The 57,671-nt window shown below is 59.2% G+C and carries 46 protein-coding genes (1 of these 46 running past the window's edge); 25 read left to right on the top strand and 21 right to left on the bottom strand.

Going from position 1 to position 57,671, the window contains the following annotated elements:
* The 3 genes from PSV43_RS04780 to PSV43_RS04770 form a co-directional block, all read right to left on the bottom strand.
* Positions 1 to 1,486, bottom strand: the 5' portion of a protein-coding gene (locus PSV43_RS04780) for a trypsin-like peptidase domain-containing protein (RefSeq protein WP_300194323.1). It extends 275 nt beyond the left edge of the window; only the first 1,486 of its 1,761 coding nucleotides appear in the window; the start codon lies at positions 1,484 to 1,486; its stop codon lies off the left edge, out of view.
* A gap of 441 nt (positions 1,487 to 1,927) precedes the next feature.
* The gene (locus PSV43_RS04775) at positions 1,928 to 2,956 is read right to left on the bottom strand and encodes a Gfo/Idh/MocA family oxidoreductase (RefSeq protein WP_300194321.1); all 1,029 of its coding nucleotides are present in this window, start codon (positions 2,954 to 2,956) and stop codon (positions 1,928 to 1,930) included.
* Between the two features lie 182 nt (positions 2,957 to 3,138).
* Positions 3,139 to 5,574 carry a PSD1 and planctomycete cytochrome C domain-containing protein gene (locus PSV43_RS04770; RefSeq protein ID WP_300194319.1) on the bottom strand — a complete coding sequence of 812 codons (2,436 nt, stop codon included), beginning with the start codon at positions 5,572 to 5,574 and terminating at the stop codon, positions 3,139 to 3,141.
* A gap of 75 nt (positions 5,575 to 5,649) precedes the next feature.
* On the opposite strand from PSV43_RS04770, the gene PSV43_RS04765 reads away from it, so the two are divergent.
* Together PSV43_RS04765 and PSV43_RS04760 are read left to right on the top strand one after the other, a co-directional pair.
* Positions 5,650 to 6,882, top strand: a complete 1,233-nt coding sequence (locus PSV43_RS04765) for a thymidine phosphorylase (RefSeq protein ID WP_300194318.1) — start codon at positions 5,650 to 5,652, stop codon at positions 6,880 to 6,882.
* A gap of 105 nt (positions 6,883 to 6,987) precedes the next feature.
* Positions 6,988 to 7,911: an amidohydrolase family protein gene (locus PSV43_RS04760; RefSeq protein ID WP_300194317.1), complete on the top strand. Its 924-nt coding sequence runs from the start codon at positions 6,988 to 6,990 to the stop codon at positions 7,909 to 7,911.
* 46 nt (positions 7,912 to 7,957) lie between these two features.
* Here PSV43_RS04760 and PSV43_RS04755 read toward each other — a convergent pair whose 3' ends face one another.
* A complete protein-coding gene (locus tag PSV43_RS04755) occupies positions 7,958 to 8,797 on the bottom strand; it encodes a PEP-CTERM sorting domain-containing protein (protein WP_300194315.1) in 840 nt (279 codons plus the stop codon).
* A 167-nt stretch (positions 8,798 to 8,964) separates the two neighbouring features.
* Here PSV43_RS04755 and PSV43_RS04750 point away from each other — a divergent pair, with 167 nt between their 5' ends.
* Positions 8,965 to 10,002, top strand: a complete 1,038-nt coding sequence (locus PSV43_RS04750) for a methionine synthase (protein ID WP_300194312.1) — start codon at positions 8,965 to 8,967, stop codon at positions 10,000 to 10,002.
* A gap of 91 nt (positions 10,003 to 10,093) precedes the next feature.
* Here PSV43_RS04750 and PSV43_RS04745 read toward each other — a convergent pair whose 3' ends face one another.
* Together PSV43_RS04745 and PSV43_RS04740 are read right to left on the bottom strand one after the other, a co-directional pair.
* A complete protein-coding gene (locus tag PSV43_RS04745; protein ID WP_300194310.1) occupies positions 10,094 to 10,927 on the bottom strand; it encodes a protein phosphatase 2C domain-containing protein in 834 nt (277 codons plus the stop codon).
* On the bottom strand, positions 10,924 to 12,027 hold the full coding sequence (locus PSV43_RS04740) for an aldose epimerase family protein (RefSeq protein ID WP_300194308.1): 1,104 nt from the start codon (positions 12,025 to 12,027) through the stop codon (positions 10,924 to 10,926). Before PSV43_RS04740 ends, PSV43_RS04745 begins: the two co-directional genes overlap by 4 nt.
* A gap of 149 nt (positions 12,028 to 12,176) precedes the next feature.
* On the opposite strand from PSV43_RS04740, the gene PSV43_RS04735 reads away from it, so the two are divergent.
* The 3 genes from PSV43_RS04735 to PSV43_RS04725 all read left to right on the top strand — a co-directional run bounded on the left by PSV43_RS04735 (position 12,177) and on the right by PSV43_RS04725 (position 16,900).
* Positions 12,177 to 15,338 carry a serine/threonine-protein kinase gene (locus tag PSV43_RS04735; protein WP_300194306.1) on the top strand — a complete coding sequence of 1,054 codons (3,162 nt, stop codon included), beginning with the start codon at positions 12,177 to 12,179 and terminating at the stop codon, positions 15,336 to 15,338.
* Positions 15,335 to 16,051 carry a sigma-70 family RNA polymerase sigma factor gene (locus PSV43_RS04730; RefSeq protein WP_300194304.1) on the top strand — a complete coding sequence of 239 codons (717 nt, stop codon included), beginning with the start codon at positions 15,335 to 15,337 and terminating at the stop codon, positions 16,049 to 16,051. Before PSV43_RS04735 ends, PSV43_RS04730 begins: the two co-directional genes overlap by 4 nt.
* A gap of 195 nt (positions 16,052 to 16,246) precedes the next feature.
* Complete coding sequence (locus PSV43_RS04725; RefSeq protein ID WP_300194302.1) at positions 16,247 to 16,900, top strand: transposase; 654 nt, start codon at positions 16,247 to 16,249, stop codon at positions 16,898 to 16,900.
* A 180-nt stretch (positions 16,901 to 17,080) separates the two neighbouring features.
* Here the strand turns inward: PSV43_RS04725 and aspS are convergent, their stop codons facing one another.
* Entirely contained in the window at positions 17,081 to 18,913 is a 1,833-nt protein-coding gene (aspS, locus tag PSV43_RS04720) for an aspartate--tRNA ligase (protein ID WP_300194300.1), read from the bottom strand.
* A 114-nt stretch (positions 18,914 to 19,027) separates the two neighbouring features.
* Here aspS and PSV43_RS04715 point away from each other — a divergent pair, with 114 nt between their 5' ends.
* Both PSV43_RS04715 and PSV43_RS04710 read left to right on the top strand, forming a co-directional pair.
* A complete protein-coding gene (locus PSV43_RS04715; protein ID WP_300194297.1) occupies positions 19,028 to 20,551 on the top strand; it encodes a sulfatase in 1,524 nt (507 codons plus the stop codon).
* Between the two features lie 280 nt (positions 20,552 to 20,831).
* Positions 20,832 to 21,428: a sigma-70 family RNA polymerase sigma factor gene (locus PSV43_RS04710; RefSeq protein ID WP_300194295.1), complete on the top strand. Its 597-nt coding sequence runs from the start codon at positions 20,832 to 20,834 to the stop codon at positions 21,426 to 21,428.
* 191 nt (positions 21,429 to 21,619) lie between these two features.
* Here the strand turns inward: PSV43_RS04710 and dtd are convergent, their stop codons facing one another.
* The 4 genes from dtd to PSV43_RS04690 form a co-directional block, all read right to left on the bottom strand.
* On the bottom strand, positions 21,620 to 22,072 hold the full coding sequence (gene dtd, locus PSV43_RS04705; RefSeq protein ID WP_300194293.1) for a D-aminoacyl-tRNA deacylase: 453 nt from the start codon (positions 22,070 to 22,072) through the stop codon (positions 21,620 to 21,622).
* A gap of 52 nt (positions 22,073 to 22,124) precedes the next feature.
* A complete protein-coding gene (locus PSV43_RS04700) occupies positions 22,125 to 22,904 on the bottom strand; it encodes an SIS domain-containing protein (RefSeq protein WP_300194292.1) in 780 nt (259 codons plus the stop codon).
* Positions 22,901 to 23,800 (bottom strand): ROK family protein, encoded by a 900-nt coding sequence (locus tag PSV43_RS04695; RefSeq protein ID WP_300194290.1) that lies wholly within the window; start codon positions 23,798 to 23,800, stop codon positions 22,901 to 22,903. Before PSV43_RS04695 ends, PSV43_RS04700 begins: the two co-directional genes overlap by 4 nt.
* 99 nt (positions 23,801 to 23,899) lie before the next feature.
* Complete coding sequence (locus PSV43_RS04690; RefSeq protein WP_300194288.1) at positions 23,900 to 24,676, bottom strand: SDR family oxidoreductase; 777 nt, start codon at positions 24,674 to 24,676, stop codon at positions 23,900 to 23,902.
* 47 nt (positions 24,677 to 24,723) lie between these two features.
* Between PSV43_RS04690 and PSV43_RS04685 the strand changes: the two genes are divergently transcribed.
* The 8 genes from PSV43_RS04685 to PSV43_RS04655 all read left to right on the top strand — a co-directional run bounded on the left by PSV43_RS04685 (position 24,724) and on the right by PSV43_RS04655 (position 32,431).
* Positions 24,724 to 25,620, top strand: a complete 897-nt coding sequence (locus PSV43_RS04685; protein WP_300194286.1) for a TIM barrel protein — start codon at positions 24,724 to 24,726, stop codon at positions 25,618 to 25,620.
* A 172-nt stretch (positions 25,621 to 25,792) separates the two neighbouring features.
* The gene (locus PSV43_RS26120; protein WP_345784647.1) at positions 25,793 to 26,587 is read left to right on the top strand and encodes an HNH endonuclease; all 795 of its coding nucleotides are present in this window, start codon (positions 25,793 to 25,795) and stop codon (positions 26,585 to 26,587) included.
* 532 nt (positions 26,588 to 27,119) lie between these two features.
* Positions 27,120 to 28,199 carry an alanine--glyoxylate aminotransferase family protein gene (locus PSV43_RS04680; RefSeq protein ID WP_300194284.1) on the top strand — a complete coding sequence of 360 codons (1,080 nt, stop codon included), beginning with the start codon at positions 27,120 to 27,122 and terminating at the stop codon, positions 28,197 to 28,199.
* A gap of 195 nt (positions 28,200 to 28,394) precedes the next feature.
* On the top strand, positions 28,395 to 28,760 hold the full coding sequence (locus tag PSV43_RS04675) for a hypothetical protein (protein WP_300194282.1): 366 nt from the start codon (positions 28,395 to 28,397) through the stop codon (positions 28,758 to 28,760).
* 17 nt (positions 28,761 to 28,777) lie between these two features.
* Positions 28,778 to 29,479 carry a hypothetical protein gene (locus PSV43_RS04670; protein ID WP_300194280.1) on the top strand — a complete coding sequence of 234 codons (702 nt, stop codon included), beginning with the start codon at positions 28,778 to 28,780 and terminating at the stop codon, positions 29,477 to 29,479.
* A gap of 17 nt (positions 29,480 to 29,496) precedes the next feature.
* Positions 29,497 to 30,969, top strand: coding sequence for an ammonium transporter (locus PSV43_RS04665; RefSeq protein ID WP_300194278.1), 1,473 nt, complete (start codon positions 29,497 to 29,499; stop codon positions 30,967 to 30,969).
* A gap of 742 nt (positions 30,970 to 31,711) precedes the next feature.
* A complete protein-coding gene (locus PSV43_RS04660; protein ID WP_300194276.1) occupies positions 31,712 to 31,921 on the top strand; it encodes a hypothetical protein in 210 nt (69 codons plus the stop codon).
* 135 nt (positions 31,922 to 32,056) lie between these two features.
* Complete coding sequence (locus tag PSV43_RS04655; protein WP_300194274.1) at positions 32,057 to 32,431, top strand: hypothetical protein; 375 nt, start codon at positions 32,057 to 32,059, stop codon at positions 32,429 to 32,431.
* A 275-nt stretch (positions 32,432 to 32,706) separates the two neighbouring features.
* Here PSV43_RS04655 and PSV43_RS04650 read toward each other — a convergent pair whose 3' ends face one another.
* Positions 32,707 to 33,288 (bottom strand): hypothetical protein, encoded by a 582-nt coding sequence (locus tag PSV43_RS04650; RefSeq protein ID WP_300194272.1) that lies wholly within the window; start codon positions 33,286 to 33,288, stop codon positions 32,707 to 32,709.
* Between the two features lie 166 nt (positions 33,289 to 33,454).
* Positions 33,455 to 35,833 carry a Tex family protein gene (locus PSV43_RS04645; protein WP_300194270.1) on the bottom strand — a complete coding sequence of 793 codons (2,379 nt, stop codon included), beginning with the start codon at positions 35,831 to 35,833 and terminating at the stop codon, positions 33,455 to 33,457.
* Between the two features lie 213 nt (positions 35,834 to 36,046).
* Between PSV43_RS04645 and PSV43_RS04640 the strand changes: the two genes are divergently transcribed.
* Complete coding sequence (locus PSV43_RS04640) at positions 36,047 to 37,405, top strand: neutral/alkaline non-lysosomal ceramidase N-terminal domain-containing protein (RefSeq protein ID WP_300194268.1); 1,359 nt, start codon at positions 36,047 to 36,049, stop codon at positions 37,403 to 37,405.
* A gap of 49 nt (positions 37,406 to 37,454) precedes the next feature.
* On the opposite strand, the gene PSV43_RS04635 is transcribed toward PSV43_RS04640, so the two are convergent.
* From PSV43_RS04635 to PSV43_RS04625, 3 genes are all read right to left on the bottom strand, one after another.
* A complete protein-coding gene (locus PSV43_RS04635; protein ID WP_300194266.1) occupies positions 37,455 to 38,048 on the bottom strand; it encodes a Uma2 family endonuclease in 594 nt (197 codons plus the stop codon).
* Between the two features lie 115 nt (positions 38,049 to 38,163).
* Positions 38,164 to 39,165, bottom strand: a complete 1,002-nt coding sequence (locus PSV43_RS04630) for a sugar phosphate isomerase/epimerase family protein (protein WP_294400393.1) — start codon at positions 39,163 to 39,165, stop codon at positions 38,164 to 38,166.
* An 89-nt stretch (positions 39,166 to 39,254) separates the two neighbouring features.
* On the bottom strand, positions 39,255 to 40,124 hold the full coding sequence (locus tag PSV43_RS04625; protein ID WP_300194263.1) for a hypothetical protein: 870 nt from the start codon (positions 40,122 to 40,124) through the stop codon (positions 39,255 to 39,257).
* A gap of 95 nt (positions 40,125 to 40,219) precedes the next feature.
* Between PSV43_RS04625 and PSV43_RS04620 the strand changes: the two genes are divergently transcribed.
* The 4 genes from PSV43_RS04620 (at position 40,220) to PSV43_RS04605 (ending at position 47,026) form a co-directional block, all read left to right on the top strand.
* The gene (locus PSV43_RS04620) at positions 40,220 to 42,922 is read left to right on the top strand and encodes a PQQ-dependent sugar dehydrogenase (protein WP_300194261.1); all 2,703 of its coding nucleotides are present in this window, start codon (positions 40,220 to 40,222) and stop codon (positions 42,920 to 42,922) included.
* A gap of 931 nt (positions 42,923 to 43,853) precedes the next feature.
* Positions 43,854 to 44,864, top strand: coding sequence for a tRNA (adenosine(37)-N6)-threonylcarbamoyltransferase complex transferase subunit TsaD (gene tsaD / locus PSV43_RS04615; RefSeq protein ID WP_300194259.1), 1,011 nt, complete (start codon positions 43,854 to 43,856; stop codon positions 44,862 to 44,864).
* Between the two features lie 17 nt (positions 44,865 to 44,881).
* Positions 44,882 to 46,108 carry a PQQ-binding-like beta-propeller repeat protein gene (locus PSV43_RS04610; protein ID WP_300194257.1) on the top strand — a complete coding sequence of 409 codons (1,227 nt, stop codon included), beginning with the start codon at positions 44,882 to 44,884 and terminating at the stop codon, positions 46,106 to 46,108.
* 39 nt (positions 46,109 to 46,147) lie between these two features.
* The gene (locus PSV43_RS04605) at positions 46,148 to 47,026 is read left to right on the top strand and encodes a S1-like domain-containing RNA-binding protein (RefSeq protein ID WP_300194255.1); all 879 of its coding nucleotides are present in this window, start codon (positions 46,148 to 46,150) and stop codon (positions 47,024 to 47,026) included.
* A gap of 96 nt (positions 47,027 to 47,122) precedes the next feature.
* Here PSV43_RS04605 and rpiB read toward each other — a convergent pair whose 3' ends face one another.
* A complete protein-coding gene (gene rpiB / locus PSV43_RS04600; protein ID WP_300194253.1) occupies positions 47,123 to 48,826 on the bottom strand; it encodes a ribose 5-phosphate isomerase B in 1,704 nt (567 codons plus the stop codon).
* 49 nt (positions 48,827 to 48,875) lie between these two features.
* Positions 48,876 to 49,352: a low molecular weight protein arginine phosphatase gene (locus PSV43_RS04595; RefSeq protein WP_300194251.1), complete on the bottom strand. Its 477-nt coding sequence runs from the start codon at positions 49,350 to 49,352 to the stop codon at positions 48,876 to 48,878.
* Positions 49,353 to 49,539: 187 nt separating this feature from the next.
* Here PSV43_RS04595 and PSV43_RS04590 point away from each other — a divergent pair, with 187 nt between their 5' ends.
* On the top strand, positions 49,540 to 52,137 hold the full coding sequence (locus tag PSV43_RS04590; RefSeq protein ID WP_300194249.1) for a protein kinase: 2,598 nt from the start codon (positions 49,540 to 49,542) through the stop codon (positions 52,135 to 52,137).
* 26 nt (positions 52,138 to 52,163) lie between these two features.
* Here PSV43_RS04590 and PSV43_RS04585 read toward each other — a convergent pair whose 3' ends face one another.
* Together PSV43_RS04585 and PSV43_RS04580 are read right to left on the bottom strand one after the other, a co-directional pair.
* A complete protein-coding gene (locus PSV43_RS04585) occupies positions 52,164 to 53,084 on the bottom strand; it encodes a hypothetical protein (RefSeq protein WP_300194247.1) in 921 nt (306 codons plus the stop codon).
* A complete protein-coding gene (locus PSV43_RS04580) occupies positions 53,059 to 53,868 on the bottom strand; it encodes a ParA family protein (RefSeq protein ID WP_300194245.1) in 810 nt (269 codons plus the stop codon). The genes PSV43_RS04585 and PSV43_RS04580 overlap by 26 nt, the downstream gene beginning before the upstream one ends.
* A gap of 111 nt (positions 53,869 to 53,979) precedes the next feature.
* Between PSV43_RS04580 and PSV43_RS04575 the strand changes: the two genes are divergently transcribed.
* Genes PSV43_RS04575 through PSV43_RS04565 form a run of 3 tightly spaced genes read left to right on the top strand, consistent with a single transcriptional unit; the run spans position 53,980 to position 56,002 of the window.
* Positions 53,980 to 54,312, top strand: a complete 333-nt coding sequence (locus PSV43_RS04575; RefSeq protein WP_300194243.1) for a hypothetical protein — start codon at positions 53,980 to 53,982, stop codon at positions 54,310 to 54,312.
* An 18-nt stretch (positions 54,313 to 54,330) separates the two neighbouring features.
* Positions 54,331 to 54,912 (top strand): hypothetical protein, encoded by a 582-nt coding sequence (locus PSV43_RS04570; RefSeq protein WP_300194241.1) that lies wholly within the window; start codon positions 54,331 to 54,333, stop codon positions 54,910 to 54,912.
* Positions 54,913 to 54,940: 28 nt separating this feature from the next.
* A complete protein-coding gene (locus tag PSV43_RS04565; RefSeq protein WP_300194239.1) occupies positions 54,941 to 56,002 on the top strand; it encodes a hypothetical protein in 1,062 nt (353 codons plus the stop codon).
* 127 nt (positions 56,003 to 56,129) lie between these two features.
* Here the strand turns inward: PSV43_RS04565 and PSV43_RS04560 are convergent.
* The coding region (locus PSV43_RS04560; RefSeq protein WP_300194237.1) for a histidine kinase at positions 56,130 to 57,671 on the bottom strand (1,542 nt) is incomplete at its 5' end.

The following is a 57,671-nucleotide window of genomic DNA, read 5'->3' as shown; positions in this document are numbered from 1 at the left end:
CGAGTTCGCTGACATTGTCCTGGGCCGCTCCCCCTGCACCGGGGCCGCTGCGTGGGATGCCGCGCTGCCCGCCGCTGAGTTCAGACAGGGCCTCTTCAGGGAGAGCTTCCAGCGTGGCGTTCATGGTGAAGCGTTTGCCACCGCGCATGACGTCGATGGGGATCTGACTGCCGGGCTTAGTGCCGCTGACGATGAGGCGCAGACGGCTGCTGCTGTCCACACGCTGGCTGTTGATGGCAACGATGATGTCTTCCAGCTGGATGCCTGCCTTTTCGGCGGGGGAGCCTGCGCCCACCATCATGACGACTGCGCCGCCCTGCTCTTTAAAGCCGAGGCGATCTGCGAGAGCGCCGTCGAGATCGGTGATCTGCACGCCGAGGAAGCCGCGCTGCACGGTGCCGTCGTCCAGCAGATCTTCAACGATGTGAAGCGCCATGTTGATGGGGATGGCAAAGCCGATGCCGGCATTCATGCCAGTGCGGGAGAGGATGGCGGTGCTGATGCCGATGACGCGGCCCATGGCATCCACCAGCGGGCCGCCGGAGTTGCCGGGATTGATCGAGGCGTCGGTCTGAATGAAGTCTTCGTAGCCCTGGACGCGGCCGCCACGGCCATTGCCCTTGCCGACGATGCCTTCATTGCTGCGGCCCAAGGCGCTGACGATGCCCAAGGAAACGGAGCGGCTGAGCTCCATCGGCGCGCCGGCAGCGAGCACGATGTCGCCGACGCGGAGCTTGGAGCTGTCTCCCAGCGTGGCGGGAATGAGCCCGGTGGCGTCGATCTTGATGAGAGCGACATCGGTGAGGGGGTCCGTGCCGACCACCGTCGCGCGGTAGGTTTTGGTGGAGCCATTGGCATCCACATCCACGAGGATCTTTTTGGCATCGGCCACGACGTGGTTGTTGGTGATGATGTAGCCGTCGGTGCTGATGATCATGCCGGAGCCAACGCCCTCGGACTGATGGGACTCATCATCCGCAGGGGGCTGCGGCTGGCGCTGGGGCGGCTGCTGCTGGCCACGGCGGCGTGGGGCGGGTGCGGGCTCTTCGTCCTCGTTCATGCCGCCGAAGGGGTCCTGGCCCTGGCCATCCTGACCGCCGGGGGCACCAAAGAAGCGGTAGAAGAAGGGGCGGAGCTGCGGCGGGATCTGATCCACGTCCGGAGCCTTGATCGGCGCGGAGGAGTGGATGGTAACGACACTGGGCAGAATCTTTTCGACCACGCTGGCATAGCTCATCTGCAACTGGCCGTTGTTCGGCAGGGTGGTGGAGTCACGCTGGATCTTCGCATTGAATTCCGCCGTCAGAGGCCCCTTCGCATCCGCAGGTGGCATGAGGGTCGGCGGTGACACAGGCTGCGTTGATGCGGCAGGCGGCAGTGTACCCGGCGGCAGTGCGCCAGGCTGCTGAGCCTGGAGAGAGGGCAGTCCTGCCGCCAGCATGCCGGCACAGGTGAACGCGATGCAGATGCGTGGTTGAGTCTTCATGTGTGGGCGTTTGGGTGGGGATTTTTCAGCGTCTCGGGGGGAGAGCCTGTCTTTCAGACGTAGTGGCCGTGGGAATGTTGAACATATTTGTGCGAAAGAAAGGGACTCTTTCACATCTCAAACCACCGCTACAAGGAGCCGTTGCGGGGGCGTTTTGGTCTGTTCCGTACTACGGCGCTCGCGCTCGAAAGAGCGGATCTATTCATCGCGGTCACCTGGAAGCAGCAGAAATTTCCAACACGAACAGCGGGATCGCTCTTGATGTAGGTTGGGTGTGTTTGGCGTCGAAGGCACGGCGATGCCCATAGCCATCTCCGCCAAACCGCCCGACTGCGAGTACGTTCGCATGCCAGTGTGCTTGCGGTACGCTGATAGACGGGCGGGCTGTCGCCACACCCATCCTACGACCGCGCATGCCGCGCCCGATTTTGAACAAGTCGCTTATTTACGCGCTTCTGCGAGGGCCTTGTCCATCACTTCCTTGAGGGAGACTTCCGCGCCGTTGCGGCGTTTGCTCTCGTCGGCAGCCTCCATGAAGGCGTAGATTTCCAGCGTCTCCTCCGGTGAAACAGGAGCGATGCCGGTGCGGAAGAAATGCACGATGGAGTAGAGCAGCGGATCGTAGCCGTCGTAGGTGCCGATGGCGGCCTCGCCTTTCTCGCCGACGGCCTTGCCGCCATAGCCCTTGGCTTCGGTGAAGGTGCCGCTGCGGCCGCCTTCCCAGGTGCCGGTGACGGTGATGCGGCTGACGGTCTGCTTGGTCTCCTTTTTGGTGACTTTGTCCACGGTGGTGACTTCTTCCATGACGGTGCCGCGCTTCACGCTCTGGCAGCCGGTGCCCATGACGGTGAAGAGGGACTCCACGCCGTGGATGCCGTACCAAAACAGATCCGGGTGGTGCTCTTCCAGGCTGGCAGGGCTGGTGGTGCTGGCCTCTTTCACCTTGCCAATGCTGCCGCCACGCACCGCCTGCGTGCCTTTGCCAAAGCGCAGTGAGGACGAGGAAAACACGGGAATGCTGGCCTTCTTCGAGGCATCGAAAATCTTGATCACATCCACCAGCGAGCCTGCGATGGGCTTGTCGAGGAAGACCGGCTTGTGCGCCTCGATGCAGGGCAGCACCTGCTCCAGATGCACGCGGCCGTCATTGGATTCGAGGAAAACGACGTCCACTTTGTCGAGCAAATCATTGATGCTGGGCACGATCTCCACGCCCATGGCCTTGACCTTCTCCGTGTACTCCGGCACGCGCATGGTGCTGCCCTCGATGTCCTTCGACCCCTGCGGATAGGCGGCGACAAGACGCACGCCCATCACCTCCGGCTGCTGCGGCTTGGCGTTCAGCGTCTTGGTGAAAGCCAGCACATGGGAGGTGTCGAGGCCGATGATGCCAGCGCGGATGTTCTGGGCGCGGGCATTGAGAGAAAGCAGCGCGGAAGCGCCGATAACGAAGAGCAGGGTGCGAATCATGGCCGAGGACTACGCCGCATCTGGCAGGGCCTTTCGGGGCGGTTTCTGGGGAAAAGCGGGCTACGTAGGAGAAACCGTACCTGAGCAGCACAAAAGGACTGAAACAGGTGCGAAAAGGAGAGGGGCAACGCAGGTCTTAACGTGCCTGCAAGTTCCCCACCTCATCTCTGAGAGTGGAAGAGCTACTCCTTCGTCACCGCCTCATCCAAATTCAGCAGCATGAGGCACAGGCTCGTCCATGTGGCGTGCTCGATGGCAGGGATGGATTCATCACGCTTTGACTCTCCCACGGCGAGCAACAGGAGCGCCGCCGGAAGATCCGACTGCTGCTGCCGCAACTTGCCAAGCTGTGCCTTCAGCAGCGCTGCTTCCGCCTGGGTCGGCCCGCGGCAGGTGACGAGACGAAACGCCTGCACGAGCGCCGCGTCCTCGTTTCCACGATTTGCCAGCAGCACGCGCTGCGCCAGCACACGCGCGGCCTCGACGTAGGTCACGTCGTTCAGCGTCACCAGCGCCTGCAGCGGCGTATTCGTGCGGGTGGCTTTGATCACACAGGTCTGCCGCGCGGCATTGTCGAACAGCATCGTGGGTCCCACGATGCGCCGCCAGAAGATGTACAAGGTGCGGCGGTAGAGCGCATCGCCGTGATCCTGCACGTAGCTCTTTTTGCCAAAGGTCGCCTCCTCCCAGATGCCCTCGGGCTGGTAGGGTTTGACTGCGGGGCCGCCAAGCTTGTCCTGCAGCAGGCCGGCCACCAACAAGGCCTGATCACGCAGCATCCACGACGGCATGCGGAAGCGCGGCCCGCGCGCCAGATAGCGGTTCTCAGGATCGATCTGCGCATCGGCGATTTTCGAGGATTGCTGGTACGTCTCGCTCGTCACGATCAAACGCAGCAGCGCCTTCACATCCCAGCCGCTGTCGATGAACTCGGAGGCCAGCCAGTCGAGCAACTCGCGCAGGGGTGGCTCCTCGCCCTGCAAACCGAAATCCTCCGCCGTCTTCACCAGTCCCACGCCAAAGAAGGCCTGCCAGAAGCGGTTCACCGTCACGCGAGCGGTGAGCGGATTGTCCCGGTTCACGATCCATTCCGCGAGGCCCAGGCGATTGCGCGGCGCGTCGGGCTTCATCGCAGGCAGGCTCGCGGGCACGTTGAAACGGACCTGCGTGGTGCTGGCTTTGTCATACGCGCCCTTCTCCAAAACAAAGGTCTCACGCAGCTTCGGAAGCGTGTCCATGACCATCACCTTGGTGACGGCGTTGGCGGCTGAAACGCGTGCGCGCACTGCGGCGAGGAGCTTTTGCAGGTGCTTCGTGTACGCAGCGTCCTTGCCCTTGAAATAGTTCACCGCCTCCAGCAGCGGATCCACGCCTCGATTCTTTGGCTCCGTCTTGGCGATGTAGCTCGGCAGGTTTCCTGGCAGCTTGATCGCATCAGATTCCGTCAGCGGTTTGCCAGCCGGACGCGGCCATTTTTTCAACTCAAAGGCTTCCAGTTCCGCTGCGACTTGATTCACTTTTTCCGTCGTCGCCTTCACGAGTTCGAGCTCGGCAGGCGTCGAGATGTCCAGCGCCGGTGCAGCCTGCCCGCTGCGGCCTTTGCCGTCCTCGCTCGTCTGGTTGAAGACGTCGTAGAGTCCGTAGTAGTCACGCATGGTCAGCGGATCGAATTTGTGATCGTGGCACTTCGTGCAGCCCATCGTCAGCCCCAGCCACACGGTGCTGGTCGTCTCCACGCGGTCCATCACATTCTCCACGCGCGTCTCTTCGGCGATGCGCCCTCCCTCGCCATTGATCATGTGATTGCGGTTAAATCCCGTGGCCAGCTTTTGCTCCGGCGTTGCATCCGGCAGCAGGTCGCCGCCAAGCTGCCAGATCGTGAAACGGTCATAGGGCATGTTTTCGTTGATGGCCTTCACCACCCAGTCACGCCACGGCCACATGGTGCGCTCGGGGTCGCCCTGGTAGCCGTTCGTGTCTGCATAGCGCGCTGCGTCCAGCCAGTCCCAGGCCCAGCGCTCACCGAAGCGCGGCGAATCCAGCAGGCGCGCCACGGTCTTGGCATAATCGTTCTTCAGTTCGCCCTCAGTCGGCGGCAGTCCGGTGAGATCCAGCGACACACGGCGCAGCAGCGTCACCGCATCGGCCTTGGGCGCAGGCTTCATCCCCTTCTCCGTCAGCTTGGCGCGCACAAAGGCATCGATGGGATGCTGCTCGCCCACGTCCGGCACCTTGGGTCGTTCGATCTTCTTGAAAGCCCAGTGCGTTCCCCACTTCGCCCCTTCGTCGATCCACTGCTTCAGCAATTGTTTCTGCGCATCCGACAGCGTGCGGTTGCTCTTGGGCGTGGGCATCACCTCATCCGGGTCCGTGCTCAGGATGCGCTCGATCAGCGTGCTCTCATGGCTCTTGCCCGGAAGAATGGCCGCCACGCCGTCCTTCACCGCTTTCGCCTCCTGCTCCACATCCAGCCGCAGGTCCCCTTTGCGCTCCTTCGCATCCGGGCCGTGGCAGAAGTAGCAGTTGTCCGAAAGGATCGGCTGGATGTCGCGTGAAAAATCAATCGCCGCCGCAGGAAGAGCGGAGCCGAGGCTGAGGAGGACACAAAGGACGCGCATGATGGGACGAACTGAGCATACGAAGTCCGCAGGTTCAGTATTGCCAAACACGCATGGCAGAACCAAGCATGCCCCATGCACATCCCGACCCTCATTGAGCACAAGCGCGATGGCGGCGTGCTCACGGCCGAGGAGATCCACTTCGTCATCTCCGCCTTCACGCGCGGGGACATGCCGGACTACCAGATGAGCGCCCTCGCGATGGCGATCTTCTTCCGCGACATGACCACGGAGGAAACCGCCGCGCTCACCGAGGCCATGCTGCACAGCGGCACCATGCTGCTGTGGAATGACCACGACCCCATGCGCGTGGACAAACACAGCACCGGCGGCATTGGCGATAAAACCTCCCTCATTCTCGCACCCCTGCTCGCCTGCGACAACGTGTGGGTGCCGATGATCTCCGGTCGCGGTCTCGGCATCACGGGCGGCACGCTTGATAAACTCGAAAGCATCCCCGGCTTTCGCACCCAGCTCAATGAGGTGGAGATTCATCACCTCATGGACCGCGTCGGCTGCGCCATGGTCGGCCAGACCGCCGGCATCTGCCCTGCGGACAAAAAACTCTACGCCCTGCGCGACGTCACCGGCACTGTGCCGAGCGTGCCGCTCATCACCGCGAGCATCATGAGCAAGAAGCTGGCCGAAGGTCTGAACCGCCTCGTGCTGGATGTGAAGTGGGGCTCCGGCGCTTTCATGAAGACGCAGGACGAGGCGCACCGACTCGCAGAAAGCCTGGTCACCGTCGGTCAGGCCATGGGGGTGCGCTCCAGCGTGCGCCTGAGCGAGATGAACGAACCCACGGGAGAGTCCGCCGGCAATGCGCTGGAAGTCGCCGAGTGTGTGCGCTGCCTGAAAGGCGAAGGTCCGCAGGATCTGGAGGACATCGTGCTCGATCTCGCGTCCGCCGTTTCCATTTCATCCCGCTCTGATCTGGCCGCCATCCTGCACAGCGGTGATGCGTGGCGGAAGTTTCGAGAGATGGTCGCTGCGCAAGGAGGCAACGTGGACGCGCTGGAACGGATGGACACCGTGCATCGCGCACCGTTTATCGGGGAACTCAAAGCCACCGCCAGCGGCACGCTGACGCGCATGGATGCCGGAGCCATCGGCCAGGCCGTCCTCGAACTCGGCGCGGGCCGCTCCAAAGCGGCTGACGCCATCGACTTCGCTGTGGGTTGCGATCAAATCGCCAAAACTGGCACCCACGTGCAAACCGGCGATGTACTGCTGCGCGTGCATGCCCGCACCAAAGGCGCGCTGTTTCGCACGCTCGACGTTTTGGCGGAGTGCATCGACATCGTTTGAAAAAGCACTGAATGACTTCACACCGCAGAGATTGTTCTGATAAAAAATTCTGCGGCGTTCCCTTCTCTGCGGTGTGAAATCAATGTCTCCTGACGTTTGCCTCCCATGAACCGCCGCCGCTTCCTCCAGACCACTACCGCCGCCGCACTGCTGCATGAATCTGTTCAGGCCGCACCGCCTGCGACGCGCATCATCGACACGCACACGCATTTCTATGATCCCTCCCGCCCTGGTGGCGTGCCGTGGCCGAAGCAAGGCTCGCCGCTTTATCGCACCGTGCTGCCTGCGGACTGGCTCGCCGTGGCAGCACCGCATGGCGTCAAGGAAACCGTCGTCGTCGAAGCCAGCCTGCTCGTGGAGGACAACCAGTGGATACTCGATCTCGCAGCGAAGGAGAAGTGCATCGTGGGATTCGTGGGCCATCTCGATCCCGGCGCTGAATTCGCTGGCCATTTGAAACGCTTCGCCGCCAATCCCATCTTCCGGGGTGTGCGCTGGAGCGGTGCTTTTTTGCAAGATGCAGCAAAACAAGACTCAGTGCTCGCCGGAGCCAAACAGCTCGCTGAACACGGGCTCGAACTCGACTTGAACGGTTCTCCCGCCTACCTGCCCCATGCCGCAAAACTCGCCGCTGATGTGCCCGACCTGCGCGTCCTCATCAATCACCTGGGTGCCTCCGACGATCCGCAGTCCCTGCGCCCCGAATGGAAGGACAACATCCGCACCGTGGCGAAACAGCCGAACACCTTCATGAAGGTCTCCGCCCTCGTGGAGCAGGTGAAGTGCGAGTACGGAAAGGCTCCCACGGACACCGCCTACTACCTCCCCATTCTCGACCACCTGTGGGAAAACTTCGGCCCCGACCGCCTCATCTACGGCAGCGACTGGCCCGTCTCCGACAAAGGCGCGCCGTATGAGGTCGTCTTCAAAATCGTGGACGAATACTTCCGCGCCAAAGGCACGGAAGCCTGCGAGAAGTACTTCTGGAAGAACTCGAAGGAGGCGTATCGCTGGGTGTCGAGACAGTGATCTATTTGAAGTCCACAGGGCTGGCTAAACAGGCGGTGCTCGGTGTCTAGACACTTCCAAGCCGCCGCCTGCGCAGCAGGAATAGCAGGCCCACGGAGGCAATCAGCACGCTGCCGCCGGGTTCTGGCACAGGCGCGGTGGTGATGTTGAGGTTTGAAATGGTGGCAAAGTCGGTGCCCAGGCTCAGAGCAGTGGCTCCGACGGTGGCATCGCCGATAAACCGCACACCAATCGGACCGCTGGGAGCCGTGCCGTCCAGAAGATAGTCCAGATTCACCGTGCCTGTCGTTACCCCTGAGCCAAGCAGTCCGGCAATGTTGATCTGCGTGGTGTTGTTGCTGCTGGTCAGTGTGTTCCCCAGGCCGTCGATCAGTTCAAAGGTGAAGCTCGGGTTCAATCCTGCCACGGAACTGAGCAGGCCGTTGTTGCCATCCACATCAAAGCTGATGCTGTAATGGGTGTTGGGCGTGTAGTTGAGCACATCTCCAGGAGTGTCGAAATAGGCCACCGCCTGCCATCCGTAATGGATGCTGGTGCCAACACCCAGAAGGCCGAGCAGGGAATTGTTGTCATTGCTGATCTGGAACTGCAGGGCCGAGCCATTCAAAGCCACCTGCGCAGCAGACTCCGTCAAGCTTAGGAGAATTGTCGCATTGGCACCTCCCTGGGCGGTGAGATCCCACAGTCCCCGGGTGGCAGTGGTGGAGCCATTGGACAGGGTGATCGAGAGCAGTCCTCCCCCCGGGACGTCGTAGGTGACGGGACTGGAGGAAGGGAAAATCGAGTTGTAGCTGCTGTCGGTGCCAACGAGTGGCGTTTGGGCATTAAGTGTTAAAATGGTAAAGTAATTAACTAAACAAAATAAAATAAAATTGTTGGTTTTCATAAGTATGTGGAATTAGACTAGTACTCTAATAGCTTAGTTAACCTCGACCGTAGTAAACTAAGATTTAATTTAGAAGAGGATGAGGCGAATGAACCTTTCCGCCGCATCGGTTGTGTTTTACCGCTTGGCTTTGACGCTGAGCCTCTTACGTCGATAAGCTGCCCCACATGCAATCCCACCCCCTCCGCACCTCCGTCATCGGCAGTTACCCGTTTCCTGGCTGGCTGGAGTTTTCAGCGCGGCATCTCGCGGAGTTTGGCAGCGCGGACATTGCGGAAATGCAGGATGACGCCGCGCAGGTGGCCATCCAGGATCAAATAGCCTCCGGGCTCGATGTCATCACGGACGGGGAGCAAACGCGGTTTGATTTCAATCTGTCGTTCTACGGTTTTATCGAGGGCATCTCACTCGAACCATCCAGCCCGCGTCGGTTTGGGCCGCCGGCACATGATCAGCGTGGCAAACATGAAGTCGTGGGCGAACTGAGTGCTCCGCGCGGGCTGGGTGTGGTGGAGGAGTTTGAGCGTCTGCAGCGCCTGGCTGCGCACACCGGCAAGCGATTGAAGGTCTCTGTGCCCGGGCCTTACACGCTCAGCGGACGGCTGGCGCCGAATGCCCAGTACAAAGACCGCTACGCCATCACGGAGGCACTGCTGCCCATCGTGAACCAAGAGATCGCCAACCTCGTGGCGGCGGGTGCGGAGGAAATCTGCGTCGATGAGCCGAGCATGAGCTGCTACGGCTACCGCGAGGACACGAAGCGCTTCGTGGACATCTTCAACCGCACCGTGAGCAGCGGCTATGGCAAGGCACGCATCTGCACGCACTTGTGCTTTGGCAATTTCAAAGGCCACCCGGTCGGCTGGCGCAAATACGCGCCGCTGTTCCCCGCTTTCCTCGACCTGCACTGCGACGAGGTGCACGTGGAGATGGCGAACCGTGAATACGCTGAGCTGGAAGTCATCAAGCCGATGGCCGAGCGCTACGACGTCGCCGTGGGCATCATCGATGTGAAGAGCTACCACATTGAAACGCCGGAGCAGATCGCCGATGCCGTGCGTGCCTGCTTGAAACATGCGCCTGCTTACAAACTGGTGTTTGCGCCGGATTGCGGGCTGAGTCAGACGGCGCGCTGGGCGGCGAAGAAAAAGCTGGCCAGCATGGTGGCGGGCGTCGGAATCGTGAAACGGGAACTGGGGCTGTGAACAAAAGCACTCATGAGCTTTAGCTCAATGTCTGGCGGACTTGGGCGAGGCGGCGCCCTCTCCAGAACGAACTAAAGTTCGGGAGTACTTTCTAGCCCATCTTCACCACACCCACCGTCGTGTTGTCCTGACGGTCGTCGTTGATGCGGCGGATGGCGAAGATGATCGCGTCGGAGATTTTGTCCGCCGTGGTGTGCTTGCCGAAGCTGAGGAGTTCCTCGAGTGCCTTGTGGGTGAGCGTGAAGATGCCATCGCTCGCAGCGATGATGATGTCGCCTTTCTTCAGGGTCCAAGGCTCTGAGGGGGTGTCGATCATCGCCAGCGGCATGCCGAGCAGAGCTGCCTGGAGCGTGTGGCGGTCGGGATGATTGGCGGCTTCTTCGCGGGTGATCTCGCCCCGATCAGCACGGGCGTCGATCAGCGGGGAAAGGCTGTGGTCGGCATTGAGGCGGATCAGTTCGCCATCGCGGAAGAGGAACAGCGGGGAATCGCCCACGCTGATCCATTCCATCGTCTTCGGCGTGATGAGTACGCCCACCATCGTGGTGCCCATGGGTGGAGCCACGCTCGGCATGCGGCTGGTGATGATGCCGAGGGTTTCATTCGCCGTCTCGACAGCGTGCTTGAGCTTCCAGGAAGGTGGGCCGTCCTGCTCATGGTAGGCGCGCACAAAGGCGTTCACCCCAATGTAGCTGGCCACGCTGCCACCGGCATGCGCACCGAGTCCGTCGCCAATGACGAGGAGCAGGCGCTCAAGGCTGCGCTCCTCAGGCTCGGCGGCGTCAGCAAAGGCATAGTAGTCTTCCTGATTGTCGCGACGACCCCGATACTGCCGCGCGGCAAAATCCTGCTCCTGAATGAACGCAGGCGGCTGGGAGTCAAACAGGGGGACTCGATCGGTCAGGACGGTGGTGGTGGCGCTCACTCGGCAGAAAACTGGTAAATCGTGGTGCTTTGAAAAGATTCACCCGGACGCAGGGTCACGCTGGGGAAGCTCGGATGGTTCGGACTGTCGGGATAATGCTGCGTTTCAAGGCAGAAGCCATGACGCTTTGCATAAATATGCCCTCCTTTACCCGACACGCCATTGAGATGATTGCCGGTGTAAAGCTGCACGCCGGGCTCCGTGGTGCGCACGGTCATCACCCGACCACTGACAGGGTCCTTCACGCTGGCGGCCAGCTTCATGCCGCTGCCGGACAGGACGTAGTTGTGATCATAGCCGATGCCCTGAATGAGCGGTTTGAAGTCCGCGCCAATGCGTTCGCCAATCGTGTGCGGGGTGGTGAAGTCCAGCGGCGTGCCCTTGATGCTGACGCTCTCGCCTGTGGGGATGAGGTCGTCATCGGTGGCGGTGATTTGATCGGTCGGAAGCGTCAGTTCGTGGCCCAGAATGTCGCCGCCGCCTTCACCGGAGAGATTGAAGTAGGCATGATTGGTCAGGTTCAGCACGGTGGGCTTGTCCGTGGTGGCTTCGTACCCGATCTGCAATCCGTTGTCTTCAGTCAGGGTGTAGGTCACGGTGCACTTCAGCGTGCCGGGGTAGCCTTCCTCGCCATCGACGCTGGTGTAGCTGAGCGCCACGCCATTCGGGATCTCTTTCGCGGACCACAGCTTTTTGTCGAAGCCTTCCTTGCCACCGTGGAGCTGGTGCTTGCCGGAGTTGGCCGTCACCTTGTATTCCACGCCATCAAGCTTGAACACGGCATTGCCAATGCGGTTCGCATAACGGCCCGCGATGCAGCCGAAGAAGGGGTTCTTAGCAAGGTAACCATCCAGCGTGTCGAACCCGAGCACCACGTCAGCGAACTTCCCTCTTTTGTCCGCCACCTTGAGCGAGACAATGTAGCCGCCCCAGTTGGTGATCCTGGCCTCCATGCCGCTGGAGTTGCGCAGCGTGAAGAGCTTCACTTCCTCACCTGCCGGGGTTTTTCCCCAGACGTGAGATTCGACGCTGGCAGCGACAGACGAACCGGAGATCGACATGAGAAACAGGAAAAAGGTGGGTAGCGCGAGAAAGCGCATGGTTGAGCTTGGGGCGGGTTGGACGGCGAGTGTGACGGTGACGCTCCATTTCTGCAAGAAGGGATTCCACGCCTCGGGATGAAGTTTCTGGCCTGGGCCGCATGATCGTGTGTAACCTCCGCCGCTATCTTCCCCATGCAGGTGGTATCATGGACTCTACTACGCCCTCCCCAGATCCCTTCCACGGACTGAACCCCGCCGACCTGATGGCCTCAGCCGCCATGCCGACGGACGGTGGTGCCGACACGCTGCCGCTGTCCCGGCTGGATCTGCCATCGCTGGCGGAAATCGCCGCCGCTTTTCCTGATCTCGAAATCCTCGATCTCATCGGCCACGGCGGGATGAGCGCGGTGTTTCGTGCACGGCAGCCGAAGCTCGATCGTGTCGTCGCGCTCAAAGTGCTGCCCAAGTCGCTCGCGGCCACGCCGGGCTTTCCGGAGCGGTTCACGCGTGAGGGGCGGGTGCTCGCACGTCTCAGCCATCCCAACATCGTGACCGTGCATGACTTTGGCGAGAGCGGCGGCTTCTGCTTTCTCACCATGGAATACGTCGATGGCGTGAACCTGCGGCAGGCCATGCGTGCCGGGCGCTTCACGCCCGAGCAGGCGCTGAACATCATTCCCGTGATGTGTGAGGCCCTGCAATACGCCCACAGCCAGGGCGTGCTGCACCGCGACATCAAACCGGAGAACATCCTGCTGGATGCGAAGGGCCGGGTGAAAATCGCCGACTTCGGCATCGCCAAGATCCTCGATGAAAACGGCGACGGCGGGATGATGCTCACGCAAAGCGGCGCGAAGCTCGGCACCGCACCCTACATGGCACCGGAGCAGATCGAGCAGCCCGGCAGCGTGGACCACCGTGCGGACATCTACAGCCTCGGCGTGGTCTTTTACGAGATGCTCACCGGCGAGCTGCCGCTGGGCCGTTTCGCAGCACCGTCAGAAAAATCTGCTGTGAACGGCAACATGGACGAGGTCGTGTTTCGTGCACTGGCCAAAGATCGCGCCATGCGCCAGCAAAGCGCGGGCGAGTTTAAAACGCAGATCGAGGGCATCGCCTTCATGCCACCGCAGATGCGGCACTCGGTGGCCATGCGTTTCAGCAGTTTTGAGTACAAGTCCAAGCGCACGCTGTTTGGCAGACCGCTGCTGCATGTCGCGCATGGCATTGATCCCGCGACGGGCAGCAAGCGCACGGCGCGCGGCTTCTTTGCCTTCGGAGACCGGGCCATCGGCGTGGTGGCCTTTGGAGCTTATGCGCGCGGCTTGTTCGCCTGTGGTGGCATGGCCGTCGGGGTTGTGGCGCTCGGTGGGCTGAGTGTTGGTTTGATCTCGCTGGGTGGTGTTGCCATCGCGTTGCTGCTCGCCTTCGGAGGCTTGAGCGTGGGCTTGCTGGCCACTGGCGGCATTGCGCTGGGCTGGGATGCCGTGGGCGCTATCGCGGCAGGTGTGAATGCGTATGGCGGTCAGGTGTATGCGCTGGTGAGCGGCATGGGTGCTCGGGTCCATGCGCCTCATGTGATGAAGACACCGGCGGAAATGACGCCCATGCTGCTGCTGCTGGTGAGGATCACCGATCAAAGCGCCTTCCTGGCAGCCTGGATCTGGTTGCCCATGTTGTTTCCATCCGTGCTTGTGCCTTGGTGGGCGCGCAGGCAGCTCGAATTTGAAGCACTGGGTGGTGCCCAGCGTGCCACAGCATGGCATGAGCGACCCTCCCGCGTTCTCTGGCTTCTGCCCGCTTCGCTCCTGCTGTTTCTGGCGCTCGTCTGGATGACCCGCCACTGGTCCCATGCCGGCACGGCAGGCATGACCGCGCAGATGATCATCGCATCGGGGATCGAAATCGTTGGCCTCTTGCTTGCCGCTCTCAGCCTGCCGCTCTGGCTGCGGCTGGTGCCGATGAATTCCTTCTACGGCGTGCGGCTGCCTTCCACCTTTGTCTCGGATGAACGCTGGTATGAAGTGAACGCCGTTTTCGGCAAGCACCTCTTTGGCTGGTCGCTGACCGTCATCGCCGCAGGCATCGCGGGCTTTTATCAACTGCCACGCCATCAGGACGCCTACTCGTGGGCAGCGCTCACGCTGATTCTGGTCGGCGTTACCGCCTCGGTGGCATCCACGCTGGTGTGGATGCACCGGCATCCGGTGGGGCGTCCTGCCATCAAGCCTCATCGGCTCGTTCGTAACATCGAAGTCGCCATTCCAGTGATCGTGCTGATGTTTTTCATCCGCGCCTTCATCGGGGCCTCGTATTCCATTCCCCATGGAAATGTCCCCGGCGTCGCCCAAGGAAGTCGTTGGATCGCTTCCAAGCTCGATACCGGTTTCGCTTCGGAAGATCTCGTCGCGTACGCCCATGAGAGCGGTCAGACCTGGCTCGCGCGTGTCGTCGCCGTCGAAACGAAAGGACTGCTGCTGAAACGTGGCAGCAGTGTGGAGGAGTTCTTCATGCCATGGGACAAGATCATCGGGAAGATGATGTTTCCGTACTATTCGCCGGGGACGACGAAGGGAACAGGCAGTGCTGCTTCAGCGCCTCCCCCGCCGGTGGTAGAAGGGACGGCTAATGCTCTGGATCAACAGCCAGTGCTGCGTTTCACGCGGCTGGCCTTGAATGGCCAAGACTTCACGAATCCTGTTTACACCACGGAAGGAATCCCTGTGTCGGAGCTTGAGTACAAGCCTCTCCTAGCACATTCAGTTGAGCATCAAGTCGTCAATCAAAACAATGAATGCTGCTGGCTGCAGCTTTGGTTTGAGCATCCAGACTTTGATCCTCTTAGCGGCCTCCAGGTGGAGATCACCGATTTAGATGGGCAGGAGTTGAAGAACCGGGATCATGAATTCGGTGGGACCGCATGGTCTTCTAACCGTCCTACTCCATCCTTGCTGGCCGTTGTAATCAGTCCTGGCAGGCGTGGTGGCCTGCCTTCAGCAGTGCGGGTGGTCCTTCGGTACAGCATTGGCAGATGGGCTAAAGGTCCAACGCTCCCCCCAGACTACCATGGGGGGATGAGCTTTGGTGACCAATGCCTCCTGGCAGCAATTGGAGACAGTCCAGACCATCGAGTTTTCGTGTCCTGGTCCAAGTCAGCAGAAGACAGCACGATCTACGATGCGATTGCCATACTCAAAGACGGCCGCAGGCTGGGATCGTCCGGCCGCTCCGGTAGCAGCAGTGGCAGCACGAAGGTGGAACGAGTCGATTTTAAAGCTTTGCTGCGTGAGGTGGCTTCCTTTCAGATTCGCAGTCGCAAAGTGCGGACCGTCACGTTTGATCAAGTGATCTTGCCGCCGCTTCCATGACCTCCTCCTTTCACGACACCCGCTGGACGCTCGTCTCCCGTTCGCGCGGTGGAGACACTCAGGCGAAGGCGGCGCTCAGCGAATTGTGTGAGGCGTACTATGCGCCGGTGGTGGCCTTTCTGCGGCGGGATGGGCGTGCGGAGGATGTGGCACGGGATCTGGCGCATGACTTCTTTGCCAAGCTGCTCGCGGGTGGGACCATTGATGGCGCTGATCCTTTGCGTGGGAAATTTCGCAGCTACCTGCTCATGGTCTTGAAACGCTTTGCAGCGAATCAGCGTGATCGCGAACATGCGGCCAAGCGTGGCGGTGGGCAGATTCATTCCGTGATCGACGGCGTGTCTGACTCGACTGGCGCAGGGCTGCAAATCGCTGACGTCAACGTCGAAGCACCTGATGCAGCGTTTGATCGCCAGTGGGCGCTGACCTTGCTCGCACGTGCACTGGGACGTCTGGAGTCTGAGATGCGTGAGGATGGCAAATTAGCGCATTTTGATGCTCTAAAATCCTGGCTGACGGCGGAAGCCGATGCGACACCTCAAGCTGATGCGGCCACGAAACTCGGCATGAGCATTGAGGCTGTGAAGGTGGCTATTCATCGCCTGCGGAAGAGATTCCGCGAGGCGGTAAAAGCCGAGATCGCGCAGACGGTGGGAGAGGCAGGAGACGTGCGCGAGGAACTGGACGCGCTGATGGCGGCGCTGAGAAAGTAGCCTTGTTCCTGAGGAACAAGGGAGCGCTCCGCAAACAGCCAGGAGGCCGGTAGGCCAAACCTGCCACCTACAGGCGAAGCCCGGCGCACCCCATGCCGCACGGCGGAAAAGATAGATCTACAGCGAACCGATGGCCATGGATGTGGCGGAGCGGTTCTTTGTTGCGCAGCAACAAAGCTACTTTTACGCTTCGCGATGGAATACCGCTTCTTTGCCCCTGCGGCGAAGACGGATGTCAGCCAGGGCAATCTGCCGCATTGGGAGCAGATGAACGCCTTCTACTTCATCACCTGGCGCACGGCGGATTCCCTGCCCAAAGCCGTGATGGATCGATGGCAGGTCGAACGCGACCAATGGCTGCGAACACGTGGCATTGATCCTGTCATCGAGGATTGGCAGCGGGTGTTTGAAATGCTGCCGGAGGCTGAACGGCAGGAGTTTCACAAGCTCTTCACGGTGCGCTGGAATGCCCTGCTCGATGAGGGGCACGGCGAATGCCTGCTGCGCAGGCCGGAGCTAGGCGGGATCGTCGAGGACAGCCTGCGGCACTTTGACGGCGAGCGGTATGAACTGGAGGCTTTTGTTGTCATGCCAAATCACGTGCATGTGCTGGTGGGAGTTTCAGGACGCGGCGAGATGAAAAATCACTGCCGTAACTGGAAGAACTTCACGGCGATGCAGATCAACAAGGCGCTTGGACGCACAGGCCAGCTCTGGCAGTGGGAGAGCTTTGACCACCTCGTGCGCACCCCCGCGAGCCTGGAAAAGTTTCGGGAGTACATCCTGAAAAATCCCATCAAGGCCCGCCTGAAGGAAGGGGAGTACCGCGCATGGGCGAAGCCAAAGTAGCCTTGTTCCTGCGGAACAAGGGAGCGCTCCGCAAACAGCCAAGAGGCACGGTAGTCCGAACAAAGAACGCTGTGCAAAGCATGGCGTTTCCTTGCCGCACTGCGGCTGAGAGGCTTTGAGGCGAACCGGTGGTCTTGGGCGAGGCGGAGCGGTTCTTTGTTCCGCAGGACCAAAGCTACTTTATGACACAGGCGCTGCCGCGGTAGCCGCCGTCTTCTCCTTCCAGGTGCTCTGGATGTAGATTTCGCGCAGGGTCTTGAAGTCGATGTTCGTCGGGCTGTCGGTCATCAAGTCGCTGCCCCGGTTGTTCTTCGGGAAGGCGATGACTTCGCGGATGCTGTCTTCACCGCTCACCAGCATGGCGATGCGGTCCAGACCCAGTGCGAGACCACCGTGAGGAGGGGCACCGAAGCGGAAGGCGTCGAGCAGATGGCCAAACTTGTGGGCCTGCTCTTCTTCGTTCACACCGAGGACGCTGAACATCTTGGCCTGCAGATCCTTCTCGTGGATTCGGATGGAGCCGCCGCCGAGTTCGTAGCCGTTGAGGACCACGTCATAGGCTTCAGCGCGCACCTTGCCGTATTCTCCGGCGTCCATGAGCGGGATGTCTTCCGTCTTCGGACGGGTGAAGGGGTGATGCACGGCCACCCAGCTCTGCGTTTCGGCATCCTGGGCCAGCAGCGGGAAATCGACGACCCAAAGGAAGTTGAAGGCGGTGCTGTCCTTGGTCAGCGCGGTCATGTTGGCGATCTCCACGCGCACGCGGCCGAGGATGTCGCAGGCTTCCTGCCAGGTGCCTGCATAGAAGAAAATCAGGTCGTTTTCCACGACGCCGAGCTTGGCGATGAGGGCCTTTTGCTCGTCTTCGCTGAAGAACTTCCAGAGCGGGCTCTTGTACTCAAGAACGCCATTGGCATCGCGCTCGACCTTGATGAAGGCGAGCTGCTTCACCTTCATGCCAGCCTGCGTGGCGATCTCGTTGAGGCGAATCATCTGACCGGTGGTGATGCCGGCGAAGCCCTTCGCGTTGATGGCACGCACGACGCCACCGTTTTCGATGGTGCTGCGGAAGATTTTGAAGCCGCTGCTGGCGAAGACATCGGCCATATCGACGATCTCGTTGCCGTAGCGTGTGTCCGGCTTGTCGGAGCCGTAGCGGTCCATGGCCTCTTGATAGGTCATGCGTGGGAAGGGCGTGGGGATGTCGCGGTCGGTGCCGGCTTTGAACATCTTCACGAGCAGGCCTTCGACGAGGTTCAGGATGTCCTCGCGCTCGATGAAGCTGGCTTCGATGTCGATCTGGGTGAACTCAGGCTGGCGGTCGGCGCGCAGATCTTCATCGCGGAAGCAGCGGGCGATCTGGAAGTAGCGCTCCAGACCAGCGACCATCATGAGCTGCTTGTACTGCTGCGGAGCCTGCGGCAGCGCGTAGAAGCGGCCGGGGTTCAAGCGGGCAGGCACGAGGAAGTCTCGCGCGCCTTCGGGCGTCGGGTTGCTCAGAATCGGCGTTTCGACCTCGATGAAGCCGGCGGCGTCGAGGCAGTTGCGTGCCGCGTTGGTGATCTTGTGGCGCGTGCGGATGTTCTTGCTCATGCGCTCGCGGCGCAGGTCCAGGTAGCGGTACTTCAACCGCATGTCCTCGTTGGACAACTCGCGGTCGAGCTGGAAGGGCAGCACATCGGCCTTGTTGAGCACTTTGAATTCGGTGGCGACGATTTCGATTTCGCCGGTGCCTAGCTTGGCGTTTTCGGTGCCGGTGAGACGTGCGGCGACTTTGCCGGTGATCTGCAGCACGTCTTCGTCACGCAGGTGATGGCTCTGCGCGGCGAGTTCAGCGTTTTCTTCCGGGCGGAACACGACCTGGGTCAGGCCCTCGCGGTCGCGCAGATCGATGAAGATGACGCCGCCATGGTCGCGGGCCGAATTCACCCAGCCACAGAGTGTGACGGTCTGGCCGATGTGCTCTGAGCGGACGGCGTTGCAGTGAAAGGAACGGTAGGCGTTGGGGATCATGGCTGAAAAAGGGCGCGTAGAGTCGTCGGATTCGGCCTGGGTGCAAGGGGGAAGGCAGGGCCAGAACGGCAGTTTGGGGCAAGGTCGGCATCGGGTGCGTCGTTCCCCTTCCCCATGTTCTGGAAATCACTGCTCCTCCTCGGCTGCCTCGGCAGCGTGCTGCATGCCGCAGACCGGCCCAATGTCGTATTCTTCCTCGTCGATGATCTCGGCCAGCGCGATCTGGGTTGCTATGGCAGCACGTTTTATGAAACGCCGAACATTGACCGGCTTGCTAAAGATGGCGCGCTGTTCACGGACGCCTACGCGGCCTGCCCGGTCTGCTCGCCCACACGCGCAGCCTTGCAAACGGGGCGCTGGCCGCAGCGGACGGGCATCACCGACTACATCGGCGCGCCAATGAAGCCGGAAGGCTGGAAGCGCAATACGCCGCTGCTGCCAGCTCCATATTCGGACCGGCTCGCGCATGAGGAAGTGACGCTGGGCGAGCTGATGAAGAGCGCCGGCTACGCCACCTTTTTCGCAGGCAAGTGGCATCTCGGCCCCGAGGGCTTCTGGCCGGAGAATCAGGGCTATGATATCAACATGGGAGGCATTGATCGCGGTGGCCCCTATGGCCCCGGCAAATACTTCGTGCCTTATGGCAATCCGCGCCTGCCCGACGGCCCGCCCGGCGAGCACCTGCCCGATCGACTCGCCACGGAGGCGAACAAGTTCATCGAGGCCCACAAGACCGAGCCCTTCTTTGCCTTTTTCTCGTTCTACTCCGTACACACGCCCTTGCAGTCGCGTCCTGATTTGCAGAAGAAGTATGAGGCCAAGCGCCAGAAACTCGGTCTGGAGCCCAAGTTTGGCCGCGAGGAGCCCCGCGATGTGCGCCTGGTGCAGGAGCACGCGGTGTATGCGGGCATGGTGGAGGCGATGGACGACGCCGTGGGCAAGGTGCTGGCCAAGCTGGACGCACTCGGCCTCGCGAAAAATACGATGGTCATCTTCACCTCAGACAACGGTGGACTGAGCACCAGCGAGGGCTCGCCAACCTCCAATCTGCCACTGCGTGGTGGCAAAGGCTGGCTGTATGAAGGCGGCATCCGCGAACCGCTCATCGTGCGCTGGCCGGGCGTGGTGAAGCCGGGTGCTGAGGTGGAAACACCCGTGAGCAGCCCCGATTTCTTCGCCACACTGGCGGACGTGGCCGGAACCAAGCCGACCACGAAGAGCGACGGCGTGAGCCTGCGGCCTCTGCTGGAAGGCAAGGGGCACCTGCCCGAGCGCGCTCTTTTCTGGCACTACCCCCACTACGGCAACCAAGGCGGCGCGCCCGGTGCAGCGATGCGCCGTGGCGACTGGAAACTCATCCAGTGGTTCGAGCAGGATCAGCCGGAGCTTTTCAATCTGAAGGACGATCTCAGCGAGTCCCGGAATCTCGCCGCACAGGAGCCCGAACGGGCGAAGGCCATGCTCGCTGAACTGCAGGCCTGGCAGAAAGAGGTGGGAGCGCTGATCCCGACGAAAAACGCCGGGTATGATCCTTCACAGCCCAACGGCCGTGCGGCACAGGGCAAGCCGGGCAAGCCGGGCAAACCGGGCAAACCGGGCAAACCGGGCAGGAAATCCGCCGCTAAGAAGAGCCCATAGGGGCAATTGCGGCGACCGGAGTGATTTTGCCATCCAGATCTTATCTGGGGGCCGATTTTACAATGTAGCTACTGCCGAGTCACCCGGAGCGACCGGTGCGCTTAATTAGTGGGAATAATGACAACCACCAACAGTCTCATTCTTATACGCGACTTCTGTACCCCATCAGCTTTTGGCTAAATATTTAGACAAATGGACAAATATTTAGACAAAATGAAAACAAATCTTTGACGAAATGGCTTTTGTCGCGATTATTAACCCTGTCAGACTCCTCAACTCTATGAACGCGACTGCAACATCCCCTGAGTTAGATCCCAACATTGTCGAAGACATCCGCCTCCTGAAGCGCATCTCGGAACGTGATTCGGCCAGTTTCCAGACCTTCTACAAGAAATACAGCGGCCTCATTTTCGCCTCGATTTCGAACGTCTTGAACGACCACCATGACACCGAAGACGTCATGCAGGAAGTCCTCGTGCAGGTCTGGAACAAGGCCCACCTCTACGAACCCCGTAAAGGCAAGCCCCTCACTTGGCTGACGACCTTGGCCCGCAACCGTGCCATCGACCGCATCCGCTCCAAGCAGCGCCGCTCCCGCCTGAACGACGATTTCGAGTCCGAGAACAAGAAGGACCAGTTCGAGTTTGAGCCCTCCGGCCACGAAAACCTCGAGTTCAAGGAACGCGACACCATCCTTCACAGCGCCGTGTCACGCCTCACCCAGGATCAGCGCGAAGCCATTGAGCTGACCTACTTCACCGGCCTGACTCAGGCCGAAGTGGCCGAGCGCCTCCATGAGCCACTTGGCACGATTAAAGCTCGTATCCGTCGTGGTGTGAACCGCCTCGAAACACTGGTCAAACCACGTCTCGCTTAATTTTCCAACCCCCAAAACCTGGAAAAACAAGGAGAGGGGCGGACTTCGGTCCGCCTCTTTTTTTTGTGCAGCAAAGTAGCTTTGTTGCTGTGCAACAAGGAACCGCTCCGCCACAGCCGGACTTTCCGGTAGTCCCACATGCAGGGTGATTGCGGAGCGCACCCCTGTTCCGCAGGAACAAGGCTACTTTGCTACTCCCTTGCCCGCGAATCGATGCAGATCGTCACCGGCCCGTCGTTGACCAGCGCTACCTTCATGTCGGCCCCGAAGATGCCGCGTGCCACGGGCCTGCCCATATCAGCTTCCAAGAGCGCCAAAAACTGCTCGTAGAGCGGGATCGCGTGCTCAGGCCGTGCCGCGCGGATGAAGCTGGGGCGGTTGCCCTTTTTCGTGCTGGCATGCAGCGTAAACTGGCTCACCACCAGCAACTCGCCGCCGATGTCCTTCACACTGAGATTCATCTTGCCCTCGGCATCGCCAAAGATGCGCATCTGCGTGAGCTTCTGCACCAGCCACGTCGCATCCTCAATCGTGTCCTCGTGCTCAATGCCGGCGAGGATCATCAGGCCCGTGCCGATCTGGCCGGTGATGCTGCCATCGACGGTGACGGCGGCTGAAGAGACGCGTTGGAGGACGAGGCGCATGGCTAAATAATGACGAATAAAGGAATGGCGAACATCAGTTTCGATTGGAGCTTCAAACTCCCAGCTTCGCGTAATACTTTGCGATGCGCCGTGCGTGCTCGTCATACGCGGCCTCAAATAACTCGGTGGCTTTCGCTGCACCGACGACGGCTCCGGCGGTGAGCACTTTGGGAGGCTGGCCGGCCTTGGTGAGGCGGTCGGCGACTTCGGCTTTGACGGCGTTCACCAGCAGGCAGCCACCCACGGTGCTGCCGGGGGCGACGGGGGTGTCGAGATTTTCAATCTTGATCATGGCATCGCCAACCGGCGCGCCGGTATCGAGGACGATGTCGGAGAAGTCCTGGAGCTTCTTGCCGTCGCGGTGGCGGCTGGTGCTGGCCTCGCTGTGCGTGGTGCTGATGATGGAGACGACTTTGACGCCGCGGCGTTGGAACTCTTCGGCCATCTCGACGGGCACCACATTGCAGCCGCCACTGGAAATGACGAGGGCGCTGTCTCCGGGTTGGAGATCGAAGTTCCGCAAGATGCGACTGGCAAATCCGCTGACGTTTTCGAGGAACATGGCCTGCCGCTGGCCGTTCGCGCCGACGACAAGATTGTGGAAGGTCAGCGAGAGTTCGACGATAGGATTGAAGCCGGGGAAGGAGCCGTAGCGCGGCCACATTTCCTCCACCAAAATGCGGCTGTGGCCGGAGCCAAAGACGTGAACCATCTGCCCGGCGAGGATCGTCTTGGCGAACATGTCGGCGGCCTGCTGGATGAGCGGGAGTTGCTCGCGGACACGATTGAGGAGGCCTTGGCTGGCGTCGAGGTATTGGAGGGCGGGAGTCATGAGTGTTGAAGAAGATTGAAAACGGAGCCGAGACAGCCGGCGCTGTCGCCAAGCTGAGCAGGGACGATGCGGGCCTGATGGCCGCCGGGCCGCCACTCGAAACCGGTGAGGGCTTGTTGCAGCGGCGCGAACAAACGCTCCCCTGCCCCGGTGGCGATGCCTCCGCCAATAATGACGACTTCGGGATCGAGCACATTGATGAGAGAAGCAACGGCGGCGGCAAGATGGCGGACGGAGGTGAGCCAAACTTTGGCGGCGTGTTTATCGCCAGCACTGAAGGCGTCGAGCAAGGCGAGGGTCGAGACGTAACGCCCTTCGCCGCGCTGGGCGATGGTTTGATTGCCAATGGCAGCTTCAAGGCTGCCGGGGGTATTGAAATCATCGCACGCGGCATTCGCATCGATGGTGATGTGACCGAGATGCCCTGCCCGGCCGATCTTGCCTTTCAGCAAGCGTCCGCCGCTCCAGATCGCACCACCCACACCAGTGCCGAGCGTGAGCATGAAGGCGTCCTGCGTGTCCTTGGCAGCTCCGGCCCAGACCTCGCCGAGGAGCGCCGCGTGGGCATCATTCAGCACGCGGCAGTCACGCTCAAGAAAAGCGGACCAAGCGAATTTTTCGAGCCCATGCATGCGCCCCGGCATCCAGTCGATGCAATGGCCTTCAGGATTCGCCAATCCGGGTGCGGAGAGTCCGACGCGGAGCTTCTGCCCGGCCTGCGCCTCGAACTCATGCACGATCTCACGCACGGTGAGGGCGAAGCGCGGCGTGTTGCCGTCAAATTCGCCATCGCGGGTGGTTTTGGAGAGCGTGGCGAGGGTGCGGGCGCTGGCCGTGTCCACGAGCGCGGCCTTGATGTTCGTGCCGCCGAGATCGATGCCGATGGAAAAACTCATGAGATTGAATTGGCCGAAAAAGGGGAAAGAAGGAGAAAATTTTGAGGCTGGATTGTCTGTGCAGGGTTTAGTTTTTTTCTATTCTTTCCCCTTTTTCGGCTATCCCATCTGTCCTTCCGAAACCGTCCATCCGCCGTCGACGGCAAGCACCTGCCCGGTGATGAATTGGGAGTCGGGCGAGAGCAGCAACAGAGCTGCGGCATCGCAGTCCTCAGGCTGGCCGACGCGGCCACCATCGAGGGGTTGCTTGGTTTTGACGAAGTTCATGATGGCGTCATTGCTCACGGCGCGCTGGGACATCGGCGTCTCGACCAACGCGGGGGCGATGACGTTCACGCGGATGTTTTGCGGCGCGTAATAGGCGGCGATGGATTTGCTGAAGCCGATGATGCCCGCCTTTGCCGCAGCGTAGGCATGGGAGGCAAAAAACTGCGCGGAGGGCGAGTAGCCGAGCACGCTGGCCATGTTGAGGATCACGCCGCCGCTGCCCTGCTTCAGGAACTGGCGCACGGCGGCGCGGTTCGAGTAAATGACGGAGTTCAAATTGAGGTCGAGCGTGTAGCGCAGGCCTTCGTCCGTGAGCTCATGCAGCGGGCCGTCTCCCTTGCTGCGCCCGCTGCCGCCGGCGACGTGGTAGAGGGCATGAAGATGATCCACCATGCCGATGGCACGCTCCGCCGCCTCCGGCGTGGCGGCATCCGCAGCGAAGCCGCGTGCGTTCGGGCCGAGTTCAGCCAAGGCGGCATCCACATTGGCCTGCGAACGGCTGGTGACGACGACCTGAGCACCTGCGGCGACGAGTTTTTTCGCAGCGGATAAACCCAGCCCCGTCGTGCCCCCCATGATGACGATGTTGTGGCCGGAAAGGGAATGCATGTTGAGTGAAGGAGTCGGACGTGCGATGTCGTTGTTCAAGCTCACTCATGAACACACGACGTACTTTCCTGCGCAACCTCTCAAGTTTGGCTTTTACGGCTCCATTGATGGCGGAAACGCCGAAAACAAAGAACACCGTGTGCTTTTTCACCAAGCACCTGCAAGGGCTGAGCTTCGATGACATCGCCAGTCTGGGTGCGGAGGCCGGTTTCAATGGCGTGGAGGCCCCCATCCGGCCCAAGGGTCACATCGAGCCTGAGAAGGTCGCCGACGAACTGCCGAAGTTTATCGAAGCGCTGAAGAAGCAGGGGCTGGAAATGACCATCATGACCTCCGGCATCAATGAAGTGAGCAAGGAGCAGCACACCGAGGAGGTGCTGCGCACGGCAGCGAAGCTGGGCGTGAAGCGCTTCCGCATGAACTACTACAAGTACGACCTCAAGCTGCCCATCTGGGATCAGCTCCAGGCCGTGCGCCCGAAGATCAAAGACCTCGTGGCCCTCTGCAAGGAAATCGGCATCCAGCCCATGTTTCAGAATCACAGCGGCAAGGACTACTTCGGCGCGCCTGTCTGGGACATCTTCTCCATCATGCGCGACTACCCCGCCGCTGACTTCAGCTTCGCCTTCGACATCTTGCACGCCACCTGCGAAGGCGGTCTGTCCTGGCCGCTGGAGTTCAATCTGGTCAAAGACCACATCGGCGCCGCCTACTTCAAAGATTTCAAATGGGACGGCCGCAAACAGGTGACCGTGCCCCTCGGCGAAGGCCAGGTGGACCCGGCTTACGGCAAGATGCTCGTGAAAACCGGCTACACCGGCCCCATTTCCCTGCATCTGGAATACCTCAAGGGCGATCCCAAGGACCCTGCCATGCTCAAAGGCTTCCGCGAAGCGCATGTGCGGGATATTAAGACGCTGAATGGCTGGCTTGGGTGGGCTTGATGCGATGGGCTCCCTTTCATGGGGAGACTGCGATCTGTGACTCCTGTCATATTTAACTCGAAAATAGGACGCCCATGTGTGTCATATTCGACAATCCTTTGTCCCATAGTGCAGAACACGTACTCGACAAAATTGTCGACCATCCAATACTTCGCCCAATACTAACGACGCCATGCCCAATGTTGCAGCAAACACAGGCAATGATCTCAACGCCGCTTATCAAATCGATGCCTTTCAAGATGTCAGTGGACTTATCCTTGAGTCATGGGGGCCGTCAGCGAGGAACGCAGATTACAATGAGGCTTTAGATGTCATCATTGAGAGACTTCAGAGCAGGTCTTTGGACGAGATAGGCGTGAACGTCATTTCAAGAGATCTCGTTGACCAATTTCCGAACTTTACCGAGCGCGCCATACTTCTCGACTCCTCGTCATCTGTTAGCCTTCTAGGTCGAGAGCCACGAGAGATCAGACTGGAGATCGGACGTGCGCAAGCTCGCCTAAAAATTGATACCTCGAAGTCTGGCGGCAATCGCACCAAGAGAATTCTACTGCACAGCACACTTCTGACACCCTCGGATTGGAACGTCGTGGCATCACCAGCAGCCTCATCATCGCCTTTATTGCCAGCGGTACCTGCAGGTATTCAGTCGCCTAAGTCATCTACACAGATGACCGTTGTGATCGAGAGAGATTCTAATGTGCGTGCTTGGATACTACGGACTGCTGCGGGTATCTGTGAGCTGTGTGGGCAGCCTGCTCCATTCTTGGATGCAATCGGAGTTCCGTTTCTTGAGGTACATCACGTCATTCCGCTTGCCTCAAGTGGACCAGACACCACCACTAACGCCGTAGCGCTGTGTCCGAATTGTCACAGGGACCTTCATTATGGAGCAGAGCGTATCATGAAGTTGAAGAACCTATATGAACAGATTCCTCGACTCAGCAGGGCCATCAGCCAAAACTAGGACCAACGAGCGGATGCAGCCCCCCACCAGCTCATTGTGCGCTCGGAGCTTGCTGGAGCTCGAACCTTTTCCATGCTTGCTACGCTCGCTCTCGGCTGGTTGGGCTGCCTGATCCTAAGCGTTCGGCGATTCTGCACGCGTCCTCTCACAGTCACCGCACCCGAACAAGATTTAGGCGAGGAGCGTCACGCTTGGTCGCCACTCTTTCATGCCGGGCATGAGGTCATCGTCCATCACCGCCTATTCGAAAAAACTACAAAATGACCGCACGCCTAACCCTGCACCGTAGCGGATCGTAGCGCTTCTGTAGTGTTTGCGATGCCTCGCGCCCGCCGTCGCAGATCTAATCGTTCGAACATCGCTTAGAGGTAGGACCAAGCGGCGAAGTCCCACTATTAAATTCGCAACACGCCGGAGCCTATGAGTGGGCTGGCAAAAAACTGCGTTCAGACCCGCCTGAGGCAACCCCACACAGCCCTTGCACCCTCGCCCAATCCCCCTAAACTCGCCATCCCCCCTTCCACCCCACGCAATGAGCACCCACGTCAAACTTTACATCCCTGGTCCCGTTGAAGTCAGCACTGACACCTACGCTGCGATGGCGCAGCCGATGATCGGGCATCGCGGCAAGGGCTTCCAAGACCTTTATGCCGAGATCCACCCGATGCTGCAGACCCTCTTTGGCACCCAGCAGCAGGTGTTTCTGAGCACGTCCTCCGCCTGGGGCGTGATGGAAGGCTCCATCCGCAATCTGGTGAAGAAAAAGGTCCTCAATTGCTGCAACGGTGCCTTCTCCGACAAGTGGCTGGACGTGTCCAAGCGCTGCGGCAAGGAAGCCGAGGCCTACTCCGTGGAGTGGGGTCAGCCTGTGCGTGCGGACGAGATCGACAAGCGCCTGGCCACGGGTGAGTTCGACGCGGTGACCTTCATTCACAATGAGACCTCCACCGGCGTTCTCAGCCCCATCGCGGAAATCGCGGCGCTGAAGAAGAAGTATCCGGATGTGATGTTCATCACGGATTCCGTGTCCGGTTTTACCACCGTGCCGGTGAATTTCGACGAACTCGGCATCGATGTGCTGCTCACCGGCAGCCAGAAGGCCTTCGCGCTGCCTCCGGGCCTGGCCCTCTTCACCGCCTCCGAAGCGGCGATGGCACGTGCGGCCACGATGAATGACCGCGGCTACTACTTCGACTTCCTGGAGTTCAAGGCGAACGGCGAGAAGAGCATGACGCCAAGCACGCCGTGCATCAGCCTCATCTACGGCCTGCGCCATCAGCTCCAGAAGATCTTCGCCGAAGGCGTGGACAACCGCTACGCCCGCCACGCCAAGCTCAATGGAATGGTGCACGACTGGGTGATCCGCAACGGCTTCGAGTTCTTCGCCCCCGAAGGCTTCCGCTCCAAGTCCCTGACCTGCGTGGCCAACAACAAGGGCATCGACGTCGCGGCCTTCATCGGCCTGCTGAAGAAGAACCACAGCATGATCATCGACGGCGGCTACGGCAAGCTGAAGGGCAAGACCTTCCGCGTCTCGAACATGGGTGACGAGTCCGAAGCCAGCATCAGCACGGTGATCGCCGCGCTGGATGACAGCCTCGCCAAGCTGTAGTCGATTCCATTCCAGCCTCACCCCCAAGGGTGATGAATCCTCTGAACCGAACGGCCCTGAATTTCAGGGCCGTTTTTGCTTTGCGGCGTTTGGTAAAATCAAGCCTGCCAATGCTCCGAACCGGTCTGTAATCACAAAGCTGTGACGCGGAGAAAGGTATTTTGGCACACGTGCTGCTTATAAATAATCCTTCAGATGGAAGCCACTCGCATCATTCCGATCTCACCAGCCCGCAACAGTGCGGGCACGCAACCCAGCAACATCGTCCGCATGGAACCTGATCCCGGTCTCATCAAGATGGAGTCCTATCAGGGACGTGAATCCCTTTCCGGAGGTGATGCCGAGTCCGCCCAGCGCTTCGCTGGCGAGGTGAAATACGTCGGATATTTCGCGGTCAAGCTGGCCGAGACCCTCGGCATGCGAACCCTCGAAATGGCGATTGTTGAGGATCGACAAGGCCAGACGGCCATCAGCGCAGGACAGCAGCCGGGCAACTGGCACGGAGTCGTCAGCAGCAACCGGCGCTCCATCAAGCAGGTGCGCGAATCCCTGGCCCGCTGATCTCTCCTTTTGCGCCCATGAGTTTAAACCCTGTGATCACTTCCGCCGCGTCATTGCAACGCCTGGAAGGAGTGGCTGGAGTGATGCTGTTCAAAGGCAAAAACACGATCCACCGCCAGATGCCTTTCTCTGATACCCGTGCGGACAACCTGCGCGAGATCATCAGCCAAATGCTCGAAGGCTACCGGCAGGTGCGGCGAAAGATCCACCAGATCTACCTGGAACTCGACGGCGGCGTGCTGCTCGCGGTGCTGCATGACGAGGCTGTGATGCTGTTCTTTCTCACTTCGCGGGCAGATCCTGATCTGGCCGCCAGCGCGGCATCGGTGATGCTCAATGATCACGCCGAGCTGCTCAAAACCGCCTCTCTCGATCAGCAGCCCGCGCCCAAACTTCCGGCAGACGGCATCGAAGAACTCGTCGTGACCAGTCCGCGGGCACTCGCCCAACTCACCGACAAGGCGGAGACGACCGTCAATCAGTGGGGAGCAGTGAGGCCGTGTGTCGAAGGTGTGCTGGGCAAGGTCATGGGCCGGGCACAGGCTGCCAACTTGATTCAGCGCACGATCACCGAGGCCAAAATCTCCGACCCCTACCGGCTCACGGCCACTGCGGTGCGCAAGCTGGCCGCCAGCGTGATCGAGCAGGTGCCGAACACCTCCAAACGCCGCCAGCTTCTCGGTGAACTCGAAGCCTCGCTCGAACACCTGGACCTCTGAACCCGCTTCTTTTTTGCATGAATCTATTCCGCATCTGCTCTCTGGCTTCCATCGTCCTTCTCACCGTCCCCCTGCCGTCTGCCACAGCTCAGGACAGCAGCAAGATTGAGGCGAAGCTGGACACCATTATTCAGAAGCTAGACACGAATCAGGGCACGCTGAATGAGGTGGCGAAGGCGGTGAAAAATGAAGCCTCTCCCAAGGCTGCAAGCGCACCAGCCGAACCTGCAAGCGCCGCCGTGAAAGCGGACATAGACACGGTGCAGGTGAATTTGAACGTGGTCTGGATGGTCGTCGCCGGAGCGATGGTTTTCATGATGCAGGCAGGGTTTGCCATGGTGGAGCTGGGCTTTGCCCGTGCCAAGAACAGCATCAACATCATCATGAAGAACTTTCTCGACTTCTGCATCAGTGCGCTGGTCTTCATGTTCCTCGGTTTCGGCCTGATGTTCGGCACCAGCGCGAGCGGCTGGATCGGCACGGACAGCTTCTGGCTGGCCAATCACGCGGCGAATGAGTCCATGTGGACCTTCTGGTTCTTCCAGGTCGTGTTTGCCGGCACCGCCTGCACCATCGTTTCCGGTGCCATGGCAGAGCGCACCAAGTTCGTGGGCTATCTGGTCTATGCAGGCCTGCTTGCCGGTGTGGTCTATCCTCTCGGCGGCCACTGGGCCTGGGGCAGCTTTGGCGGCGGCTTTGGCATCGGCGGGGACAAGGGCTGGCTGGAGGCGATGGGCTTCGTCGATTTCGCAGGATCAACCGTGGTGCATGGCTGCGGCGGCGCGTGCGCTCTGGCGGGTATTCTTGTCGTGGGCGCAAGACATGGGCGCTTCGCCAAAGATGGCACTCCGCGCCTGATCGCCGGTCATAACATCCCACTCGCCGCACTGGGCGTTTTCATCCTGTGGTTCGGATGGTTTGGCTTCAATGCCGGTTCCACACTCATTGGTGACGGCTCGATTGGGCGCATCGTGGTGAACACCACCATTGCTCCTGCAGCAGGAGCCCTTGCCGCGATGATTTCCATGTGGTTTGTGCAAGGCCGCCCTGATGTGGGCATCACCCTGAACGGTGCCCTCGGCGGACTGGTGGGCATCACCGCCTGCTGCGCCAACATCTCCCCGGCCTCCTCCCTCGTGGTCGGTCTGATCGCGGGAATCATCACCACTGTGGCCACCATCGCGCTGGAGCGCATGCAGATCGACGATGCCGTGGGTGCGGTGCCCGTGCATCTGGTGAACGGCTGGTGGGGCACTCTGAGTGTCGCCCTGTTCAATCAGGATGGTTTTGATGCGCATAAGCTCGGAGTGCAGGCGCTCGGAACTTTTTCCATCACGCTCACTTCTTTCGTCATCTGCTTCATCATCTTCAAGACGGTGGATATGCTCGTCGGACTGCGTGCCACGGATAACGAACAGATCGACGGCCTCGACTTTTCCGAACATGCGGCGAACGCCTATCCCGACTTCCAGACGACCGAGCAGGCCTGAGTCTGGCCTCGCTCAAACGGCTTAAAAGCTACCAGGTTTAGTTGGTATGATAATTCAATGAATGACACCGTAATGGCAGGATTTTGCGCTGCTGTTTTCTTGCCCTTTGATCACACTCCTGTCAGCATCGGCAGGCAACGTGTGGAGTCACTTCTCTGCTCACCGTCATAACCTTCGTTCCCATCAATCCATGAAAGCATCACGTTGTCCCACCGCATGTGCGGCACGCATTCTCGCCGTGCTAACGGCGGCCGTTCTTCTGGCCCAGTGCTCCATGCCGCCGCAGCAAGCCTGGCGTAGCATTCAGACAAACGGACTGCTGTCCTACCTGAGCTCTTCGCACGCGTCGCCGCCATTGCGCACCGGCAGCTTGTACTCACAGCGTTATGCGGCCAGCTCTCAGCGCAGTTCCGCGCCTGGTGCCAACTGGTCCAATTGGAGTGCCCGCATGCCGAACCGCCTTCACTACACTGCAACCACTCCCTCTGCTTATCCGCAAAACAATTATTTCAACGCTCCCTCCTCAAGTTCTGGCGGGTCCACTAGGTACGTGCCGCGTTCAAAGCCGAGCCCGCCCTCGCGTGTGCACAGCCCGCGTGTGAAAATTCCTGTGGAGGAGCCTTCACACACACCGCAGCTCACCGATAATCCGCCCCCCGTCAGTTCTACCCCTAAAACGGACAGCACCACAGAATCTGCTGAAAGTCTGCCTTATGGCACTGCAATCCCAGGTCGCATGAACATGGTGAACAGTCCCTTTGCGGGCAAAACGCAGCTCGTCGATGTCTCTGGCATGAGCGCCGGCCAGACGGTGAAGTGCCCCTACTCCGGCAAATTGTTCAAAGTCCCACCGACCCAGCAGGCCGCGAATCGCACAGAGTCACGTCTGGAATCCAAAGTCGAGGCCCCAAAAACCTCGGACGAACCTCCAGCAGACGACAAAAAGCCCTAAAAACGGGCATAAACAGGGTTTCTCCACGCTCTAATACCGGTAAACCGGGGGCGAACTGCATTTGATGTTGATTCGACCTTGATCAGTGGAACTCTTGCCGCCCTCAAAACCGCAAACGACAACCGATCATCCATCATGGGTCAACAACTGAACAAAGTCATCAAACGCCGCCGCCGTAAGCTTTATCTTGCCCGCAAGAAAGCTCTGGCCAAGGCCGGCGTCTCCCGCAAAGCACGCGCCGTCAAAACCGAAGCTAAAACCGCCAAGAAAGCTCCAGCTAAGAAAGCCGCTGTCAAGAAGGCCACGACCAAGCCGAAGGCTGCTGAAGTGGCCGCCGAAGCCGTTGCTCCTGCCGTTGAAGTCGCTGAGACCGCTGCCCCTGCTGTTGAAACCGCCGCTCCAGCCGTTGAAGTTGCTGAGACTGCCGCTCCTGCTGCCGAAGCCGCTGCTCCAGCCGTTGAAGTTGCTGAGACCGCCGCTCCTGAAGCTGAAGCTGCCGCCAAGGAGTAAACACTTCCGCGCACAGTCATTTCAAAACAAGACCACCGTCATGGCCTGCCGTGACGGTGTTTTTTTGTACTGCTGAACCGCCGCCGATTCAGCCTGTTGAAAAACTCGACCACGAGGATTTGAGCACGCTAGATCATGCAGGAGGAGGCGATCATCTTGATCCCCATTTGGGACTGATGTCTGAGGCGGAGCTCTAAGGGATCAAGATGATCCCTCTCCTGGCAAGGCAGTCCCCACCGCCCTCAAGGACTCCAGTTGGTGTTTTCAACAGGCTGTTAGCGGAACCACGAATTTCCACCCGCGCCCGGGAAGCTGTTGGAGGAGTTTGAATTGTAGCCGTCGTTGTAGCCGCGCTCAAAGCTGGAGCGGTAGCGCGGATCATAGCGCCCGACCTGGGCTGCCGGATCAGCCACACGTCCTCCCGTTCGATCACGCAGACCGTAGTCATAACCTTGGTTGTAGGCAGGATCACGCGGCGGTGGCTGCTGAGCTGTTCCTTGCTGCTGCGGCTGCGCCATTCCCTGATTGGGGTAACTGGGGTAACCACCGATTTCACGGCGGCTATTCATCGTCAGCCCAAAACTTTGATTGTAGGCATCGCGGTAGGGCATCTCGGTGTTGCGGTCATAGCGCGATGGATGACGCCGGTAATTCTGACTCTGCTGCTGCTGGGCGTCCGCCTGCCCGTCCTGCTGACCGCGCTCAAATGCCATGGCGTTCATCTGCGAACCTTGATCCCGCATTTGCTCGCGGTACGGATTCGCATACGGATCAGTGCCGTTCGGGCCGTAGTAAGGGTCAACACATTGCGTGAGCAGCAGTGGCAGAATCAGCGGAGCGAGGAGAGATAATTTCATGATGGAGTCTATTGGATCGTAGAAGACCCCATACCACGTGGCAAGGGCACAATCTCCGACGCCACAGCGACGCTCCCTGTTCATGAAATGATGGCCACTGCCAGGAACTGTCCAAAAATCCCCAACGCCGCGCTTACCCAGCACGGCGTTTCATCGAGCCGGCAGGCTACTTCTTCCCCTTCTGCGCCGCAGCCGTGAACCAGTCACCGCCGCCGCCTCCACCACCGCCAAAGGGATTGCCCATGCCGCCACCGGAACTGCGCTGGCCACCACCAGCGCCGCTGGAGAAGCTGCGCTGACCGCCGGCTGGCCCACCCGCAGGGCGAGGCCCTGCACTGCCCTGCTTCTTCTCAAAGTCAGGCTTCGATTTCATGCTCAGCGCGATGCGCTTGCGCGGAATGTCCACTTCCGTCACTGTCACCTGCACGCGCTGCGCCACCTTCACGATCTCCGCCGCATCCTTCACAAACGTGTCGCTGAGCTGACTCACATGCACTAGGCCGTCCTGATGCACGCCGATGTCCACAAAGGCGCCAAAGGCCGTCACGTTCGTCACGATGCCCGGCAGTTTCATGCCTACGGTGAGGTCCTTCATGTCGTTCACGCCTTCCGCGAAACTGAAGACTTCGAACTGCTTGCGCGGATCGCGGCCTGGTTTCGCGAGTTCGTTCATGATGTCCTGCAGCGTCGGCAGACCCACGTCTTCGCTCACATACTTCTTCAGGTCGATCTTCTGGCGCAAGTCGGCACGCTGCATGAGCTCCGGCACCGTGCAGCCGATTTCCGCCGCCATCTTTTCGACGAGCGGGTAGCGCTCAGGATGCACGGCACTTGAATCCAGCGGATGTGAGGCATCACGAATGCGCAGGAAGCCCGCCGCCTGCTCAAAGGCCTTGTCGCCGAGCCGTGGTACTTTCATGAGATCCTTGCGGCTCTTGAACGGACCGTTCTCATTGCGGAAGGCCACGATGTTCAACGCGTGAGTGCTGTTGAGGCCGGACACGTAGCTGAGCAGTTGCTTGCTGGCCGTGTTCAGTTCCACACCGACGCCGTTCACCGCGCTGATGACGACGTGGTCAAGGCTCGTCTTGAGCTGGTTCTGATCCACGTCGTGCTGATACTGGCCCACGCCGATGGATTTCGGATCCAGCTTCACCAGCTCTGCCAGCGGGTCCATGAGCCGGCGTGCGATGGATACAGAGCCACGCACCGTAAGGTCTTGATCCGGAAACTCCTCACGTGCAGCTTCGCTGGCGCTGTAAATCGAAGCGCCACTCTCATTCACCATGATCACCGGAATGGAGCCCGGGACGCCGATCTTCTTCACAAACATCTCCGTCTCACGGCCCGCAGTGCCATTGCCAATTGCGATGGCCTGGATCTTGTAACGATCGACCAAATTGAGCAGCAAATTTTTTGCATGCAGCAGGCCGCTGCCCTCGCCGAGCAGATAGATCACGTCGTTGTAGAGGAGCTGTCCTTGCGCATCGAGCACCACAATTTTGCAGCCCGTGCGGAAGCCGGGGTCGATGCCCAGCACACGCTTTTGTCCCAGCGGTGCTGCCAGCAGCAGTTCGCGCAGGTTGTCCGCAAACACGCGCACGGCTTCGGTGTCCGCCTTCTTCTTGGACTCAAGACGCGCTTCCGTCTCCATGCTGGAACTCATCAGGCGCTTGTAACTGTCCGCACAGGCCAGCTTCATCTGGTCAGAGCAGGTATTGCCACCTTTGACGAAAAGGTTCTCGAGCATCTTGATCGCCGTGTCTTCTCCGGGCTGGATGCGCATGAGCAGGAAGCCCTCCTTTTCCCCACGACGAATCGCCAGCATGCGGTGAGAAGGGATGGCCTTGAGCGGCTCGCTCCAGTCGAAGTAATCGCGGAACTTCTGCGCCTCTTCGTCCTTCTCCTTGCCGAACATGACCTTGGAAACAACCGTGGACTGCTCCGCGAAAAATTTGCGCAAAGTCGCACGTGCATCCGCATGATCGCTGATCCGCTCGGCGATGATGTCGCGCGCGCCGCTGAGAGCATCCGCAGCATCTTTGACGCGCAGCTCTTCATTTTCGTGATCCGGGTTCACAAACTTCGCAACCTCGCTGGTGAGATCGACGCCATGCGTCATCAGATTGGCCTCGATGAAATCCGCCAGCGGCTCCAGGCCCTTTTCCTTGGCGATCGTGGCGCGCGTGCGGCGTTTTGGGCGGAACGGCGCAAAGATGTCCTCCAGCGAATTGATCGTTTCCGCCTTCTCGATCTTCGCGCGCAGCACGTCCGTCATCAGCTTGCGCTCTTCGAGTGATTTCACAATGGCCGTGCGGCGGTCATCCAGCGCCACGAGCTGTGTCATGCGCTCCTGGATGTTTTGGATCTGCACTTCATCCAGAGACCCGGTGGCCTCCTTTCGGTAACGGGCGATGAACGGCACCGTGGCTCCATCGGCAAAGAGTTTCGCCGTCGCGCCCACCTGGATGGCTCGCAGGTTCAGCTCCTTGGCGACACGTTCGACGTGGGTGACATTGATGTTGAGTTCGTTGGCAGCAGACATGGTTGGAAAATTGAAAAGTTGAGGATGAAAATCCGGTTGGGATGAGTGGAGTTAGCGAGACGATCACGGGCAGCAACCATTCAAGACCACATGTGAAAAACTTTTGTCTCAGGCATGGCTTGACAGTGCTCATCCATGCAAAACCTGCGCCTCATTTTGATTATTTGCGCCCATCTCTAAAGAACTCTTCATCTGGCAGCTTTGGTTGTCCTCATGAAACTCTGGCTCCCCCTGCTGCTCTGTATTTGCGTCATCGCCGCCGCTCCTGTGGTGAGCGAACCGCCTGCCTGGCAGGCCGGTGCGGCGTCTGCTAAAATCACGCCGGAGAAATCCATGTGGATGGCCGGCTATGCTTCACGCACGAAACCCTCTGAAGGTGTGGAGCTGGATCTCTTCGCAAAAGCTTTCGTGCTCACGGATCAGGCAGGCGCTCGCTTCGCGCTCATCACTCTGGATTTGATCGGCGTGCCACGCAACCTGCGCCTTGCGGTCGCTGAGCGCGTGAAAAAAGAACATGGCATCGACCCCGCAAACCTCGCCATCAACGCCTCGCACACGCACAGCGGCCCGGAGTTGCGCACCAGTAATATCCATGGCTCGGCTGTTGCAGTTCAGCGTGGGAAAGAAGCCGCAGAATACACCACAAAACTCGAAAACACCTTGCTGCGCCTGATCGGCGAAGCCATTCAAAAATCCGTACCTGCACATCTCGATTACAGCACCGCACGCTGCGGTGTCTCGATGAACCGCCGCACGCCGGATGGCAAGGGCGGCTGGAGCAATTTCCCGAATCCGAACGGCCCTGTGGATCAAACAGTTCCCGTGTTAAAAGCCAGCAGCGCCGAAGGCAAAGACATCGCCATCATCTTTGGCTACTCCTGCCACTGCACCACACTCGGTCATCAGAAATTCAGTGGCGATTATGCGGGCTACGCGCAGCAGGAGATCGAAAAAGCGCACCCCGATGCGGTGGCCATGTTTGCGAATGGTTGCAGCGGCGATCAGAACCCCTACCCGCGCCGCACCATGGAACTTGCACAGACGCATGGCAAATCGCTCGCCACCTCCGTGCAGACCGCGCTGGAAACCCACATGCAACGTCTGAAGGGCCCCATCCGTGCTGCATACCGTGAAATCCCACTGGCCTACGACACGCTCCCCACTCGTGAGCAGCTTCTTGAAGAACAAAAATCCACAAACAAATATCTGGCCGCGCACGGCACACGCCTCTTGCAGCACATCGCCGATGAAGGTCCGCTGCCCACCAGCTACCCCTACCCTGTGCAGGTCCTGCGCCTTGGCAACGAGCTCACCTGGGTGACGCTCGGCGGCGAAGTTGTCATCGATTATTCGCTCCGCCTCAAACGCGACCTCAAAGACCCCATCGTCTGGATCAGCGGCTACACCAACGACGTCATGGCCTACATCCCCAGCCTCCGCATCTGGCAGGAAGGCGGCTACGAAGGCGGCGGCGCGATGATCTACGGAACGCATCCGACACGCTGGAGCGACAAGACCGAAGAGCACATCATCAGCACGGTGATGGAGCTACGGAAGGCGGTGAACGACTGACACTTCAATCACATCCTTTCACCATAGAATTCACCAATCTCAAACGAGGTTACGGCTTCAACTTCCCAAACTTCATGCGGTCATAGACCTCCGCCAAAGGAAGCTTGAGGCCGAGGCTATTGATGGAGAGTTCCTGATCGAGCCCCTTGGCTTCAGTCAGGAACCAGAAGCCATCGCCGTGGCGTTCGTAGATTTCAATGTGCGGGCTGCTCTGGGAAATGAGCACGTAAGCTTTGAGGGATTCAAGCTGGCGATAGTTCTCGGCCTTCTTGCCCCGATCATAGCTTTCCGTCGATTTAGAAAGCACCTCGAAGACAATCGTGGGATTGATGGCGGTCTGCTGCCGCTTGTCCTTGGGATCGAATTCCAGCTTCTTGCAAAACACCGAAGCATCCGGGTAGGTGACCAGTCCGGTGGCTGGAACTTTAACGCGCAGATTGCTATCGTAAGGCGTGCACACTTTGCCTTTGAGCCTGTTGCCGAGCTCTCGAAGAAGGTTGGCCACAATCAAACTGTGCTCCGGACTGCCGCCTGCCATGGCAAATATCTCGCCGTCATGGAACTCGCTTTTATACACCTCGTTTTCTTCAAGTTCATAGAACTGCTCGACCGTGTATTTGGTTCTGGCTTTTACGATACCCATGATAGGCAAAAGGTACCACGTTGAAGATTTGATTCAATCAATGAAACGGCCCGGGAGGTGATCCCGGGCCGTTGGAGAGATTCAGATACCGCACACAGAGAGTGCGCGAACCCCATCACTTGCTGTTCTCGGCGAACTGCGCGTCGAAGATGATCTTCGAAGGCGGGAAGTCGATCTTCTTGCAGAAGGCGGCGGATTCGGTGGCGCCGAACTCGCGATCCATCGCGCCGTCTTCCCACTCGACGCTCAGCGGGCCACCGTAGTCGATGTCGTTGAGGGCGCGGATGATGCGCTCGAAGTTGATGTTGCCACGGCCCACGGACTTGAAGTCCCAGTAGCGGCTAGGTTTGTGGAAATCGACGTGGCCGCCGAAGACGCCGGCGGTGCCATCACCGATGCCCCACGCGACGTCCTTCATGTGGACGTGGAAAATGCGGTCGCTGAATTTGTAGAGGAACTTCACGTAATCGACGCCCTGGTAGCCGAAGTGGCTGGGGTCGTAGTTGAAGCCAAAAGCAGGATGGTAATCGACGGCCTGTAGCGCACGCTCGGCGCTGGCGATGTCGAAGGCGATCTCAGTCGGATGTACTTCAAGCGCGTAGCGAATGCCGAGTTTTTGATACTCGTCGAAGATCGGGGTGAAGCGCTTGGCGAAGTCCTTGTAGCCGGCGTCAATCTGGCCGGGGAGGTTTGGCGGGAAGGAATAGACGAGGTGCCAGATGCTGCTGCCGGTGAAGCCGTTCACGACGCTGATGCCGAAACGCTTGGCGGCATGCGCGGTCTTGATGAGTTCTTCAGCGGCACGCTGGCGGACGCCTTCAGGATTGCCGTCCCCATAAATGTGAGCGGGAAGAATCTGGGCGTGACGTGGGTCGATGTTGTCGCACACGGCCTGACCGACGAGATGGGTGGAGATGGCGTGGCACTGCATGCCTGCGGCCTTCAGTTTGGCGCGCTTGTCATCGCAGTAGGCCTGGTCGGCCTTGTCCACTTCGAAATGGTCGCCCCAGCAGGCAAGTTCGACACCGTCGTATCCAAAGGCCTTGGCCTTCTGGATCATGGTATCAACAGGAAGATCGGCCCACTGGCCGGTGAAAAGAGTGACTGGGCGTGGCATGTCAGGTTTGTATGGTTGAGTTGAGGAGGGAAAGAAGGAGAAAGATCCGGGAAAGTCGAATATGAAAGACGATTTTTTGCGGGACGCGACTACTTGCCCTCCACCGCCTGAGTGCGAACCAAGGTGAAGGGGTAATCGTAATTGAGCTGAATTTTTTCGCGCTTTGGCCCCGCTGCCTGCGCGGAGGCGAGAAACTGGCCGGAGGCCTTGGTCTCCACATCGAGCATGTCCGACAGCCGGCGGACGATGGTGGCGGTGAAACTGACCTCCATGCGGGCATTGAGCGTCATGGGCCGTTCGATATGAAATTTACCTTCGATGGTGAATGTCGCATACGACCCGTCGGGTTTGACCTCCAGGGAGATAAAGGTGGTTTCGAGCTCCTCTAGAATGATGAATCCGCGGTCTTTGCCTCCGGAAGAGGCGGGTTCGACTTTCCAGTGCTCTCCCGGCCTGCGCATTCCGGTGCCGATGCCCAGAGGCAGGATTTCGAGCAAATCGGCGCCAAAGGCGAGGTCGGCCAGAGATTGCGCCTCTTCGGCTGAGGACCTGCCCTGATGCAGATTGTAGTCCCAATGGCCGCCTTTTTTCCGGGCACGCAGCTCCTTGCCCAGCAAGGCCCTATTTTCATTGGGGGAGGGAGGCTGGCCGGTGAAATTCACGCACTCCTTCACGTATTCACGCACCTGAAGCTCTTCGGAATCAGCGTTCAGAAGACGCCGCACCAGATTCACCCGCTGCACATAGCGGGTGGTCACCGTGATGGCGTTCGTGCCGGTTTCCTGCTTGGTGGTGCCCGCATCCACCCGCACCTCGCGCTTTTCCCGCAGCGTGACGCCGCTGCGCGTGGTGGCATGGCGGCCCACTTCCACAAGCTCTCCCGCACGATCGACGGCACGCAGCATCCCGGCCGCGACGCTCAGCCAGATCAGCAACGCAAAGCGGGGGACGTTCTTCATACGGCGAGAATACGCGGAAAGCGTGGCGGCACACAATCACAACCTTGCGCATTTCATGCTTGGCGCATGGTGCCTGCGCATTCCATGATGGGCGGATGAACCGAGCGTTTCTCCTCTGCCTCGCCTGCACCACCGTGCTTCATGCGCAGTGGTCCACTTCACGCATTCACGGTTCACCGGAAGCACCGAAGCCCTGCATCGCGGAGCAAACCTTTGCTTCCATAGAACTTCATGACGCCTTGGAGATGATCGCCGTGCCCGGTGCGCAGCGCTTTGTAGCTGTCGAAAAGGAAGGCAAAATCTGGAGCTTCAAGGACACACCTGACGCGAAGCAAAAGGACCTGCTCATCGATCTCAAGCCGGCACATCCGCTGCTGCAATACGCCTACGGCATCGCGTTTCATCCCCAGTGGCGGGAGAACGGTTTCGTCTTCCTCTGCTATGCGTATGGCGACAAAGTTCCCGATGGCACGAAGCTCTCGCGTTTCAAACTCACCCAGCAGGAGCCGCCGATGCTTGATCCCAAATCGGAAACCGTGCTGCTGACGTGGCGCAGCGGCGGCCATAACGGTGCATCGCTGCAATTCGGCCCCGATGGCAGGCTCTACATCTCCACCGGCGACTCTGAAGTCCCCTCTCCCCCCGATCCGCTGAACACCGGGCAGGACATCAGCGACCTGCTGTCATCCATCCTGCGCATCGATGTGGATCATGAGGAAAACGGCAAGGCGTATGCCATCCCACCGGACAATCCCTTTTTAAAAACACCGCAGGCCAGACCGGAGATCTGGGCCTTCGGCTTTCGCAATCCATGGAAGATCAGCTTTGATGCCAAAGGTCGCCTGTGGTGCGGCGATGTCGGCTGGGAGCTGTGGGAAATGATTCATCTGGTGCAACGCGGCGGCAATCATGGCTGGAGCGCTTATGAGGCGAGCCAGCCGATCAAGCCCGAAACCCAGCGCCCCGAGCCCATCATCCCGCCCGTGGCCGCGCATCCACACACCGAGGCTGCCAGCATCACCGGCGGTTACGTGTACCACGGCACGCGGTTTCCCGAACTGCGCGACGCCTACATCTACGGCGACTACGAAACCGGCAAGATCTGGGCGCTGTGGCATGATGGCAAACAAGTCACCCGCCGCGAGGAAATCGCTGACACGCCGCACAAGATCGTGACCTTCGGACAAAGCGAGGACGGCGAGGTGTACTGGATGAACTGGGAAAAAGACACGCGCATCTACCGCCTCGCGCCCAATCCCGCCGTCGGCAAACCGACGCAGTTCCCACGCAAGCTCAGCGAGACCGGCCTTTTCAGCCACACCGCAATGCAAAAAACCGCCGCAGGCGTTCTCCCTTTCGAGATCGCCGAGCCGATGTGGCAGGATGGTGCAATTGCGCAGCGTTTCGTTGCTTTGCCTGAAGGCAAGCGCATCAAAACGACCATCAGCGGCAATCCCGCCAAACCGAACTACAAAGTCGAATGGCCCGCCGAATCCGTGCTCGCCCGCACCATCTTGTTAGCGCAGAGACGCATCGAAACGCAAGTGCTCCACTACGACGGCGAGACATGGAACGGTTATTCCTATCACTGGAACAAATCCGGCACCGACGCCGAACTCGTCGACAGTAATGGTACGGAACTCAACATTGAGCTCCCCTGGCGCATTCATGGCCGCGCCGAATGCGCCCGCTGCCACAACAACTGGAGCGGCTTTGCGCTAGGCTTTCAGCCGGATCAACTCATTAGCATCGCCGGCAAAAAGCCCTCCGAATCACCTGCTCTCTTCGACGGCCCCTTCCTCGACCAGTTTAAGAGTCACCTCGTCTCCAGTCACGTCACCAAAGCCGATCTCGAAACCCGCGCCCGTTCGTGGCTGCACGCGAACTGCGCCCATTGTCATCGCCGTCATGGCGGCGGCAGTGTGCCATTGATGCTGAATGCGGATCTGCCCACGGCTGAGACGATGATGATGGGTGAGAAGCCCACCCGGGGTGATTTTGCACTGACGGACGGCCGCGTCATCTCACCCGGAAAGCCCGAACAGAGTGTGCTGCTCGCGCGCATCGCCCGCAGCGGCAGCGGCCACATGCCCATGATCGGTGCCCGTGAAATCGACCCTCATGGTTTCCAGGTGTTGTGGGACTGGATTGGTCAGGGGGCAGCGACGCCTCAGAAGCCCGCGTCCCCGAACACTCCCAGTGAAGCCCTTGTCATGGCAAACTTGATTGCACGAAACGAAGCCAAGTTTGACCCCTCATTGGCCAAGATTTCCAATCCCGCCATTGCCTGCTATTTCGAACGCTTCCTGCCGCCTGAACAACGCGTGAAAACCCTGGGCATGAACTTCGACGCGAAAAAACTCCTCACGGCCCAAGGCGATGCAAAGCGCGGCGGTGAACTCCTCAGCATGACCGGCAAAATGGCTGCCTGTTTCGCCTGCCACATCGTCAACGGCACAGGCCGCGATTTCGGCCCGGACTTGAGCAAGGTGGGCGGGCGTCTGCGGCGTGAGCAGATCCTCGAAAGCCTGCACCAGCCTTCGAAGACCATCGCCAAAGGCTACGAGACATGGATCGTCACCTTAAAGGATGGCAGTTTGCAAAGCGGCTTCCTCGTCCATGCTGCTGATGCTGCCATCACCCTCAAACTCCCAACCGGCCAGCCGCAAACGATTGCGCGAGACCAAATCAAAAGCCAACAACCCCAGCCAGTTTCACTGATGCCGGAAGGGCTGTTGCAAAGCCTGAATGAGCAGGAAGCAGCAGACATCATCGCCTATCTCGCAGGGTTGAAATGATAAATCAGGGTTTCCCTGATTTATGCAGTTTGCGTCATGAGTTACTGCGGAGTTTATGCTCAAAACCTCGCTACAAGCTTAAATGAGAAAGCTGCGAACCCAGCCCCCCAAAGAACGTTTCATTGTCATTCATTGATGCACACCACACCCGTCACCTGCCCGAGCTGTTTTCAGGAATTTGAGGTCCCTTCCCCCTCTTATAGTGAGGTGCCCTGCGATGTAGACTATGACTGCGAGGTCTGCTGCCGGCCGCTGCGCATCCTTTTCACCGAAGATGATGGTGAGGTTTTTGGCAACGCTTACGGTCTGGGAGAGAGCGGGCCCTATGGCTAATTTTTCTCAAACTGCGACCTGACATTATGGTAGTCCCAACTATCCCCTTTCTTATGCCTCCCCTGCGCGTTTTCGCAGAGAATGCATTTGGCTGATTGCAAAAACAGAAGTTGTCGTTAATCTCGAAAAATCCCGCTGCCAGGAGTCTGGTGGATGGGAAGCTTAACAAACAGGTTAACACCCACACACATGAAAATCGCTATCCTTACCCTTATCGCGGCTTCCGCCGTCCTCTCCGCTTGCCAGCAGCCTGCTCCGCCGCCACCACCACCACCAATGCAGAGCGGCAAGTAATCACGCAGCCGCCTGGTGCGGCTGTTTGTGAACTTGTGTGATCATCTCATGATCCGTCTTGCCACTGTTCTGTCGCTGCGTCTGTGATGCTTCATGCATCCTGTTCCAGTTAAGAAGGCATGTGAGAAGTACGACGCCAAAGCGAAGGCCGACTGCAAAGACGGTCACAAGCACTCATTTGACAGGAGACTGCCATATTGCGCCGCCGTTCCCCACCCAACCGGGGGACGGCGGCTTCTTTTTGCCCCAAAACCACAGGATTCCAGATGCTGGACTCCCCTTCTTACTCCATTCGTAGTCTGCCATGCCTGAATGCCTGCTCGCCCTTGAATCCTCCTGCGATGAGACTGCTGCGGCCATTTGTACGCTGGAGGGCGAACTGATCGCCAGCCGCATCGCCTCGCAGATCGAAATCCACCGCCCGTATGGCGGAGTCGTGCCGGAGGTGGCCTCCCGCAATCACATCCTGCATGTGCGGCCGCTGGTTCAGCAAGTCTTGGATGACGCAGGCAAAACACTCGGCGACATGGCCGTCTTTGCGGCCACCAGCGGGCCGGGACTCGTCAGCTCTCTGCTCATTGGCACCTCGATGGCCAAGGCTCTCGCCATTGCGGAAAACAAACCCTTTCTGGCCGTGAACCACATGGAAGGCCACCTGCTTTCCCCTTTTATGAATGGAAACGGCCCGGTGCGCTCCTGTGTGGCGCTCATCGTCAGCGGCGGACACACCATGCTTGTACGCGTGCATGGAGTGGGCCGCTACGAACTGCTTGGCCGCACCCGTGATGATGCCGCAGGTGAAGCCTTTGACAAGGTCGCCAAAATGGTCGGCCTCCCCTACCCCGGCGGGCCGGAGATCGACAAGCTGGCCCCTCGTGGCGATCCAACCGCATTCGCTTTTCCACGGAGCTTCCTCAATGGCCGCAGCCTGGAGTTCAGCTTCAGCGGCTTGAAGACCGCTGTACTTTATGAGTTGCCACGCCTCGATTTGAACAATGAGCAGGTGCTGGCGGATCTCAGCGCCAGCGTGCAGGCAGCGATCATTGAGGTGCTGGTCGAAAAACTGGTGCTCGCAGCGAAGCAATGCGGCGAGACGCTCGTCACCGTGAGCGGCGGCGTCAGTTGCAACCGCGGCCTGCGCTCGGCGCTCACCGCACGCTGTGACAAAGCAGGGCTGCAACTGCTGCTCGCACGCCCCGATCTTTGCACCGACAATGCTGGCATGATTGCCTTTGCCGCTGCGCAACGTTTCAGTATTGGCCACACCTCTCCCCTGGAGGCGGATGTGGATCCCAATCTCTCCCTCGTTAGTTAATCTCCCCCCTCATTTTCATGCGCCCAATCCTTCTTCTCCTCTGCGCATTGACCAGCCTGCAAGCAGGTGACTGGCCGCAATTCCTCGGCCCGCAGCGCAACTGCACCGCTGCTGCTGACGAAGCCGCCATCGTCGGCAGCACCGAAGCCGAGATCGTGTGGAAGCGCATGCTGGGCACCGGCCACGCCGGTGCAGTTGTCAGCAATAATCGCGTGATCGTAACGCACCGTCAGGGCAACGAGATCATCACCGAGGCGCTAGCCGCCGCCGATGGCAAGCCCCTCTGGAAGCATTCTTATCCGACCAACTACCGTGACAGCTTTGGCTTCGACAACGGCCCTCGCGCCGTGCCGTGCATCGCCGCAGGCAAAGTCATCACGCATGGCCCGGAAGGCATCGTCGAGGCGCTCGATTTCGAAACGGGGAAATTGCTCTGGAGTTACGACACGGTCGCCGAGCTCGAATCGCCCCAAGGGTACTTTGGCCGTGCCTGCTCGCCACTGGTCACCGATGGCAAAGTGCTGCTCAATGTGGGAGGCAAGAACGCAAAGGGCGGCGCGGGCATCATCGCGCTGGATCTCGCCACCGGCAAAATCGTCTGGCAGGCCACGGACGAGGAGGCCAGCTATTCATCCCCTGTGCTGCTCCCTGAAGAGGCAGGAGTGGCTGCTTTCTTCACCCGGCGCGGTGTCCTCTTGGCGCAAACCAGCGACGGCAAGGTGCTGGCGGATGAATACTTCCGTCCCCAGATCGATGCCTCCGTCAATGCCGCTGCCCCAGTGCCTTGTGGAGATGGCAAGCTGCTTTTCACCGCCGCTTATGATGTGGGAGCCGGCCTGTGGCAGTGGAACAAGGCTGAACGCAAACTAACCAACCTGTGGAAAAAGCCGGATGCGCTCGACTGCCACTACACCACGCCGGTTTATCACGGCGGGCATGTCTATGGCCTGCATGGACGGCAGGAGAGCGGCATGACGCTGCGCTGCATCGCCGTGGCCGACGGCAAAGTCGCCTGGGAAGCTTCGGATCGCATCCCGGGCGGCACCCTCGTCTTGGTGGGGGACAAAATCCTGCTTCACAGTGAAGCCGGTGAGTTGTGGGTGTTCACCGCCGACTCGAAGAAATTCAATCTCCTGCAGCGCAGCCAGATCACCCGCGCCGGGCACCGCAGCCATGCCGCCTATTCGAATGGTCTGCTCTTTGCCCGGGACGCGGAAAAACTGGTCGTGGTGAAGGTGAAGTAGGCGCTGGATTGATCCGCAGCCACGGCTAGTCTGCGTTTCATGGCTCAAATCGGCAAACGCAACTCCCTCATCGTCCTCCACAGTACGCCACACGGCATTTATCTGGATGGGGGGGATCACGGCGAAATTTTACTGCCAAACCGTTACATCCCCAAGGGCACCAGTCTTGGCGAGGCCTTGGACGTCTTCATTTATCGTGACTCCGAGGACCGCCTCGTAGCCACTACTGAGGAACCCTTCGCCATGGTGGGTGAGTTTGCCACGCTGGAAGTCGTGAGCGTGAATCGCAACATCGGCGCGTTTTTGAACTGGGGACTGCTCAAGGATCTGCTGCTGCCGTTTCGTGAGCAGGCTGATCAAGTGTGGGTCGGCGACAAAGTCGTGGCCTACATCATGCTGGATGAGAAAACGGACCGCATCATCGCCACCACACGCCTGCAGCGCCACCTGAGCCACGCCCGCCCGCCGTTCAAGCCCGCGCAGCCCGTCTCGCTGCTCATCACCGCACGCACACCGCTGGGCTACAATGCCATTGTCGAAGGCACGCATGTCGGGCTGCTTTATCACAGCAACATTGGCGCTCCTCTGCAGATCGGGCAGAAATTGAGTGGCTTCGTCAGCGCCATCCATCCGAGCGGCAAGATCGACCTCAGCCTCGATGCCTCCGGCTACCAGCGTGTCGCTTCATTGACGGATCGCATTCTCGAAGCACTCAAGAACAATGGCGGCAAACTCGACTTTGACGATGACAGCCATCCCGAGGCCATTCGCAACAACTTCGAAGCCAGCAAGAAGGCGTTCAAACAAGCACTCGGCTCGCTCTACAAACAGCGCCGCATCGAGTTCACCCGCCCGGGCATCGCGATCCTCGACATCCGCGAAGCCAAGGATGGGGATTGGAAGCCTTCTTCCAAATAGGACTGACGCGTCCTCTCAGAATGGCCGCATCGGGGCGAAATAAAAAGGAGCGCCCGTTGCCAGGCGCTCCTCTAAAATCAGTCATTCAATCGCGGCTCAAGGCAGCGGGAAACGCTTGTTCGTCTCGCTGACTTCGCGGCGGATTTCAGCCAGTGCGGCTTCGTCGTCACGGCTTGTCAGAGCGCGATCAATCCAGGCGGCGATCTGCTTCATCTCGCCTTCCTTCATCCCGCGCGTGGTCACCGCAGGGGTGCCAACGCGGATGCCGCCACCGAGAGTGATCTTCTCGGTGTCGAAGGGGATGCCGTTTTTGTTCACGGTGATCGCTGCCTTGTCGAGCGTCTCGCTGGCGACCTTGCCATTGAGACCCTTCGGACGAAGATCAACGAGCATGAGATGGTTGTCCGTGCCACCGCTGACGATGCGGTAGCCGAGCGCAGAGAGGGCGGCCGCAAGCGCCTGGGCGTTTTTGACGACCTGTGCGCTGTAGTCCTTGAAGTCAGGCTTGAGGCATTCACCGAAGCAGACGGCCTTGGCAGCGATGACGTGCATGAGGGGGCCGCCCTGCACACCCGGGAAGACCTGGCTCTGGATCTTCTTGAAGAGGTCTTCGCGGTTGGTGAGGATCATGCCGCCACGTGGGCCACGCAGGCTCTTGTGCGTGGTGGTGGTGACGAAGTCAGCATACTCCATCGGGGAGGGATGCGCGCCACCGGCCACGAGACCGGCGATGTGGGCCATGTCCACGAAAAGGTAGGCACCCACACTCTTGGCGATCTCGCTCATCCTCTTGAAGTCAATGATGCGTGGGTAGGCGCTGGCGCCTGCGGTGATCATCTTGGGCTGCTCACGCAGGGCCACTTCGGCGAGTTCATCGTAATCGATGAGTTCGTTCTCCTGATTCACACCGTACTGGCAGAAATTGTAGAGGCGGCCGGAGAAGTTGGCCGGATTGCCGTGCGTGAGATGGCCGCCGTGGGCGAGGTTCATCCCCAGCACCTTGTCGCCGGGCTGCAGGACGCTGAAATAGACCGCTGCATTGGCCTGCGAGCCGGAATGCGGCTGCACGTTGGCGTATTTGGCACCAAACAGTTCGCACGCGCGATCGATGGCAAGCTGCTCGATTTTATCGACCTCTTCGCAGCCGCCGTACCAGCGCTTGCCGGGATAGCCTTCAGCATACTTGTTCGTGAGGCAGCTGCCTTGGGCGGCCATGACCGCCTTGCTGGTGAAGTTTTCACTCGCGATGAGTTCGATGTGGTCCTGCTGACGATGCTGCTCGCCACGAATGATTTCAGCGACAGCGGAATCGCTCGCTTCCAGAATGTCCAGCGGGTGTGGCTGCGCGTTCATCTTGTCCACGCGGCGGCCATGGCGGCCACCGGCGAAGGGTGTTTTAAGCCAGGCATCCACAATCTCGTTCGCGGTGGCCTCGGTGGTGTTTTTGCCGGAGAGACAGAGAACGTTGGAGTTGTTGTGTTCCCGTGTGATGGCGGCGGTATGCGCGTCACCGACCAGCGAAGCCTGAATGCCGACATGGCGGTTCGCGGCGATGCACATGCCGATGCCCGTGGTGCAGACCAAAATGCCCGCATCAGCTTCGCCGGAGAGAACCTTGTCAGCGACCACTTCCGCATAGTCAGGGTAATCGACTGAATCATGTGAGTTCACCCCCAAGTCCTCCACGCCATAGCCGGCGGATTGGAGATGAGCGACGACGGCATTTTTCAATTCCACTCCGCCATGATCGGCGGCGATGGCGAGTTTATGAGGAAGGGTGCCGTTGGAGGTGCTAGTCATTTTTTGCGATGGGGGGTGAGGTACGAAGATGGGTGGGCGATGGTTGCTGTCATCCATCATTTTTCTTCCAGGTCTGATCAATGTAGGCGAGCAGGCTGGGCAGAATTTTTTCGAGGTCGCGCAGCGTCTCTTCATACGCTGAACGGCCTTGTCCAAAGGGATCGGAAACATCTCTGCCCCGCAGGGCATCTTCGGCGACAAATTCGGAAATCAGATAAACCTTGTCCGAATGCGCGGGGAATTCATCCGCGATCGCCGCCATGTGATGCGAGGACATGGCGAACACATGCGTGGCCTGTTCCAAGATCTGCCGGTCGAGCATGCGGCTCTTGAAACTGGCCAGATTGAGCCCGCGTTCCTTGAGCAAAGCAGTCGAATACTTATTGGCAGGCATGCCGGGAGCAGCCGCCACACCAGCGCTGGAGACTTGGTAGTCGGCACGCTCCCTGACCAGATCACGGAAAAGCGCTTCCGCCATTGGACTGCGACAAGTGTTGCCAGTGCAGACAAAAAGAACTTTTTTCAAGATGCTGAGCGGGGTTGATTCAATCCCGCCAGAGTTGACGGGGAATGTCAGTTTGTCGCGCCCCCTCATTTTGTCAAAGGCGGAGCAGAAACTGCTCATAAGCATTTTCGTGGAATATCCCGCTTGCCAAAGGGGAGGCACATGGGCTTTGCTCCTGCTGATCTTATTTTCAAGTGCTTAACATCGGATGGCGGAACGATATAAAATATATGAAAAGCTCGGCATGGGCGGCGTTGGAGCCGTCTTCCGTGCTTATGACAGCCAGTTGAAGCGCTGGGTCGCCGTCAAACGACTGCTTACCGCCAACGAAGCTGACGTAGACAAAGACGTCGCCTCTGAACTGCGACGTGAAGCTGATGCACTTGCCTCCCTGCGCAATCCGAACATCGTGACCATCTTCGACGTGGCGAGCGATGACGAGGGGTTGTTCATCGTGATGGAGCTGCTGCAGGGCGAAGACCTGGCGGATGTCGTCGCTCGCGGCCCGCTCCCCTACGATGATTTTAAAGAGCTGGCCTCGCAGACACTCGAAGGCCTGCTCGCAGCGCACCAGCACCACATCCTGCATCGGGACATTAAACCTGAGAACATCAAGGTGGAGCGCCTCCCCGGCGGCCGCATGCAGGCGAAGATCATCGACTTCGGCCTCGCAAGGGCAGGCTTGCGCGCACGCAAGCAGACTGAGGATCAAGAAGGCACGGTGATGGGTTCCATCTACTACATGGCTCCCGAGCAGCTCACGCGTGAGCCCGTGGATGAACGCACTGACCTTTACTCTCTGGGCTGCGTCTTCTATGAGGCGCTCTCCGGCAGAAAAGCATTCGACGGTGCCTCCATGGCCGAGGTCATCGACAAGCACATCGACCACGTCCTGTTGCCGCTGCATGAAATTGCCCCGCATGTGCCACAGTGGCTTGGGGCTTGGTGCGCGCGCCTCATGGCGCAAAAGCCCGATGACCGCCCTGCCAATGCACAGCAGGCCATCGAAGAGTTCCGCGCCTGGGAAAAAATGCCCACGATGGTGCCCTACGGTCCCTGGATGGGCATGTACGCGCCGCCGCCCATCTATATGCCCGGCATGCCTCCCGGAACAGGCACAGTGCCACTGACGGGATACTACCCTCCCCCTGAAGCCCAGCTCTACTATGCCGAACCGGTGGCAGAGGCGGTGCCAGTGGAAATCATTGCCGACGCACAGCCTGTCGTTGAACTCGCCGCCCTCACGACACCTCTGGTGCCAGCGCCGCGCAGACCAAGTGTTGGGCACTCGACGGTGCAACACCGCCATAAATCCTCAGCCCGCTCTTCTTCACCTTCATTCGTTCAAACAAACGCGAAGCTGATCAAACAAATCGCCATCATCGGCGGAGGCGTCATCCTGCTGGGCATCGGCGGATGCTTTTTCCTCGGCAAAAAACCCGGCGCATCGTCTTCCGGCCATTCGGCGCTGTCAGGGATCGGCCTCTCGTCCAATCCTCCCAAGATCAGCTTCCAGCTCCCACAGGACCGGGCATTCCCTCCCGTGGACCGCGGCATCTCTCTTTTCTATGTCGGTAACACCGGCATTTTGACCAACCGTCAAGATGGCGACGGCAATCCCTCCCAAGCCAACAACAACGAGCCTGTCATCGAATGGCATGACATTTCCGAACGCGGTGGTGACAACATTTTACGCAGCTATCAGAAGAGCCCGGACTATGCACCGAAGCGCGTCAACTGGCCGGAAGTCGCCATTGGCGGCAGCCCCAAGCCGGGGCGAGTGGTGCTGGATTTCCATTCCCGCAATGGCAAGCCCTCCATTATGGAGCTTGATGATACGGGCAATGAGACGCAGAACATGCCCTTCGGAAGCAAGGATGCAGGAGTCCCCAACGAAAAAGGACTCACTGCCGTTATCGCGTTTCAGGCCGATGCCGCAAAACTCCCCATGCGTGTTTTCACCCTCGGCAATGATGATGGCACCACGGTGTCCCTGCTGGTGGATGCAAAGAAGAACCTCGTGACCGAAGTGAAAAACGCAGGAGGCAGCCCCACACTGACTTCCAAAGATGTGAACGGCACGCTGGCCTGCCTTGCCTTCATCAGTTGGAACGCCAGCACGGGACTCGTAGAACTCCGCGCACGCGATGCCGACGGCAAAGCGTTCACCTCCTCCGGCGGTAAGTCCACCGCGCCATCCAAGCCGCTGAACTGGCTGCTGATCGGACGTGGCCAGGACAGCAGTGGCGGAAGCGTCAGTCCTCAAGATCAGTTCAGTGGCTATCTGGCCGAATTCTTTGTCTATTCGATCATCCTGAAACCCGATCAGACCCAGCTCATTGATGGGCGGGTGCGTGACTGGTATTTCATCACCCCACCAACACCGCTCAAAACCCGGTTAAGGACGAAGCTTGCCTGGATCGAGCCTCGCAATGCATGGAAGCTGAACGCCAGCGTCAAAAAAGAAGACTGCTCGAAAGCCGTGGACAACAACACCGGCTCCCGCTGGGCCACTGGAGCAGCCATGAAGGGCGGCGAGTGGTTCAGCATCGAACTTCCGACCGAGGAAAACATTGCCGGGCTGGCGCTCGACAGCCAGAACACGTATCAGGACTATCCGCGCAAATACAAAGTCGAAGTGTCGTCCGATGGCACGAAATGGAACCCTGCCGCCCAAGGAGATGGGAGCGCTTTGACCGAGATTGTTTTCAAAACACCGCAGAAAGGTCGTTTTGTACGCATCACACAGCTCGGCTCATCCAGTAGCATCTGGGGCATCAACGAACTGGCCCTGTTCAAAAAGTAGCCATCCTCCGCTCAGGGTGGGGGACGTCAACTCATCACCGCACACAGGGCTCCACGTAAGAGGTGCGCCTGCTCATGACTCAATCCATCAGGGGCGGCAACTGCGGCATGCACCATGCCGGCGACTGTTTCACACGGGATCACCGTGAGCACATGCCCTGATGCCAATGGCTGGTGAATCACCAAGGGCGTCTCACAGGCTGACATCGCGCTCGCACGTATCGCAGCTCCCCATGCCATCATGGTAGAAAGCACCAGCCCGGCTTTCGCCTCCCCTCCCCACAGTACTTCACCATCATCACTCATCACCAGAACCTGCCCGCCCCCCTCATGCAGCACCAGCCGCGCCCAGTCGGCAAATGCAGCCAGACGCACCTCGCGGGAGCCTTGCGGATTTTCAAAGGCGGGCGGGTGACATGGAAGCTCAATGTATTCCGGCTCCATGTCAGCTGAAGATTCGTCTTTGCAGACGCCATCCTCATCGGCATCGCCACTTTCATCATCAACAGGAACAAACTCGCTTGTCTTTTCCAGGGATGCCGGCGCGATCTCGCTCATGCGAGTCAGGATGCCCGCGTCCGTGGCACGTTGACGAATCGCACGCAATTTGTCGCGAATTCGGCTCAGCGGCAGCGCGGCGGCTTGATTAGGGAATGATTGACCATGCTCGTCGTCGTCGTCCGTTTCATCTTCCATTTGTGCCGGCAGCGACGTTGATTCGGCAAAAACCGTTTCAATCATTGAAACAGCGGGCGCTGGTCTCACAGCGGGTTCGGTCCAGTCCATGGCAAATCCCCACGCCTCGGCAGCATGGACCTGCAAGATTTCAGGCGTCGTATCAATCTCCACGACGCCGGGCAGCTCTCCCATGCGGCTTTCCTGAGGTGCGAGCTGCGCCACCAGTTCCTTGATCCGCTCGGCATCAATCCATGAGACTTGCATGGCCATGCTCCCTTTCACTTTCGTGGGTCAATCCAGTCCGCTGCTCCAGCTCTGCGGCGATCTGGTCAAAAATCAATGCTTCGGGCGGAGGGTTGCGCTTTGTCAGCGCCACCGGCACTCCCAGGGCGCTCGCTTCGAGAAAAGAGGGCAGGCGCGGAATGCTCTGCTGAAACATTAAATTTGCTGGCAGCATGTCGCGCAGCTCCCGCGCCACCTTCATGCTCATCTCGTTGTCCCGCATCACCATTGTTAGCAAAATGCCCGCAACGCGCACGCCTGCGCCCTCCGCGCGGAAACGCGCCAGTGTCTCCAGCAGATGCGGCACGCTGCGGATCGCCAGCGGCTCTGCCTGCTGGGGCAGCACCACGAAATCACAGGCCTTCACCACCGCTTCCGTTGTGCTGCTCATCCCGGCCGCCGTGTCCATCAGCACGACATCGACACCACGCAGCTCGGCAGCGCGCAGCAGGTCGGCCAGCCGTGCCGGCACCTCATGCGCCGACCAGCCCTGCCTGGCGCAGGTGTCATACTGCCCGGCGGGAACGATCTCCAGCTCCGGGAGCCGCGTTGGCACCACCATCGTGTTCAAATCTCCGCCGCGAACGAGAAACTCATGAAAACCCTCTCGCGCCTTGGTACTTTTGGCCAGTGACAGTCCCACGCCGCCCTGCGGATCCGTGTCAATCAACAGCACCCGCCAGCCTCTTCGCGCCAGTGAATAAGCGAGATTGATGCATAACGTGGTTTTACCCACGCCGCCTTTTTGACTTGCTGTTGCAATCGCTACCACTCTTCGATGCTAGGATGAGTTTGCCGAATGGCAAGGAAGTTGCGCAGCAGACCATTCAAGATTAAAAGTTTGCAGGTCGCCGCCGGCGGAGATCACTTCCCGCTCATCCACATGAAACCGCATGTTTTTTTATGCTGTCTGGCACTCTGTTTAACGAGCCTGTCATGTGAGCGCCGCGCAGAACTCAAACGTGAAATCGCCGCGCTCACGGCATCATTCAAACAGGACGAGGCCCTCACCCGCCAATATGAAAAAGACATCGCCGCAGTCGAAGGCAAGGAGTTCCTGAACCGCAGCCTCCAGCAGGCCGAGATCAAACAGGACCAGCTACGTACGCTGGAATTTATCAACGCCCCCAGGGAGCGCAAGCTGTCAGCCATCGAAGCCGAGTTTGCCACACTCAAGCCCGCCGCTGAAGCATTCAAGGCCGCACATCACAAGTAAGCCACGCCACAACACTCCGTGCTCGACTTTCGCTTTTCATCCCTCCTCAAAGCCGTGCTCTTGCTCGCCTGTCTCCTGGCAGCTTTCGAGTACCTTTCCAAGGCGGACAAACTCAACGAGGAGCTTGCCGAATTGAAAGCCAGGGCCGAAACGGCGCGGGAGACAGCCGATTTGCGCCGAAAGGAATGGACTGAAATTAATGAAGCCAAAGCAAAACTGGAGCAAATGACAACCCACATGGAGAACCTCATCCGGCAGCGCGATATTCTAGACACGCAAGAACGCAGGCTGACCGGTGAAATCAAATATTTGGCAGAATCGATGACAGCCGTTGTGGTGAAAGCCCGCACAGCAGCCACTGGCACAGTGATTCCAGAACTCTTATTAGAGGGACGCACCACCCTGCACAATGCAAAAATTTTCAAGATTAACGAAGATTCAATCTCTTTTCTGCATGAGGACGGGGTGGCCAATCTGCATGTGAAAGCCGAGGAAATCCCCATAGAATTCATCAAGAAATATGATCTTGGCTCTGACAGCATAATAAGGAGATTGAAACATCTTGTGAGTGAAATGCGTAAATCTTCTCTGGAGAAGTGATTCACTATTCAATATTCAATATCACCAAATGAAAACTAAAGCCGTGCTTGTCATCGTTTTTATCACGTCAATACTCAACGCGGCCTCTATACTGCCAGCTTCTTTCAAAACCACAAAAGGCATCGAAATTCGTAATGGCACTATCAAGATTAAGACAGAAGATTCCGTCAGAATAATGCACGATGGAGGCATAACAACTCTCCATGTTAAAGATTTGCCGCCAGAAATAGTTTCGCTAGTCGGCTTTGCTACAGTTTCAACTGAGGACGAAAAACCTCTTCCAGATCCACTGGTTACACCCAAACATAGCTTTCAAAAAGCCGAATTGGCTGGCGTTGATCCAGATGGAATCCGAATTCTCCACAAAGATGGAAGCGCGAAGATTAATTATGAGGATCTGCCGAATGAATTGAAGGAAGCATTTGGCCCTTTTGATCCTGCATTAGCATTGCACTTTCGCGACCAGCAAAAAGAACAACAGAAAGTTACATATCGTGAAGCTCAAGAATTTAAAGCTGAACAAAATAAAACAGCGACGCAAACAAACCCTGCGGTAGAAAATGTAAAAAATGATCAAAAGCAAAAACTACTTGATGATCCGACGCTAATCAGCCCCTCAATTGCCGTTAACTTAACCGCTAGGTCTTCTGGAGGTAAGTACAACTCTCAATCGAGTGATGGTGTAACGAACACTAAGGAAACTGCGTCTGTGCGGGACATTACATGTACTGCTCAGTCAAAATCTGGCGGATACCAACGACTGCGTCTTCAATGCATCCTGCTAACACGACCTGCATTCGTTGACGGCACACTCACCCCAGAGCTTGCCGGTGAAACTAATGTAGAGCTCGCTCCTGCCGGAGTAAAAACAGTAGAAATAACCGCCGAGGCCGTCAGAACGGATCAAACTCGAACGGTTGGTCAATTAACAACAACTTACGCAAGTTACACCGTTTACTTAAGAACAAGAAGTGGGGTCAAATATATTGGCTGGAGTATCCGGGCCATTGATGGAAGCGGCAGGGTCTGCGCGGTCACCTCATCTATTCCACACTACGATCGATTTGCTTGGCAAACTCCAGTGAAGTAGTTTCACAGCCATACTCGTCATTAGCCATGGACCGGGTTGTGATCAACTTGAGGCATAGACTGCTATGGTTCAGCCTATACGGTTTCCCATCCAGTAGGTTCGCACTCGTATTGCATTGAAAAAAAAATCAATGTGGAAAGTGCGCAACCCCTCCAGTCGCAATCTCCGGGTTCAACGGCGTGTAGTGCTCCATGTAGCCAATCATCATCTCGTCGAAGGTCTGCTGCCCCCAGCGCACGGTTTTGGTGGGATCAGGGTTGGCCGGATTGCCGGCGCTGTTGTCATACACGGCGGTGATTTTCACCGTGCTGCCCCGGGGCAGGAAATGTGGCACGGTGTAGTCGTAGCGGAGCTGCCAGTTGAAGTCGTATTTGGGAATGTCGAGCAGTGTCTCGGTTTTGCCGTCGGGCAGTGTGACCTCAAATTTGAAGGCCTTGCCGCGCACGTGCATGTGCGCCATCCAGGCCATCACATTGACGTCCGTGGGCAGCTTGCGCTGCGCCACTTCCACATGGTCCGCCTTGCCCGGCGGGATGCTGATGCGGGCATTCGGCAGTGCTGTGGTGTGAATGACGTATTTCGGCGGCGTCTTGGAAAACAGCAGCCCCATGCGCATCGTGTCTTCCGTCGCCTTGCCGTTGGGCGTGTAATGAATCTGAAAGCTCACCGTCGCCCCGGCAGGCAGCTTGCGGGCGAAGCCCTCGGGATAGACCTGGTGCGTATTGCCGGGCACGTAGGCAGCCCAGTAGCCCTCGCTACCTTCATCGCCGCCACCGCGCACCTTGCTGCCTTTTTCATGCACACTGACAATGACGTGATGCACCACCTGCCGCGCCGTGGGCAGGATCTCGTAACCGCGCACCCAGCGGTCTTCCGGGAAGTCCGTGGTCACCGTCACATGCTGGTAGGGCATGGTGCCCTCGGCCTTGATGGAGATCGGCTTTGCCGCAGCGATGATCGCATCCGGCTTGCCGACGCTCCATTCACTGGGGAAAACACGCGGCTTGGGTGCCTCCGCCACGTCTCCCTTGGCGCGGTCTGAATCCAGCCACGCGAGCAGATCCGCACGATCGCGCTCAGACAGGGAGCGATCATTGCTCCAGGGCGAGTGCGGTAGCCCCTCCAGCGGCGCGGCAAACCAGGGCGGCATGGCCCCGCGCTCCACCTGCTTGCGGATCATTCCGGCGTGCTCGATCACCGCATCATACGAATCGAGTGCGAACGGCCCGACGCCGCCCTGATGGTGGCATTCCACACAGTTGGCCTGCAAAATCCGCGCCACATCGCGGTGGTAGTTCACCGGCGTCGCGGCAGCGGCCGTTTGCGCTGGCAGATCCAGCGCACATCCCGGTGCAGTGGTCGCGACCCTTTCCGCCGGCTCGCCGCGCAGCATCGCCGCCACCGCCTCGCGCAGGTAATGATGCTGCGGCTTGTCCTTGGTGTAGCCGAGGCCGTATTGATCATTCAAAGCACCGCGATAAACGAGCGTGCGTGCAGCATCGAGCAGGAAGACTTCCGTGGTGGTCGTCGCAGCCAGTAGCTGCGAGAGCGCGCCGTCCGCGTCGCTGACGACGGGAGATACCAGCTTGTGGTCTGCGATGAACTTGGCCACATCCTCGGCCTTCTGCCCGGGGGGCGCATTCACCAGCAGCACTCCCACGCCCTGCTC

Origin of the sequence: Prosthecobacter sp., assembly GCF_029946185.1 — a bacterium.
Classification (GTDB): Bacteria; Verrucomicrobiota; Verrucomicrobiia; order Verrucomicrobiales; family Verrucomicrobiaceae; genus Prosthecobacter.
This window is presented reverse-complemented; position numbering and strand designations above follow the sequence as displayed.

Coding starts and splice junctions, on each gene's coding strand:
- PSV43_RS26120 (WP_345784647.1), top strand. CDS start 25,793: ATGCCCAATGTTGCAGCAAACACAGGCAATGATCTCAACGCCGCTTAT.
- PSV43_RS04575 (WP_300194243.1), top strand. CDS start 53,980: ATGAAACCGCATGTTTTTTTATGCTGTCTGGCACTCTGTTTAACGAGC.
- PSV43_RS04670 (WP_300194280.1), top strand. CDS start 28,778: ATGAGTTTAAACCCTGTGATCACTTCCGCCGCGTCATTGCAACGCCTG.
- PSV43_RS04710 (WP_300194295.1), top strand. CDS start 20,832: ATGAACGCGACTGCAACATCCCCTGAGTTAGATCCCAACATTGTCGAA.
- PSV43_RS04645 (WP_300194270.1), bottom strand. CDS start 35,833: ATGTCTGCTGCCAACGAACTCAACATCAATGTCACCCACGTCGAACGT.
- PSV43_RS04655 (WP_300194274.1), top strand. CDS start 32,057: ATGGGTCAACAACTGAACAAAGTCATCAAACGCCGCCGCCGTAAGCTT.
- PSV43_RS04695 (WP_300194290.1), bottom strand. CDS start 23,800: ATGAGTTTTTCCATCGGCATCGATCTCGGCGGCACGAACATCAAGGCC.
- PSV43_RS04650 (WP_300194272.1), bottom strand. CDS start 33,288: ATGAAATTATCTCTCCTCGCTCCGCTGATTCTGCCACTGCTGCTCACG.
- PSV43_RS04770 (WP_300194319.1), bottom strand. CDS start 5,574: ATGCGCGTCCTTTGTGTCCTCCTCAGCCTCGGCTCCGCTCTTCCTGCG.
- PSV43_RS04755 (WP_300194315.1), bottom strand. CDS start 8,797: ATGAAAACCAACAATTTTATTTTATTTTGTTTAGTTAATTACTTTACC.
- PSV43_RS04630 (WP_294400393.1), bottom strand. CDS start 39,165: ATGCCACGCCCAGTCACTCTTTTCACCGGCCAGTGGGCCGATCTTCCT.
- PSV43_RS04765 (WP_300194318.1), top strand. CDS start 5,650: ATGCACATCCCGACCCTCATTGAGCACAAGCGCGATGGCGGCGTGCTC.
- aspS (WP_300194300.1), bottom strand. CDS start 18,913: ATGATCCCCAACGCCTACCGTTCCTTTCACTGCAACGCCGTCCGCTCA.
- PSV43_RS04565 (WP_300194239.1), top strand. CDS start 54,941: ATGAAAACTAAAGCCGTGCTTGTCATCGTTTTTATCACGTCAATACTC.
- PSV43_RS04775 (WP_300194321.1), bottom strand. CDS start 2,956: ATGATTCGCACCCTGCTCTTCGTTATCGGCGCTTCCGCGCTGCTTTCT.
- PSV43_RS04735 (WP_300194306.1), top strand. CDS start 12,177: ATGGACTCTACTACGCCCTCCCCAGATCCCTTCCACGGACTGAACCCC.
- PSV43_RS04725 (WP_300194302.1), top strand. CDS start 16,247: ATGGAATACCGCTTCTTTGCCCCTGCGGCGAAGACGGATGTCAGCCAG.
- PSV43_RS04740 (WP_300194308.1), bottom strand. CDS start 12,027: ATGCGCTTTCTCGCGCTACCCACCTTTTTCCTGTTTCTCATGTCGATC.
- PSV43_RS04625 (WP_300194263.1), bottom strand. CDS start 40,124: ATGAAGAACGTCCCCCGCTTTGCGTTGCTGATCTGGCTGAGCGTCGCG.
- rpiB (WP_300194253.1), bottom strand. CDS start 48,826: ATGACTAGCACCTCCAACGGCACCCTTCCTCATAAACTCGCCATCGCC.
- dtd (WP_300194293.1), bottom strand. CDS start 22,072: ATGCGCCTCGTCCTCCAACGCGTCTCTTCAGCCGCCGTCACCGTCGAT.
- PSV43_RS04750 (WP_300194312.1), top strand. CDS start 8,965: ATGCAATCCCACCCCCTCCGCACCTCCGTCATCGGCAGTTACCCGTTT.
- PSV43_RS04640 (WP_300194268.1), top strand. CDS start 36,047: ATGAAACTCTGGCTCCCCCTGCTGCTCTGTATTTGCGTCATCGCCGCC.
- PSV43_RS04635 (WP_300194266.1), bottom strand. CDS start 38,048: ATGGGTATCGTAAAAGCCAGAACCAAATACACGGTCGAGCAGTTCTAT.
- PSV43_RS04620 (WP_300194261.1), top strand. CDS start 40,220: ATGAACCGAGCGTTTCTCCTCTGCCTCGCCTGCACCACCGTGCTTCAT.
- PSV43_RS04660 (WP_300194276.1), top strand. CDS start 31,712: ATGGTGAACAGTCCCTTTGCGGGCAAAACGCAGCTCGTCGATGTCTCT.
- PSV43_RS04665 (WP_300194278.1), top strand. CDS start 29,497: ATGAATCTATTCCGCATCTGCTCTCTGGCTTCCATCGTCCTTCTCACC.
- PSV43_RS04760 (WP_300194317.1), top strand. CDS start 6,988: ATGAACCGCCGCCGCTTCCTCCAGACCACTACCGCCGCCGCACTGCTG.
- PSV43_RS04675 (WP_300194282.1), top strand. CDS start 28,395: ATGGAAGCCACTCGCATCATTCCGATCTCACCAGCCCGCAACAGTGCG.
- PSV43_RS04610 (WP_300194257.1), top strand. CDS start 44,882: ATGCGCCCAATCCTTCTTCTCCTCTGCGCATTGACCAGCCTGCAAGCA.
- PSV43_RS04700 (WP_300194292.1), bottom strand. CDS start 22,904: ATGACTCCCGCCCTCCAATACCTCGACGCCAGCCAAGGCCTCCTCAAT.
- PSV43_RS04585 (WP_300194247.1), bottom strand. CDS start 53,084: ATGGCCATGCAAGTCTCATGGATTGATGCCGAGCGGATCAAGGAACTG.
- PSV43_RS04690 (WP_300194288.1), bottom strand. CDS start 24,676: ATGCATTCCCTTTCCGGCCACAACATCGTCATCATGGGGGGCACGACG.
- PSV43_RS04715 (WP_300194297.1), top strand. CDS start 19,028: ATGTTCTGGAAATCACTGCTCCTCCTCGGCTGCCTCGGCAGCGTGCTG.
- PSV43_RS04590 (WP_300194249.1), top strand. CDS start 49,540: ATGGCGGAACGATATAAAATATATGAAAAGCTCGGCATGGGCGGCGTT.
- tsaD (WP_300194259.1), top strand. CDS start 43,854: ATGCCTGAATGCCTGCTCGCCCTTGAATCCTCCTGCGATGAGACTGCT.
- PSV43_RS04730 (WP_300194304.1), top strand. CDS start 15,335: ATGACCTCCTCCTTTCACGACACCCGCTGGACGCTCGTCTCCCGTTCG.
- PSV43_RS04605 (WP_300194255.1), top strand. CDS start 46,148: ATGGCTCAAATCGGCAAACGCAACTCCCTCATCGTCCTCCACAGTACG.
- PSV43_RS04685 (WP_300194286.1), top strand. CDS start 24,724: ATGAACACACGACGTACTTTCCTGCGCAACCTCTCAAGTTTGGCTTTT.
- PSV43_RS04680 (WP_300194284.1), top strand. CDS start 27,120: ATGAGCACCCACGTCAAACTTTACATCCCTGGTCCCGTTGAAGTCAGC.